A 57,015-nucleotide genomic window follows, 5' to 3' on the forward strand; every position below is an offset into this window, starting at 1 on the left:
CCCCCCCCCCCCCCCAAAGCTGTCGGTTCACCGGCGAGCCGTTTGGCGCGCTGCGCTAGGCGAACAGCCGCTGGAGGCGCTGCACGCCCTCGAGCAGGGCCGCGTCGCCGAGCGCGTAGGAGAAGCGCAGGTAGCCGCTGGGGCCGAACGCCTCGCCGGGCACGACGGCCACCTCGGCCTGGTCCAGGATAAGATCGGCCAACTCCAGGGAGGTGGTCGGGGTGACGCCGCCCCAGGTGCGTCCGAGCAGGCCGGTGACGTCGGGGTAGACGTAGAACGCCCCCTGCGGCGTCGGCGTGACGATGCCGGGGATCGTGTTCAGCTCGGCGACGATGACCTGTCGGCGGCGGTCGAAGGCATCCCGCATGGCGATCGCGGCATCCTGAGGGCCGTTGAGTGCGGCGATGCCGGCGCGCTGGGAGATGTTCGACACGTTCGACGACAGGTGCGACTGCAGGTTGGCGGCGGCCTTCATCGCGTCCTGCGGGCCGACCATCCAGCCGAGCCGCCAGCCGGTCATCGCGTAGGTCTTGGCGACGCCGTTGACCAGGATGGTGCGGTCGGCCAGCGCGGGGACGGCCTCGACGATCGAGATCGCACGCACGCCGTCATACGTGAGGTTCTGGTAGATCTCGTCGCTGACGATCCAGAGGCCGTGTTCCTCGGCCCACTCGCCGATGGCCTTCGTCTGCTCGGGGGAGTAGACGGCTCCGGTGGGGTTGGACGGCGACACGAACAGCAGCACCTTGGTGCGCGGCGTGCGCGCCGCCTCGAGCTGCTCGACGGTGACGAGGTAGCTCTGGTCACTGCCGGCGAAGACGTCGACCTGCACGCCGCCGGCCAGCCGGATCGACTCCGGGTAGGTGGTCCAGTACGGCGTGGGCACGAGCACCTCATCGCCCGGGTCGAGCAGCGTGGCGAAAGCCTGGTAGACGGCCTGCTTGCCGCCGTTGGTGACGACCACCTGGCTGGGCGAAATCGCCAAGCCGCTGTCACGGAGCGTTTTGGCCGCAATGGCCTCGCGCAGGTCGGGCAGCCCGGCCGCCGGAGTGTACCGGTGGTTCTTCGGGTCGCGGACCGCCAGTAGGGCGGCTTCGACGATGTGCTCCGGGGTGGGGAAATCAGGCTCGCCCGCGGCGAAACTGATGACCGGCCGGCCGGCGGCCTGCAGGGCCTTCGCCTTGCCGTCCACCTTGAGGGTCGCGGACTCCGCAATGGAGCCGATTCGGGTAGAGATGCGCTTGGATTCGTGGGCCACGCTTCGAGCATACGGGGCTGCCTCGTTCTGCTGGGGCTGTCTCGGCTTTACAGTGGCCCCCGGGTGACCTAGACTCGAAGAGGTAATTCAATTCTGCCATGCTTCTTTGCGCCCGCTTGTCGGTTCATTCCGGGGTCCGAGTGTATCGAGGTAGTCTGAATTTCGTTCCATAGGGTGGTGGCTCAATTGGTAGAGCAGCGGTCTCCAAAACCGCAGGTTGCAGGTTCGAGTCCTGTCCGCCCTGCAAGTCGGTGGCATTCCGTCGGCACATGAAAGGTGTAATCAGGTGGCCCGAAAAGTTGTCGACGAACCCAGTGAGGAAATCGTCGCAAACGCGAAACTTGCGCTCGATTCCAAGCGCGGTCCTTTCGCTCGGATGTCCCTGTTCATCAAGCAGGTCATGGCGGAGCTTCGCAAGGTCGTCACCCCCACCCGCAAAGAACTCCTCAGCTACACGGGTGTGGTGCTGGTATTCGTTGTCATCATGATGGCCATCGTTTCCGCCTTCGACTGGGTGTTCGCGCTCGCCGTCACGTATGTGTTCGGAACGCCGGGCGGGTAGACAGTTTCCGGTGCCGCATCCGCACCCAGCGGCCGCAGCCACGCATCAGTGAAGAAGAGTCACTGCAGAATTCAGGGCAAACGCTGTTTGGGTCACGGTTTCGTGCCCATGCAATAGAAAAGGATTGAAATTTAGTGACTGACACGAATCACGACGATGTCGACTGGGCCACCGCCGCCGAGCAGTCCTCCACCGAGGACGAGGCGCAGGACGGCAACACCCTCGCCGCTGAAGAAGACTCCGTAGAGGCTGCCGAGCAGGTCGCCGTGCACGTGTTCGACCCGAGCATGGGCGTCGAAGTCAACCTCGACGCCGCGCTCGACGCGTTGGCCGAGCCCGTTGACCCCGACGCCGACGATCTCGTCGACGAGGCCCTCGACATCGATTCCGCCGTCGAGGCCGAGGCCGCCGTCGAGGCCGTGGAAGACGAAGACGAAGTGGCAGTCGAGGCTGAAGAGGCAACGGATGTCGATGCCGAGACCGCCGAGGACGAGACCCCCGAAGACCCCTACGAAGAATTCCGTAAGGAACTGCGCTTCCAGCCCGGCAAGTGGTTCGTCATTCATTCCTATGCCGGCTTCGAACGCCGCGTGAAGTCGAACATCGAGAACCGCAAGCAGTCGATGGCCATGGAAGATTTCATCTACCAGGTCGAGGTTCCGATGGAAGACGTCGTCGAGATCAAGAACGGCCAGCGCAAGATGGTCACCCGCGTGCGCATCCCCGGCTACGTGCTCGTTCGCATGGACCTCAACGAAGACAGCTGGTCCGTGGTGCGTCACACGCCCGGCGTCACCGGATTCGTCGGCAACGCGCACAACCCCACGCCGCTTCGCTTCGAGGAAGCCTTCGGCATGCTGAAGAGCCTCGTCGAGATCCAGGACGTCCCCACCGCCAAGACCGGCGGACACGGCGGCAAGGTCCCGACCCGCGCCCTCCCTGCCGAGATCGACTACGAGATCGGCGAGACGATCACGATCAAGGAAGGCTCGTTCGCGGGCCTGCCCGGATCGATCAGCGAGATCAAGGCGGAAAGCGGCAAGCTCATCGTGCTGGTTTCCCTCTTCGAGCGCGAAACCCCGGTCGAGCTCAGCTTCGACCAGGTCACCAAGCTCTAAAGGGTCTGAACACCCTCCCCACGGATTCAAGTTCACCGGGGCCCGTCCGGGCCACCGGGAGAGCGGCCCCTGGCTGCTCGTCATGACAAAGTAAGGAAGAATAATGGCACCGAAGAAGAAGGTAACCGGTCTGATCAAGCTTCAGATCAAGGCCGGCGCCGCCAACCCCGCACCGCCCATCGGGCCGGCGCTGGGTCAGCACGGCGTCAACATCATGGAATTCTGCAAGGCGTACAACGCTCAGACGGAATCCCAGCGCGGCAACGTCATCCCGGTGGAAATCACCGTCTACGACGACCGTTCATTCACTTTCATCCTGAAGACCCCGCCGGCGGCGGAGCTCATCAAGAAGGCGGCCGGCGTCGCCAAGGGCAGTGGAACCCCGCACACCGTCAAGGTTGCGAAGCTCACCCAGGCCCAGGTCCGCGAGATCGCCGAGGCCAAGATGGTTGACCTCAACGCGAACGACCTCGACGCAGCGTCGAAGATCATCGCCGGCACCGCCCGCTCCATGGGCATCACGGTCGAGGCCTAAACACCTCCCCCAGGCATCCCGCCACAAGCAGTACGTGGAAGAGCCAGCCAGGCTCGCACCACACTCTCAATTTCGTTTTACAGGAGATTCAACATGGCACAGAAGTCAAAGGCCTACCGGGCCGCGGCCGAGAAGATCGACGCAGACAAGCTCTACACCCCGTCCGAGGCCGTCACCCTGGCCCGGGAGACCGGCTCCTCGAACTTCAACTCGACCGTCGAGGTCGCCCTCAAGCTCGGCGTCGACCCTCGCAAGGCTGACCAGATGGTTCGCGGTACCGTGATTCTTCCTCACGGCACCGGTCGCACCGCCCGCGTCATCGTCTTCGCAACGGGCCCCGCGGCCGAAGCGGCAATCGCGGCCGGTGCCGACGAGGTCGGTGGCGACGAGCTCATCGAGAAGGTGGCCGCCGGCTACACCTCGTTCGACTCCGCCGTCTCGACCCCGGAGCTCATGGGCAAGGTCGGTCGTCTCGGTAAGGTTCTCGGCCCGCGCGGCCTCATGCCGAATCCGAAGACCGGAACCGTGACGCCTGACGTCGCGCGCGCCGTGTCCGACATCAAGGGCGGAAAGATCGCGTTCCGCGTCGACAAGCACGCCAACGTGCAGTTCGTCGTCGGCAAGGTGTCCTTCACCGCCGAGCAGCTGAATGAGAATATCAGCGCCGCTCTCGAGGAGATCGTTCGCCTCAAGCCCAGCTCCTCCAAGGGCCGCTACATCATGAAGGGTGCCGTTTCGACCACGTTCGGCCCCGGCATCGCTCTCGATGTGAACAGCATCTAGTCAGTTCCACCGCAGCCCGGCTGCACCAGGAAGGGCCCGTCGAAAGACTGGGCCCTTCCCTCGTTAACGGATGCTCACTCGCTGGCCATCGTGGGGCGTGCGTCTCTGCGTGCGGGGTCGTCCCGATCGGTGTTCTGCGGGTGCGCGCGAAGCATCGCGGCGACCGCGATCGCGTCGCCCTCCGGCTGGTGCGAGGTGGTGTGCGGCTTCGCGATGAAGAGGTAGAGCAGGCCGCTGCCCATCACTACAGCCAAACCGATCAGCACGATCCAGTCGTCGAGGAACACCCCGGTCGTGCCCGGGCGCGCCAGCAGGATCATGGCGGAGATCCCGTAGGCCAGGGCAAAGATGTTCACGATGAACCCGAGAGGTCCCAGGCTGAACGGCCCGGCCGGACGCCACCCCTTGAACCGCTGGCGGAGCGCGGCCAGAACCACGGCCTGGAACGCGACATAGATGCCGAGCACCGCGAAGGCCGTGATCTGGGTCAGGATCGTGCTGCCGCCCAGGTAGATCAGAACGCAGAGCAACAGCGGGATCGTGGACGCGACGATCAGTGCGTTGACCGGCACTGCCGTGCGCGGGGACACCTGGCCCAGCCAGGTCTTGCCGGGGACCATCCCGTCTCGTGCGAAAGAGAAGATCAGGCGGCTGGCCGCGGCCTGCAGGCTGAGCACGCAGGACAGGAAGGCCGTGATCGCCACTATGAGGAACAGCGTGGCACCGACCGTGCCGAGGGTCGCGTCCAGGATCGCGGGGATCGGGTCGATGTCTGTCCCGTCGACCACGGCCTGCAGGTCCGGCGCGGCCAGGACGTACCCGCCGAACGAGAACAGGGCGGAGACGCCGCCGACCAGGATGGTGAGTATCATGGCCCGGGGGATACCTCTGGCCGGGTCGGGCACCTCCTCGGCCACGTCGCCGCAGGCTTCGAAGCCGTAGAACAGGAACAGTCCGGCAAGCGCGGCCCCGAGGAACGCGGCGGCGTAACTGCCGTCACCCTCGACGCCCAGGGTGTCGAAGAAGACGCTGAACTCCTGCTTGCGCTGGAAAAGGAGTAGGTAGAGGCCGAGACCGATCACGCCGATCAATTCGGCAGCGAGTCCGATCCGGGCCGCGCGGGCCAGCATCTTCGTGCCGGAGAAGTTGAACGCGAAGGCCACGACGAGAAAGAGCACCGAGAGCCCGAGCGTGACCTCTTTGGTGACGGGCGCGTTGATCAGGCTGGCGAGGAACCCGCTGCCGAATTCCGCGACGGCGGTGATTGTGACGAGCATCGCCCAGACGTAGACCCAGGCGGTCATCCATGCGTACCTCTTGCCCCAGAGACGACGTGTCCACGGGTAGATACCGCCCGCGATCGGGTACTGGGACACCACCTCGCCGAAGACCAGTGCCACCAGCAGCTGGCCGGTGCCCACGATCACCAGCCAGAAGATCGAGGGTGGCCCGCCCGTGCTCAGGGCCAGGGCGAACAGCGAGTAGACGCCGACGAGTGGCGAGAGGTAGGTGAAGCCAAGGGCGAAATTGCCCCAGAGCGACATCGAACGATGGAAGGTGTCTTCGTAGCCGAGGGCCTCGAGGTGCTCGGCGTCGCCGAGCCCTTTCCTCTGGGATGACGCGTGTGATGACATGGGAACCTTTCCGATCGAGCCGGAGAGCGAGAATGTGCTCACCATAGTGCTGTGCGCGAGCAAACGCACGGAACCGATGGATCCAACTTTCACCGAGAGTTCCCGTTCGCAGTTCCTGCCTCCGGGTCACGACCGGCCCGGTAGGATCGGAGTCAGAGCGGCCACTGGCGGAGTCCCGTGGTCCGAGTCGATGGGGACAGAGGTGGGTCGTGCCGCAGGACGCAACCGGGCAGCCGTTGGCGGGCCTTCGGGTCGCGGATTTCTCCCGGGTACTGGCCGGCCCCTACGCCACCATGATGCTGGCCGACTTCGGCGCTGACGTGATCAAGATCGAGAGCCCGGCCGGCGACGACACCCGGCAGTGGCTGCCGCCGGTCGACGCGCAGGGGGACTCCACCTACTTCGGGTCGGTGAACCGCAACAAGCGCAGCGTCATCTGCGACCTCGGCACCGATGCGGGACTGGCCGTGGCCCGGCGACTCGCCGAGACCGCCGACGTCGTGGTGGAGAACTTCCGGCCCGGCGTGATGGACCGGTTTGCTCTGGGCTTCGAGCAGCTGCGGGCCGTCAATCCGAGCCTGGTCTACTGCTCGATCACGGGCTTCGGCGCGGGGGCCGGCGCCCGCCTGCCCGGCTACGACCTGCTCGTACAGGCTGTCGGCGGGCTGATGAGCGTCACCGGTCGCCCAGACGAAGAGCCGAGCAAGGTGGGGGTGGCCCTCGTGGACGTGCTCTCCGGGCTCAACGCGGTCAGCGGCATCCTACTCGCCCTGCGTGCGCGTGACGCGACCGACGCGAGCGGGACCGCCGGCCACCGGGTGGAGGTGGATCTGCTGACCACCCTGCTCTCCGCGCTGACCAACCAGGCCGCGGGCACCCTCGCGACCGGGCAGTCACCGACCCGGATGGGCAATGCGCACCCGAGCATCGCGCCGTACGAGCTGTTCGACGCCGCCGACCGGCCGCTGGTGATCGCGGTGGGCAACGACCGCCAGTTCCGCACCCTGGTGCGACTGCTCGGGGCTCCCGCCCTGGCCGACGACGACCGGTTCCGCGGTAACGCCGACCGGGTGCGGCACCGCACGGTCCTGAAAAAGTTGCTTGAGGACCGGCTCCGGCCCGAGCCCGCGGCGCACTGGGTGGGCGTTCTGACGGATGCCGGCGTGCCGGCCGGCCAGGTCAACACCCTCGACGAGGCGTTCGCCTTCGCCGCCGCGCTGGGGCTCGACCCGGTGGTGGAACTGGGTGCGGCCGGCCGCACCAGCCGCCAGGTTGCCAACCCCATCCACCTCGCCGGCCGCCCAACCGCCTACCGCCTGTTCCCGCCGCGGCTGGGCGAGCACGAGGGCGCCGACTGGCTCGCCCCGTCCCCGACCGCTGCCCCAGGGCGAGCCCCCGTACCAGCCACAGATCTCGCTCGTGTTCCGCCGACCCCCGAAGGACTCTCGTGACCGCCGCAGGCCGCCCCACCCCGCTTGTGCCCAGCCCGCTGGTCGACACCGTCTTCGACCTCGATGCCCTGCTCGAGCCGGAGGAGATCGTCTGGGCGCGCGCGGCGCGCGCTTTCGCGACCAACCGCATCCTGCCGACCATCGAGGACGACTTCGAGGAGAAGCACTTCCGGGCCGAGCTGATCCCTGAACTCGGGGCGGCCGGGTTCCTCGGCATGCACCTCACCGGGTACGGCTGCGCCGGCGCGGGGGCGGTGAGCTACGGGCTGGTCTGCCTCGAGCTGGAGGCCGCTGACAGCGGCTGGCGCACCTTCGTCTCGGTGCAGGGCTCGCTGGCGATGTCGGCCATCCACAAGTATGGGTCTGCGGAGCAGAAGCAGCGCTGGCTGCCGGGCATGGCCGCCGGCCAGCTCGTGGGCTGCTTCGCGTTGACCGAACCGACCGGCGGCAGCGACCCGGCCGCGATGGCGACCACCGCCACCCGGGGCGCCGACGGCTGGGTGATCGAGGGTGCCAAACGCTGGATCGGCCTGGCCAGCATCGCCGACGTCGCGATCGTCTGGGCCCAAACGGATGCCGGTGTGCGCGGCTTCCTGGTTCCGACCGACAGTATCGGTTTCACCGCCACCCCCATCGGCAAGAAGCTTTCGATGCGTGCGTCGATCCAGTGCGATGTGCACCTGGACGCCGTGCAGGTGCCATTCGATGCGATCCTGCCCGGCGCCGCTGGGCTGTCCGGGCCGTTCGGCTGCCTCAACGAGGCGCGCTTCGGCATCGTCTGGGGGGCCATGGGCGCCGCCCGCAGCTGCCTCGACGCCGCCATCCTGCGCGCGAAGACCCGTGAGGTGTTCGGCAAACCGATCGGGGCCACCCAGTTGATCCAGGCCAAGCTCGCCGACATGCTCGTGGAATACGAGAAGGGGGTGCTGCTGGCCCTACACCTCGGTCGGCTCAAGGAGCGCGGCACGCTGACCCCCACCCAGATCAGCATCGGCAAGCTCAACAGCGTGCGCGAGGCGATCCAGATCGCCCGCGAGGCCCGCGTCATCCTCGGCGGCGACGGCATTACCAGCGAATTCCCGGTGATGCGCCACCTGGCGAACCTGGAATCGGTGCGCACCTATGAGGGCACCGACGAAATCCACCAGCTCGTGCTCGGGCGGGCCCTGACCGGCCTGAACGCGTTCTCCTGAGGCCGCGATGTGACATAGTGTCAAGCAGATTGGCCGTCGGGCCGATCGATGGGGGAGGGGCACAGTGGGGGTGACGGGGGGACAGACCGTGTTCGCGAACCTGCGTGCGCGCATCCTCTCGGGGGAATTGCCCGCCAGGGCCACGCTGCGGGAGACGGCGCTGGCCCAGGAACTCGGCGTCAGCCGCACCCCCGTGCGCGAGGCGCTGCGCCGGCTCGACGAGGCCGGCCTGGTGGAGTTCGTGCCGAACCGGGGCGCCACGGTCGTGGAATGGACCACCGAGCAGATCTGCGAGACGTATTTTCTTCGCGCGGCTCTCGAAAGCAGGGCGGCGGGCCTCGCGGCGGCGCGGATCGAGCCGGCCGACCTCGACCGGCTGGCCATCCTGATTGACGCCATGGAGGAGTTCGTGCGCGCAACCGACGCCGAGGGCATCGGCCGGCTGGGCGTGCTCAACGCCGAATTCCACCGCATCATCGTGGCCGCGTCGGGCGTCACTCAGCTGATGGCCCTGGCCGCGTCCGTCGGCCGCGCCCCGATGATGGCCTCGCTCTTCCGCCGCGACGCCGCCGCCTTCCGGGCCGGCAGCAACCACCACCACCGCGACATCCTCACGGCGCTATGGTCGGGAGACGCACTCTGGGCCGAGGTCGCCATGCGCTCGCACATCCTCGCAGCGCGCAACGCGGTGTCGCCGGGTCGGTCCGGATCGGGGACGGAACCGGCCTAACCGGAACCGGTCAGCCGCGCGCGGAGCGGGCCGCCTCGAGCAGACTGTGGGTGTGCGGATGCCGCGGTGAAGCGAGGATCTCGGCCGCCGAAGCCTGCTCGACGACCCGTCCCGCTTCCACGACCGTCACTCGGTCGCAGGTGGCGGCCGCCAGGCCGAGGTTCCGGGAGACCACGATGATCGACAGTCCGAACTCCTGGAGGAACCCGCGGCAGAGCTCCAGTGCGGAGGGCTCGCCCGCAGCCTCGACGGCGCGCGTCGGCTCGTCCAGGATCAGGATGTCCGGGTGCTGTGAGAGCGCGGCCGCGATCGTCACCTGGAGCAGCGCGGTCGGTTCGAGCTGGGTCGGAACCACCAGCGACGTCGCCTGCGGATCCGGCAGCCCGACCTTCTCGAGGAGTTCCAACGCACGCCGGGCGGCATCCGTTCGGGACAGACTCCCTGTCCGGCGCAGGGTTCGGGCGAGCTGGCGGCCGATGACCTGGTCCGGGGCCAGGCCCGTCGGCGCGGCAGGGGAAATGAGAGAGATTTTCGTGTCGCGCAGCCGGTTGAGGGCGCGCCGCGATGCCCCGACGAGCTCGATGCCGTCGATCAGGATGGAGCCGGCCGCGACCACCGCCGGTTCGGGCAGCCGGCCCGCGATGGCCAGAGCGATCTCGCGTGCCCCGGAACCGGTGACACCGACCAGTCCGATGACCTCACCCCGCGCCACCGAGAGGGAGATGCCCGTGGCCAGCACCGGGGCACCCGTCTGGGTGCTCTCGGTAATCTGCAGACCGCGCGCGTCGAGCAGGGCCGTGGCGCGGAATCCGTCGGAGGGAACGGGCTCATCGTCGGCCGACGCCGGGGCCGACGGGGCGGGAGAGCAATGAGGTTTGCCGGGGGATTGCCAGGAGGGGAGGAAGGTCTTCACGACTCATCCCTCCGTTCCGAACTCGATCCAGTGGGTTTTACTGTATGCAATCTCCTCGAATCCCGGTGCTCAGTATGCCATATTCCTCTGAGTTGAACCCTGAATCGGGGGGCACTGTTGCATACAACCGTGGTGTCTTGTGGGGAAAAGATTCCGGCAACACCGGGCCGCTACGAGCCCAGCATGGTTGACCTCGTCGAGGGCTATGGCGGACCACAGTCTTGCGGGCTGAGCAGCTGGACGCGCTGGACGGGGCGCGCCCCGCGCCGGGGATGAGGTGTTCCCCGAGCTCACCTCGCTCACGGCCCGTCCCGCTCACCGCGGTGCCCCGCGTGATCGAGCAGGAGGAGCGGCCCACGGTCGAGTCCGGCGTCAGCCGCGACGAGGCGTGGCACTTCTGCAACCTGGGCCGCAGCCTGGAGCAGGGGGACATGACCGCACGGTTGCTGGCCAACCCGGTCGTTGACCGAGGCCAGCGGGCCTTCGGGGACGACCATCCGGCGTTCCGTCGGGGGCCTACGAGGCTGGCTGTTTCCGCGGTCGGTAGCCTTGTTCATCTCGCGGGCGGAACAATGCCTGCGCGAGATGGAACCGCGCACCGACCGCGTCGGTGTGACCGAGGATCGCAACGGGTGCTGGGTCAGATCCGCAGCCAGCTGGAATACCGGCCGATCATGGACATCCTGAACGACCTGTCGAATCAGATGGACATCGTGCAGGAGGCCACCAGCACGGCCTCTGAGGCCATCGGCGACCGCTACCTCCCGATCAGCGCCGTTCCGACCTGAACCGGGGAGGCCTCGTGGACCGGCTGCGGATCCGCCACGTCACCGGCTACCGCTTCCCGGGCGAGGTCGGTGCGTCCGACAACGAGGCGCGGATGCTGCCGGTCAGTTCGGCCGACCAGTTCGTGCGCTGCGCGGTGTGTGCGCGGGCACCAGCGGCTCGGACCTCTTCGTCACGATGGAGATCACCCGGGAGGCCTGAGCCGCGCCGCGGCATCCGTTGCCTCGGGCCCACGGATGCCGCGGCTCACCCACCCCGCCCGTCGAACCAATTCGACGGAGATTTTGAGGATGGAGCGCTTTCCCAGCGTGGTTTAAACCGTTTTGAGCAAAATCTCCGTCGAATTCGTTCGGGCCGCCGAGCGCCCCGAGCGCGCCGAGCGTTATCGAGCCCTACGAGTCGAAGCCGAGGCCCAGCGCGTCGAGCGTCTTCAGGATGATGTTGCGGCGGCCTCGGTTGTGGTCGGCGCGGTCGAGTGACCAACGCGTGGTCTGGATGCCCATCGAAGCGAGGGGCTCCGGTGGGAACGGGAGTGGCCGCCCGCGCACCATCTCCAGCTGCGTGCGCTCGGTCCTGCGCTCCGCCAGTTGGTCGAGCATGACCTTCGCCGCGAAGTGCGTCGCGGCCACGCCCAGGCCGGTGAACCCGGCGGCGTAGCTGATCCGTCCGCCGCGGGCCGTGCCATAGAACGCGCAGAACTGGGTCGACGTGTCGATGGCGCCGGCCCACTGGTGGCTGAAGCGCAGCCCGGCCAGCTGCGGAAATGTGGTGAAGAAGTGGCCGGCCAGTCGTTGGAAGCTTTCCGGCCGGTTCTCGTAGCCGCTCCGCACCCGGGCTCCGTAGTGGTAGATCGCGTCGTAGCCGCCGAAGAGAATGCGGTTGTCGGCGCTCAACCGGTAGTAGTGGAACTGGTTGGCCAGATCGCTCAGCCCCTGCCGCTTTTGCCAGCCGATGGCGGTGAGCTGATCGGGCGACAGCGGCTCGGTCATCAGCACGTAATCGTAGACCGGCACCGTGGACAGGCGGTTGCGGGCCAGCAGCGAAGGGAACACGTTGGTCGCCAGCGCGGTCTTCGTCGCCCGCACCACACCCGACTCGGTGCGGAGCCGGGTGCCCTGCGCCGGCGTGAGTCCCTGCGTGTCCAGGTTCTTCACCGGGGTGTGTTCGAAGATCTCGACCCCGAGTTCGGTGGCGACCCGGGCGAGCTCGGTGGCCAGCTTACCCGGGTGCACGAGCGCGTTGCTTCGCTTGTGCCAGATGCCGGCCAGGTACGTGGGCGAGCCGACCTCGGCGCGCAGGGCCGCGGCATCCAGGAACACGCTGTCGGTTCCGGTCGGTTCCTCGCGCAGCCAGTCGACCTGGTGCTCCTCGACGGCCAGGTCGATGGCGCCGGTGCGCTCGAAGTCGCAGTTCAGCCCGAGCTCGGTGACGGCCCGCTCGATCTCGTCGAGGTTCTTGAGGCCGAGTTCGGTGAGCCGGTCGATCTCCGTCGGCCAGCGGCGTCGGCCGTTCTCCTCGCCGTGGGTCAGGCTGGCCTCGCAGAAACCGCCGTTGCGGCCCGACGCAGCCCAGCCGATCGTGCGCGCCTCGAGCAGCACCAGGCGAGCGCCCGGGTTCTCCTGCTGAGCGAGCACGGCGGTCCAGAGTCCGAGGTAGCCGCCGCCGACGATGGCGAGATCACAGTCGAGGTCGGCCGTGAGGGTCGGGTAGCCGGTCTGCGGAGACACGTCGTCCAGCCAGAACGGCGCGGAGCGGGTGTCGGCGAGGGCGCCCGCGATGACGGATGCGGCGGGCCTGGCCCGCTCGAAAATGGTCGTGCCCACGGATCGTCCTTTGTTCGGCGCGGCTCTGCTACTCGTTCATCATCTCAGGCGCGGTCCCCGTCGGCCATGCGCCCGCCCCGCTCTCATCTCACCGGCGCGTGCGACTCCAGGAACTGGAACACCTCGGTCTGGTCGACGCCGGGAAAGGTGCCCGTGGGCAGGGCCGCGAGCAGGCTGGTGGGCGTGCGCGCGGCCGGCCAGGACTGCCCGGACCAGCGCTCCGAGAGCTCCTCGGGCGCGCGGCGGCAGCACGACTCGTCGGGACAGGTGGACACGGCCCGGTTGTTGGTTTCGCGGCCGCGGAACCACTTCACGTGCGTGAACGGCACGCCCACACTGACGGAGTAGTCGCCCTCTTTGGCCTTCTCGATGCGCGAGGTGCACCAGAAGGTACCGCTCGGGGTGTCGGTGTACTGGTACCAGGGGCTGAACCGGTCGGCGACGTGGAAGACGGTGCGCGCGGTCCAGTTGCGGCAGACCGTCGAGCCCTCGACCGCGCCGAGCGCGTCGCTCGGGAAGCGCACCGAATCGTTTTCGTACGCCTTGATCATGGTGCCGGACTCGTGCACCTTCATGAAGTGCACCGGGATGTCGAGCCGCGCGGTGGCGAGGTTCGTGAACCGGTGCGCCGCCGTCTCATAGGACACCGCGAAGGCGTCCCGCAGATCCTCCATCGAGATACGTCGCAGGTTCTTCGCCTCGGTGAGGAGTTTCACGGTGTCTTTTTCGGGCAGCAGGATGGCCGCGGTCAGATAGTTGGTCTCCACCCGCTGAGACAGAAATTCCGCATAGTTTCCGGGCTCCTCGTGTTCGCAGAGCAGGGTGGCGAACGCTTGCAGAATGGGGGAGCGGGAGTCGCGGGACGCCGACTGCTCGGTGGGCAGGTAGATGCGCCGGTTGCGCTTGTCCGTCACCGAGCGGGTCGAGTTCGGAAGGTCGCCCACGTAGTGCAGCGAGTAGCCGAGATGGGTCGCCATGTCGGCCACCACCTGGTGGGAAACCGGCCCGCCGGTGTGGCCGACCGCGGCGAGCAGGCGCTGCGCCTGTGCCTCGAGCTCGGGGAAGTAATTGTCCCGGGCCCGCATGGTGGCTCGCAGCTCCACGTTCGCTCGCCGGGCCTCCTCCGGGGTCGCCGCCCGCTCCCGGTGCAGGCGCAGGATCTCGTTGTGCAGGCTGAGCAGTGTCTGCAATGTTTCGTCGCTCGTTCCCCGGCCAACGCGGATATGCGGCAGTCCGAGGGCGGTGAACACGGGGCCCCGCTGAGCGCGCTCGACGGCTATTTCCAGCGCCGCCCGCTCGGACGGGGCATCCGTTTTCAACAGGTCGTCGACCGTGGTGCCGAGCGCGGTCGCGATGGTGCGCAGCATCGACAGGCGCGGCTCGCGCTTGCCGTTCTCGATCATCGACACCTGAGAGGGTGCCCGGTCGATGGCGGCCGCAAGGGCGTCAAGAGTCATGCGCCGGTTCGTGCGCAGTTCACGGATGCGCCGCCCCAGGGTGAGCGCATCGAGCCCTGCCTCCTCGGGAGGAGCCGCGGACAGGGAGGAGCGGAAGGCGGGATCGACGGTGACCATGCCCCATGCTCACATACTCCGGGGATAACTTCTCGTAGCCAGAAAAAATGCTGTTCTTCTGTTATGCCGGCGACGGCGTGACCGGGTCCCCTGGTCCACAGTGGGAATCAGGCAAGCAATGGCGCTCTCCCCAGGCGGCGCCAGTCACGCAGCACTCCCCGCTCAACTTCCGAAGGAGCTCAGCCCATGAACACCCCGCCCCTGGCGACATCCGACCAGGTCCAGGCCGCCAGTCTGACCACGAATACCGGCAGTTTTGCCACCATCGAACCGCACCTCGAGATCACCGGCGATCTCGGTCCGCGCTACGAGGAGATCCTCACGCCGGAGGCGCTGGTATTCCTGGCCGAGCTGCACGACCGGTTCGCCGGTACGCGGCAGGACTTGCTGGCGACTCGACTGCGCAAGCGCGTGGATGCCTCCAACGGGCGCGACCCGGGATTCCTCACCGAGACCGCGCACATCCGTCGTGACCTCACCTGGACGGCTGCCGGCGCGGGTCCCGGGCTGGTGGACCGCCGGGTGGAGATCACCGGGCCGACCGACCGCAAGATGGCCATCAACGCGCTGAACTCGGGCGCGAAGGTCTGGCTGGCCGACCAGGAAGACGCCACCAGCCCCACCTGGGCGAACGTCGTCGAGGGCCAGCTGACCCTGTTCGACCAGGTGCGCGGTCAGCTGAGCTTCACCAGCCCGGAGGGCAAGCAATACGCCGTCACCGGCGACGCCACCGGCGCCACGCCCACCATCGTGATGCGCCCGCGCGGCTGGCAGCTGGTGGAGAAGAACCTGACGTTCGTCGACCGCGCGAACCGCCGGACGAACGCGTCCGGCAGCCTCGTCGACTTCGGGCTGTACTTCTTCCACAACGCGCAGCACCTGATCGAGGGCGGCAGCGGACCGTACTTCTACCTGCCGAAGCTCGAGAGCCACGTCGAGGCCCGTCTCTGGGACGATATCTTCAGTCACTCGGAGGACCGCCTCGGCATCGAGTACGGCACCATCCGTGCCACCGTGCTGATCGAGACGATCCAGGCCGCCTTCGAGATGGAGGAGATCCTCTACGAGCTGCGTGACCATTGCGCAGGCCTGAACGCCGGACGTTGGGACTACATCTTCAGCATCATCAAGACGTTCCGCACCCGCGGGAGCCGGTTCGTCTTCCCCGACCGCAAGCAGATCACGATGACCGTGCCCTTCATGCGCGCCTACACCGAGCTGCTGGTGTCGACCTGCCACCGGCGCGGTGCGTATGCCGTCGGCGGAATGAGCGCGTTCATCCCGAACCGGCGCGACCCGGAGGTGACCCGGCGTGCCCTCGAGGCGGTGGCCGCCGATAAGAAGCGCGAGGCCACCGACGGCTTCGACGGCACCTGGGTGGCGCACCCGGACCTCATCCCGACGGCCCAGGCCGAGTTCGACCGCGTGCTCGGCGACCAGCCGAACCAGCTGCACCGCACCCGCGCCGAGGTGAGCGTCACGGCCGCCCAGCTGCTCGACGTGGAGTCCGTCGGCGGGCAGATCACCGAGGCCGGCGTTCACGACAACCTCACGATCGGGTTGCGCTACATCGAGTCCTGGCTGCGCGGCGTCGGCGCGGCGGCCATCGACAACCTGATGGAGGACGCCGCGACCGCGGAAATCTCCCGCTCACAGATCTGGCAGTGGATCCACCTGGGCTCGATCACCGCCGAGGGCATCCGGATCGACGGAACCTGGGTCGAGGAACAGCTCGTCGACGTGTACGAGGCACTCGAGCGCACGCCCGGAGACCGGTTCGACGACGCGCTCGAGGTGTTCCGGGCATGCGCGCTCGAGCCCGAGTTCCCGACGTTCCTGACCGTGGGAGCGTACGCCCGTTACCTGTAGCCCCTGGCCGCGAAAGCGCGCACTCAGCCCGTTCAGCACTACTGATGGGGCATCGTGCGCGCTCTCGCGTGCAGTGGTGGGCTGGTGGGGGCGTCGATAAGCTGGATCAGTGATCGAGATTCGCACGGCGACGGCGACGGATGCCGCGGCGCTGGCCGAGCTGGCCGTCGCCACCTTCGCGCTCGCCTGCCCGCCACACACCTCGGCCGAGGCCATCGCCGCGTTCCTGCGTGACGTGCTCGCGGAGGGCAACTTCGACGCCTACCTGGCCGACCCGGACCGGCTGATTCTCGTGGCCGAAGTGGCCGAGGAGGACGTGGATGCCGAAGTGGCCGAGGTGGCCGAAGTGGCCGGGGAGGCCGGGGTCATGCTCGGCTACACGATGCTCGTATTCGCCGAGCCGGCAGATGACGATGCGCGGGCGGCGGCCACGATCCGACCCACGGCGGAACTGAGCAAGTGCTACCTGCGCGCCGAGACGCACGGCCGCGGGGTGGCGGCGGCCTTGATGAACGCGACCCTGGACGCCGCCCGGGCGCGGGGCGCGGCCGGCAGCTGGCTGGGCGTGAACCAGGAGAACGCGCGGGCCATTCGCTTCTACGAGAAGAACGGGTTCGTCACGGTCGGCGAGAAGCGCTTCCTGGTGGGCGAACGGTACGAGGACGACTTCGTGCTGGAGCGGGCGCTCTAACCGGTGCCCTCCGCCCCGGCCGCGCGGGCCGCGATCGACTGCTCCTTCATCCCCTTGATCTGTTCGTAGGCGGCGAGGGCCGCCCGTCTCGTCTCGCCGAGGTCGACGATCGGGGCCGGGTAGGCATCCGTGCCGTATTCCGGCACGTTCTGACGGATGTACTCCGCGTTTGGATCGAACTTCTTCGCCTGCAGCTCCGGGTTGAAGACCCGGAAGAAGGGGGCGGCGTCGGCGCCGGACCCGGCCACCCACTGCCAGCCGAACGGGTTGCTCGCGGCGTCGGCGTCGACGAGGGTGTCCCAGAACCACTGCTCTCCGAGCCGCCAGTCGATCAGCAGGTTCTTGATCAGGAATGATGCCGTCACCATGCGCACTCGGTTGTGCATGCTGCCGGTGCGCCAGAGTTCGCGCATGCCGGCGTCGACGAGCGAGATCCCGGTGCGGCCGCGCTGCCAGGCTTCGAGCACGCGCTGGTCAAGTTTCGGCCAGGGGAAAGCGTCGAATTCGGGCCGCAGGTTGACGGTGGCGAGGGTGGGGTTGGTGAACAGCACGTGGTAGCTGAACTCCCGCCAGCCGATCTCGGTGAGGAATCGGGTCGCACTGGCCTGGGCGGGCCCGGTGAGGTCGATCCGGGCCCGCTCGGTTGCATGCCAGATCTGGAATGGACTGATCTCGCCCCAGCGCAGGTGCGGCGACAGACGCGAGGTGACCGCCTGGGCCGGCTCGTCGCGCTCGTCGCCGTACCGGGTGAGAGACTCGCTCAAGAAGGTCTCGAGCAGGCGGTGGGCGGAGTCCTCGCCGGGCTGCCAGGCGCCCCGCAGCCCGGCCGCCCAGTCGGGCCGGGTCGGCAGGAGGCCCCAGTCGTCGAGCGCGTCGGAGGGGATCTCTCCGGGGAAGCCGGGGATCGACTCGGGTGCGGGGTAGGGTGCGCGCGGCGGCGGGCCGGCCGTGCACGCCCGCCAGAAGGGGGTGAACACCGAGTAGGTGCCCCCCTGGCCGGTCTGGATCGTCCACGGCTCGAACAGGAGCGCTCCGGCAAAGCTGCGGGCCTCCGTTCCGGCCGCGGTGAGGCCCGACTTGATCCGGGTGTCCACCTCGCGCTCGGCGGCGCCGTAGCGACGGTTCCAGAATACGGCGTCGGCACCGACGGATGCCGCGAGCGCCATGATCATGTCCTCGGCCGGCCCCCGGCGCAGCGTCAACCGGCCGCCCAGGCGTTCCAGCGAGTCGGCCAGCGCTGTCACGCTCCCGTGAAGCCACCACCGGGCCGCGCCACCGAGTGGCCGGACCGCAGGGGACTCCTCGTCCAGCACGTACACGGCCACGATCGGCTTTCCGCGTTCGAGGGCGGCCTGCAGGGCCGGGTTGTCCGCGAGGCGCAGGTCGTCGCGGAACCAGACGAGGGACGGGCCGTCGCCGCTCACGAGCGAGGCCCGGCAGAGTCGGAGTCGGCAGCGGTCGAGGCAGAGGCAGAGGCAGAGGCGGAGTCCGCAGAGGAGCCGGTCGGGTCATCCGTCACCCGCAGCACGATCTTGCCGCGTGTGTGTCCCTCCTCGATCAGGCGGTGCGCCGCCGCGCCGTCTGCGAGGGGGAACACCCGGTCCACGTGCACCCGCACGGCGCCGTCGTCGATGAGTTCGGTGATGACGTCGAGGGTGTGCCCGGAGGGTGCCACCTTGAATCCGGTGGCACGGATGCCCGCGGCCGCGGCCTCCTCCGCCATGGTCGGCCAGCTTCCGGTCGGCGCGTTCACCAGGATTCCGCCGGGGCGCAGCACGCCGAGCGACCGAGTGCCGGTGTTGTCGTGAACATTGCCGACCAGGTCGATCACCGCGTCCAGCCCGGAGAGCACCTCGTCGAACCGGGTCTGGGTGTGGTCGATGACGGCGTCGGCGCCGAGCTCTCGTAGGAAATCAAGGTTGCGGGTCGACCCGGTCGCGGTCACGTGGGCGCCGAAGGCCTTGGCAAACTGCACGGCGAAATGGCCGACCCCGCCGCTGCCGGCGTGGATGAGCATCCGTTGCCCGGGAGCCGCCGCGGCCAGGTCCACGACCATGCCCCACGCGGTGAGTGCCGCCACCGGTACGGCGGCCGCCTCGACGTGGCTGAGTCGCACGGGCTTGCGGGTGACGTTCAGGCTGGAGACGGTCACCAGCTCGGCGTAGCTGCCGGGGGTGCGGGGCACGCGGGCGATGCCGAAGACCGCGTCGCCGGGCTGCAGCGGGAACGCCTCGTAGGGCGCGCTGACCACGACGCCGCTGAAATCGAGTCCGAGCACGGCCGGGTAGGCGGGGATGGCCTTCGTGACGCCGCTGCCGGCCCTGGTTTTGGCATCGATCGGGTTGACTCCGGCGGCGACGACCCGCACCAGGAGTTCATCGAAAATCGCGATCGGGGCGTCCACCTCGGCCAGGTGCAGCTCGTCGGCCGGGCCGGGGCGGTCGATCACGAGGGCGCGCATGGTCGGTGAGTGATTCGTGGCGTTTCCCATCTGCCCATTCTCTCGTGGGTTGCGCGTCGCCGGGGCACAACCGGGACAAACCGGCACATCCCGGTGTGCCTCGAATTGGGGGTGCAAGAGGCCGAATCTGGTGGCGGCGAGGTCTGGCTGGAAGGGGGGCCAGGCGCATAGTCTGTCCACATAAAGGGGGACCGACCCCGGTGTGTGGAAGAGTCCCTGGTTTCCCGCATCCGGTCTCTCTTGGGTTCGGTTCATCCCCCCACCGAGCCAGTACTCAGCACTCCGCCCGGCTCATCTGAAAAAGTCGTACCGCACCCGAAGCGGCGCGAACTTGCTCGATCAGTAGTGGCGTGACGCCGAGGGGAAAGCCGCCTGCGACACCCGGCAAGCGGCTTTCCCGCGGGCATCCGCGCGCTGCGACACCGGTGGACGACCCGTGGACGACCGGTCAGGCCTGCGCGGGCGGTGGACCCGAGGTGGTCTGCTGGTTGAGCAGGGCGATCAGGTTGTTGGCGTACCCCACCAGGATCGCGATCTGGTCTTCGTCACGGTCGATCCACCGGCACTCGGGCTCGGCATTCACGGGGACGAAGTCCTGGTGCTGTTCCCAGACGAGCAGGGTGCGTTCGGCGCCGAGCACGTACTGCTGCCACCACACCTGACGCAGGTACGAGCGCGGGATGCTGCGCCAGGCCTTGCTCGTCGTCTTGATCTCGGCCAGTTCAAGGCCGCCGGCACCCTGGCCTGAACCGGTGCCGACGCCGTCGGGGGTGGCCAGGTGCCGCCGGTGGTGGGCCGCGTGGAACAGGGCCGTGCTGGGCTCGATGCCGTAGCGGCCGAGCACCCAGGCCGCGATCTCGGGCTCCCGGGCGCGCCCGTGGTCCGTGAAGCTGTTGCCGTTGAAGCTGCTGCCGTTGAGCTTTTCGTAGACGGCGGTCTGCAGCGATTTCGGGGTGGCGAGCTTGGCGACATCCGTGGCCGTGATCCCCTGGGCGCGGGCCCGCAGCCAGGTCACCCGGTCGGTGGAATCGGCAACGATGCGCCGGAGGTGCGCCGCGGCGACCAGGGGCGCCACCGGCCGGGCGTCGACGGGCGACGGATGCACCTCCTCATCGAACAGGGAGAGCAGCTGGTTCGTCACTGTTCCATTGTGCCTGTTCGCCGGGCCTGCCCACGCCGGGCGGCATCAGCCGTCGCGCTATGGCTGCGGGGCGACGGCGGACGGATGACGGTTTCGCGTCACAGCAGAGACCAAGACTGCGCATAGCCGGTTCATAGCCAACACTCGGATACTGGTAATCATGAGCACTAGCGAGAACGAGCGAGCGGTCCGCGCACCGCGCCTGACCAGGGCGGACGGCAGCGCCATCCGGGTGCTCGTCGTCGACGACGAACCCACGCTGACCGATCTGCTCCAGATGGCGCTGCGCTATGAGGGCTGGGAGGTGCGCACGGCTGGCGGGGGGCGTCAGGCGCTCACGATCGCCCGCGAATTCCGGCCGGATGCGATCGTGCTCGACATCATGCTGCCCGACATCGACGGCCTGCAGGTGTTGCAACGCGTGCGGTCGGACGGCCACGAGACGCCCGTGCTCTTCCTCACGGCCAAGGACTCCCTCGACGACCGGCTCAAGGGGCTGACGGCTGGCGGCGACGATTACGTCACCAAACCGTTCAGCCTTGAAGAGGTCGTCGCCCGGCTCCGCGGGCTCATCCGCCGGTCCACCCTCACCGTGGCCGACTCCCTGGATCCCCGCATTTCGGTCGGCGACCTCACCCTCGACGAGGACAGCTACGAGGTGTTCCGCGGGGGAGACGCGATCGAGCTGACCGCCACCGAATTCGAACTGTTGCGCTTCCTGATGCGCAACCCCCGGCGGGTGCTCAGCAAGGCCCAGATCCTCGACCGGGTGTGGAGCTATGACTTCGGCGGCAAGTCTTCCGTCGTCGAGATCTACATCTCCTATCTGCGCAAGAAGGTCGACGCCGGCCGCGTGCCGATGATCCACACGGTGCGCGGCTCCGGCTATATGTTGAAGACCGCTTCGTGACCCCGAATTCTCCCCGCGAGCCGGGCGCTCGCCGGCCACGCGCGCCGTGGACCCTGCGCCGGCGGCTGGTGCTCGCCGTCGTCGGCCTCCTCGCCTTGGTCAGCATCGGTATCGGGATGGTCAGCGTCGCCATTCTCCGTGCCTCCCTGATCGACGGCCTCGACCAGCAGCTGCAAAGCGCGTCGGACCGGTCAGGCGCCGTGATCGACGTGCGCCGGGATGCGGACGACGAGGGCGGCAACGGGGCATTCTTCACACCGACGGCGCAGATGATCCTGTCCGGTCCGGCCCAGCAGCCCGGAACGCTGGCCCTGGTCTACGACGGCTCGACCGTCACGGCCGGCTACACGGAGGAGGAGAGCGGGGAGATCGCCAAGCTGACCGGTGAGCAGGTGCAGTTGCTGGCCGAACAGATGCGGGAATCGACCGCGGTGACGGTGCACCTCGGCGAAGACGCCGGCAGCTACCGGGTCAGGGCCGACACGAACCGCAACGGCACCCTCTACCTGGTGGGCCTGCCGCTCTCCGGGGTGCAGAACACGGTCACCCAGCTGGGCATCATCATTGCGGTGGTCTCCCTGGTCGGCATCCTCATCGTCGCGATTCTGGCCACCTGGATCGTGCGGCTCGCCTTGCGCCCGTTGGTGCGCGTGACCGAGACGGCGGCGCGGGTGTCCGAGCTCCCCCTGGACCGTGGCGAGGTCTCGCTCGTCGACCGGGTACCGGCCGCCGACACCGACCCCCGCACCGAGGTCGGCCGGGTGGGATCGGCGCTGAACCGCATGCTCGACCACGTGGACGTGGCGCTCGAAACACGTCAGGCCAGTGAGCGCAAGGTGCGCCAGTTCGTCGCCGACGCCAGCCACGAGCTGCGCACGCCGCTGGCGTCGATCCGCGGCTACGCCGAACTCACCCGCCGCTCCGACCAGGAACTGCCGCCGGACGCGCTGCATTCCCTGGGGCGGATCGAGTCGGAATCGGTGCGGATGACCGGCCTGGTCGAAGACCTGCTGCTCCTCGCCCGTCTCGACGAAGGCCGGGAGCTGGTCAGCGGCCCGGTCGACCTGACCAGCCTGATCGTGGACGTCGTCAGCGATGCCCACGCCGCCGGCCCGGGACGGGTGCTGGGCCTGGAGCTGCCCGACGAGCCGGTGGAAATCGTCGGTGATGCCGCGCGGCTGCACCAGGTGTTCGCCAACCTGCTCGCCAACGCGCGTATCCACACGCCCCCCGAGACCACGGTCGACGTGGCCCTCGCGCGCCAGAACGACCGCGTCATCGTGACAGTGACGGATGACGGCCCCGGCGTCCCCGGGAACCTCCGGGCCACACTGTTCGAGCGTTTCGCCCGCGGCGACAGCACGCGCTACCGGGGAACGGGCAGCACGGGCCTCGGCCTGGCCATCGCCCACGCGGTCGTGGCCGCGCACCAGGGCGAGATCGAGGTCGAGAGCCGCCCAGGTTTCACGTGCTTCCGCGTCTCCCTCCCTGTCGCTCTCGCCTGACCCCGTCCCGTGCCGGTGCGTGGTCTGCCCGGTTCGCCATGCGAATTCGACGGAGATTTTGCTCCAGAAAGGTTTTGAACCCGAAACCGGCCATTTCGGGCAAAATCTCCGTCGAATTGGTTCAGGGGCGGGTTCAGGAGTCGCAGGCGGGCAGCGGGAGGCGGGAGGCGGGTTCGGGGATGCAGTGAACGGATGCCGATTTGCACCGGCCTCCTCCGTCCCGTATCGTGGGCGAAAGCCAAAGACCGCCGGTTATTGCCGTGTAGAAATGCACTGGCAATCGAAGGTTCATTCACGTGAACGGCCCGCGCAGGATTCGAAGTCAGACTGCATTCTTCCGGAATGCGTTCCCAGCTCCGGCGCCTGCGCCGGAGCTTTTTTCATGTCTGCTCCCCGGGCTACCGGCACATGAAACCAAGAGGAGCGCCATGGCGAACAAGGAAGCAACGGTCGCCGAGCTTACGGAGAAATTCCAGAGCTCGACCGCCGTTCTGCTCACCGAGTACCGCGGTCTCACTGTTGCGCAGCTCAAGTCGCTGCGCGTTTCCATCAGTGCGGACGCCACGTACGCCGTGGTGAAGAACACGCTGACCAAGATTGCGGCGAACAACGCCGGCATCACGTCGTTTGACGACGAGCTTGTCGGTCCGTCCGCAATCGCATTCGTTCACGGAGACCCTGTCGCCGTTGCGAAGACCCTGCGTGCCTTCACCAAGGCAAACCCTCTCCTGGTAGTGAAGGGTGGTTACTTCGACGGTAACCCGCTCACCGCCGCAGAGGTAGGCAAGCTCGCCGACCTCGAGTCCCGCGAAGTGCTGCTGGCCAAGCTGGCCGGCGCATTCAAGGCCTCGCTGTTCGGAGCCGCATATCTGTTCAACGCACCGCTGTCGAAGGCTGTTCGCACCATCGACGCGCTGCGTGAGAAGCAGGAGTCCGCGAACTAGGCATCTGCCTGGCATCGCGGTGAGTAACTAAGAAACTATAGGGAGAAAAATCATGGCAAAGCTTTCCACCGAGGAATTACTCGAACAGTTCAAGGGCCTCACCCTCATCGAACTCTCCGAGTTCGTCAAGGCGTTCGAGGAGACCTTCGAGGTCACCGCCGCTGCACCGGTCGCCGCTGCCGGCGCTGCCGGTCCCGCCGCCCCCGTTGAAGAGGTCGAAGAGCAGTCCGCTTTCGACGTCATCCTCGAGGCTGTCGGCGACAAGAAGATCCAGGTCATCAAGGTTGTGCGCGAGCTCACCAGCCTGGGCCTCGGCGAGGCCAAGGCCGTCGTCGATGGCGCGCCGAAGGCCGTCCTCGAAGGCGTTTCCAAGGAAGCCGCTGAAAAGGGCAAGGCTGCTCTCGAAGCTGCCGGCGCCACCGCCGTCCTCAAGTAGTCGGGGCCCCGCGAGGGGTTCTCTACTTCTCGTAGAGGCGTGACGGCGCAAGCCGTCCACACAGAGAAGGCGTCGCATCCATCGGATGCGGCGCCTTCTGTCGTTATGCCCGTTCCGTCAGGCCCGACGCACGGTGTCAGCCCCCGTGGGTGAGCCGTGGGCCGCTGGTGCTCGAGCGGATGACCAGGTTCGTGGGCAGCCGGGTCAGGTGATCCTCGTCGCCGTGCTGAGTGGGGTTCTCCAATTCCGTCAGGAGGGCCTGCACCGCGAGCCGGCCCTGTGTGCGCGGGTGCTGCTCGAGGGTGGTCAGACGGAACATATCGGCATACGGATGTCCGTCGATGCCGATCACGGACAGGTCGGCCGGCACCTGGATGCCCAGTTCCCTGGCGGCGACGATCAAACCGATCGCGATCTCGTCGCTCGCGGCGAAGACCGCGGTGGGGCGGGTGCGCGGGTCGCCGAACACGGCGAGGCCCACCTCGTAGCCGCCCGGCATCGTGAACTCGCAGGCGTAGAACAGGCCCGAGCGTTCGGTGGGCAGGCCGGCGGCGCTCATGGCGGCGTAGAAACCGGTGAGCCGGTTGCTGTGCACCTGGAAGTCCATCTCGTCTTCTTTGCTGCCGCCGATGTGCACGATGTCCGTGTGCCCCAGGCTGAGCAGGTGCTCGGTGGCGAGCCGGGCCGCGGCAACGTCGTCGATGGCGATCGTGTCCACGCCGCGGATGGGTCCGCCGATTCCGACCAGCGGGCGGCCCAGACGGTGCAGCAGGGTGACCTCCTCATCGCTGAGCGCCACACCGACTGAGATCACTCCGTCGAAGCGTTTGCGCGCGAGGAAGTACTCGAAGACCCGCTCCCGTTCGGGTGAGGGTGCCGGCAGGTTGTAGAGGGTCATGTCGTATCCCGCGTCCAGCAGCGCCTGTTCCATGCTTTCCAGAACCTCGGAGAAAAACCAGCGGCTGATGAACGGGATGATCACGCCGATGCTCTTGGTTCGGCCGGTGACGAGGCTGGCCGCGTTGGGTGAAGCGACGTAACCGATCTCCCTGGCTGCGGCGATGACCTTGATCCGGGTCTGCTCCGACACATAGCCACGACCGCTCAGGGCACGGGAGGCTGTGGCCTTCGCGACGCCGGCGAGGCGTGCGACATCCGCAATTGCGCTCATTCCAGCCTCCGCCCTTGGACCCGTTTCCAACACTGTACAGCTCTGGCAGGCCCGCTGGAACCGGTTCCACTATATCCGCCGGAATGCGACACGTCCCGCGGAACGAACTTTCGAAGGTGTCGTGGCGGGAGTGCGATCTTTGCCATTCCGTGACAAATCTGGTCTTGCGATTCGGCCCGGCGTACCGTAACTTGTGGTGTGGAACCGGTTCCTTATCTGATCGTTTTCGGCACACAAGCTGTTCCTGCAGCACCTGGGTGTTTGTCCGGGGATATCCCCGGCGCATCTTCATCAAACTCAACGAGGAGGAAAAATGCGGTCATTCCACCGCCGAATCACAGCACCCATCGCCATTGCGGCGATCGCCGGTCTGACCTTGGCCGGCTGTTCCGGTGGCCCCGGCAGCACGAACACCGACTCCGGAGCTGAAGGCGACGGCGTCGTCTCCGTCTACGGCACCATCGGTGACACCGAGGCCAAGCTCCTCGAGAAGTCCTGGGCTGCCTGGGAAGAAGAGAACAACATCGACATCCAGTACGAGGCGTCGAAGGAGTTCGAGGCTCAGATCGCCATCCGCGCCCAGGGTGGCAGTGCTCCCGACATCGCGATCTTCCCGCAGCCCGGACTGATGGCAGACCTTGCCAGCCGCGACTTCCTCAAGCCTGCCCCGAAGGCCGTCGAAGACAACGTCGACGAGTTCTGGTCCAAGGACTGGAAGGCCTACGGCACCGTCGGGGACACGTTCTACGGCGCGCCACTGATGGCCAGCGTCAAGGGCTTCATCTGGTACTCCCCGGCTAAGTTCACCGAGTGGGGTGTCGAAGTTCCCGAGACCTGGGACGAACTCCTCGCCGTGACGAAGACTATCCAGGAGAAGACCGGCAGCGCTCCGTGGTGCGCCGGATTCGGCTCGGGCGACGCCACCGGCTGGCCGGGCACGGACTGGGTCGAAGACCTCGTCCTGCGTCAGGCCGGAGCGGAGACCTACGACAAGTGGGTTGCCAACGAGATCCCGTTCACGGACCCCGCAATCAAGGCCGCCTTCGACTCCGTCGGAGAGATCCTGCTGAACCCTGCCAACGTCAACGCCACGTTCGGTGATGTCCGCTCGATCAACAGCACCCCGTTCGGTGACGTGGCCACGCCGCTCGCCGCAGGAACCTGCGCGCTGCACCACCAGGCATCCTTCTTCGACGGCTTCATCACGGATGCCGGCGGAGAGGTCGGTCCCGACGGTGACGTCTGGGCCTTCATCACCCCGGCCGAAGAGGCCGGCAGCCAAGCCGTGACCGGTGGTGGCGAGATCGTCGCCGCATTCGCGGATGACGCCGACACCCAGGCCGTTCAGACGTACCTCTCCAGCGACGACTGGGCGAATAGCCGGGTGAGCCTCGGTGGAGTCATCAGCGCCAACTCGGGTCTTGACCCGGCCAACGCGAAGAGCCCCATCCTGCAGGAAGCCATCAAGATCCTTCAGGACCCGGAGACCACCTTCCGCTTTGACGCCTCCGACCTGATGCCCGGCTCCGTGGGCGCCGGCACCTTCTGGAAGGGAATGGTCAACTGGATCAACGGAGCCCCGACCGACGAGGTTCTCACCAGCATCGAAGCCGGCTGGCCCTCCAGCTAGTTCAATTCGGAACCAGCTCATCTAACAGCACCACAACCGTGCGGGTCGTCCTCCTGAAAAGGGGCGACCCGCACTCCCCTGCTGGTGTACCGTGGCGGTAGTTTTCCGCCCCACCAGCAAACTGTGAGCCCGCAGTCGTACTCGAGAGGTTTCATATGTCGGCGTTCCTTGCCTGGCTGGCTGACTTGCCGCCCCTGGTCCAAGTCCCCATCATCATCCTCGCGTTCGTCGCCCTGGTGGCCGCGATCCTGTTCTTCGTCGAGATAGCCCCGCGCAAGGGCACCGGCTACACCGTCATCCGTCTCGCCGTCTGCGTCGCCGCCCCGCTGCTCATCCTGCTCGCCGCGGGATCGTACTGGTGGGCCATCGCCGCGGCCGCCGTTCTCGGCGGAGTCTTCTTCATCGTCGACTACCGCTCACGCTCCGGCGCCGGCTACCTCTTCCAGCTCTTCGGCTTCCTCGCTCCGGCCATCTTGCTCCTCATCGTCGGACTCATCATCCCGACCATCCAGACCACGGTGCAGGCGTTCATGAACTCCCGCGGAACCGAGTTCATCGGCCTCGACAACTTCGTCTGGGTGTTCACCCAGCCGGAGGCCATCCGCACGGTGCTCAACACGATCGTCTGGGTGCTCATCACTCCGCTCGTGTCTACGATCGCCGGCCTGGCCTACGCGGTCTTCATCGACAAGAGCCGCGGCGAGAAGTACTTCAAGATCATGGTCTTCATGCCCATGGCCATCTCTTTCGTCGGGGCGTCCATCATCTGGCGCTTCGTCTACACGGCCCGGCCGGCCGACCAGAACCAGATCGGCCTGCTCAACCAGGTTGTGGTGTGGTTCGGCGGCCAGCCCGTCGACTTCCTCGCCAACGCACCCTGGAACACGGTCTTCCTGATCGTCGTGCTGATCTGGGTGCAGACCGGATTCGCCATGGTCGTGCTCTCCGCCGCCATCAAGGGCGTGCCTGCTGAGCAGATGGAGGCCGCCGAACTCGACGGCACCAACGCCTGGCAGAAGTTCACCAACGTCACGGTGCCTGGCATCCGCGGCGCCCTCGTCGTCGTGTTGACGACGATCTCTATCGCCTCCCTCAAGGTCTTCGACATCGTCCGGACCATGACCGCAGGCGCCAACGACACCAGCGTCATCGCGAACGAGATGTACACGCAGTTCAAGAACTTCGAGCAGGGCCGGTCCGCCGCCTTCGCCGTGATCCTGTTCCTGCTCGTGCTCCCGATCGTCGTCTACAACGCCCGCCAGATTCAGAAGCAGAGGGAAATCCGATGAGCGCGATTCTTCCGGTTGAGCTCCCCGTCGACAAGAACACCAAGAGCCAAACTCGCCGAGGCGAGCGCCGTCAGGAGTTCGCGGCGGCCAAGCGCACCAAGAAGCGGTTGACCAGCCGAGGCGCCACGATCGCGGCGCTCGTGATCGCCGTGCTCTGGACCGTTCCGACCTTCGGGCTCTTCGTCTCCTCCTTCCGCCCGGCGCAGGAGGTACGCACCACCGGCTGGTGGACGCTCTTCTCGAACTGGGGTCTGACCATCGATAACTACAGCGATGTGCTCCAGGCCGGCAACAGTCAGCTGAATCTGGCCGGTGCGTTCATCAACTCGATCGCGATCACCCTGCCGGCCACACTGCTGCCGCTGATCATCGCCAGCCTCGCGGCCTACGCATTCGCCTGGATCGACTTCCGCGGCAAGAACGTGCTGTTCATCGCGGTTTTCGCGCTGCAGATCGTTCCGCTGCAGATGGCCCTCGTGCCGCTCCTGCAGTTCTTCTCGCTGGGTGAGGTCTTCGGCTTCCCGGTGGTCTCCTCGATCAGCGACGCCGGCGGCTACTCGCAGGTGTGGATCGCGCACACGATGTTCGCCCTGCCGCTCGCCATCTACCTGCTGCACAACTTCGTGTCGGAGATTCCCGCCGACGTCATCGAGGCGGCGCGGGTCGACGGCGCCGGTCACGGGCAGATCTTCTTCCGCATCGTGCTGCCGCTGACCATGCCGGCGATCGCATCCTTCGCCATCTTCCAGTTCCTATGGGTCTGGAACGACCTGCTCGTGGCGCTCATCTTCGCGGACGGTGCGGTGGCCCCGATGACCAAGCTACTGGCCGAGATCACCGGTACCCGAGGCCAGGACTGGCACCTGCTCACTGCCGGCGCGTTCATCTCGATCCTGGTTCCGCTGATCGTGTTCTTCTCCCTGCAGCGCTACTTCGTGCGCGGCCTGCTGGCCGGTTCGACGAAGGGCTAGCCGCATCAGCGACTGTGCCCGTACCGCCGCTGGCGCCCACCCGGGCCGCCGGTGTCCGGAACGGGCACATTTGTGTGCCGCGCGGGAGTTTAGAGTGAATTCATGAGTGGAATGCACGGTGGCGGCGGCGGTCGACGGGGGCGGGTCAGCGGCGCGGATGTCGTGGCGCAGCGGGCCGAGAACGCCGAGGCCCCGCGCATCCCGAATCTGCTTCGCCGGATCATCGGCCTGTTCGCGCCGCACCGCGCGAAGCTCACGGTCACCGTGGTTCTCGTATTCATCAGCGCGGCGCTCTCCGTCGTGCCGCCCCTGCTCGTGCAGCGGGCCTTCGACGAGGGGCTCTTCCCGCCCGGCGGCAGCCCGGACGTGCAGCGTCTCGCCGTGCTCGTGGGGGTGATGATCGCCATCTACCTGGGGACGCAGTTGCTCGGCGTCTGGCAGACCTGGCTCACCGCCACGGTCGGCAACTCGGTGATGGGTGCCCTCCGGGTGCGCCTGTTCACCCACTTGCAGGCGATGGAACTGAGCTTCTTCACGCGAACGAAGACGGGCGTCATCCAATCCAGGCTGCAGAACGATGTCGGCGGCGTCGCGAGCGTGCTCACCAACACCATCTCCAGTCTTCTCGGCAACGCCGTGACCGTGATCGCGGCGCTCGTCGCGATGCTCCTGCTGAGCTGGCAGCTGGCGATCGTCGCCATCATCCTGATGCCCGTGCTCGTCTTTGCCCAGCGCCGGGTCGGCCAGGTGCGGGCCCGCATCGCGTCCAGGACGCAGGAATCGCTCTCGGATATGACGGCGATCACGCAGGAGACGCTGAGCGTGTCCGGCATCCTGCTCTCGAAAAGCTTCACCCGTCAGAAGACCGAGATCCATCGGTATGCCGGCGAGAACGCCAACCAGGTCAAGTTGCAGATCAGCCAGCAGATGAGCGGCCAATGGTTCTTCGCCACGGTGAGCATCTTTCTGTCCAGTATCCCGGCGATCGTCTACCTCGTGGCCGGTCTGCTGATGGGCAGCGGAACGACCGACATCACGGCGGGCACGATCGTGGCCTTCACGACCGTGCAGTCACGGCTGCTGTTCCCGCTGCTCGGCCTGATGCGCGTCGCCCTCGACCTGCAGACCTCGAGCGCCCTGTTCGCCCGCATCTTCCAGTACCTCGACCTTCGGCCCGCGATCCGCGACGCCCCCGACGCCGCTCCGGTGCCGGCCCGCGGCGAGGCCGTCGGCCGGGTCGCCTTCGACGGGGTCACCTTCGCCTACCCGGATGCCGGCGCGGAATCGCGTCCCACCCTGGACGACGTCTCCTTCACGATCGAGCCCGGCCAGTTCGCGGCCTTCGTCGGCCCGTCCGGGGCAGGCAAGACCACCGTGTCCTATCTGATCCCGCGCTTCTACGAGGCCTCGGCCGGGCGGGTACTCTTCTCCGGCGTCGAGGTGCAGGGCCTCCAGCAGCAGTCCCTCGTCTCCCACATCGGCATCGTCAGCCAGGAGACCTACCTCTTCCACGCGACCATCGCCGAGAACCTCCGTTACGCGAAACCGGAGGCGACGGATGCCGAGCTCGAGGCCGCGGCCCGGTCGGCGAGTATCCACGACACGATCGCATCCTTCCCCGCCGGCTACGACACCCTGGTGGGGGAGCGCGGCTACCGGCTCTCCGGCGGCGAGAAGCAGCGCATCGCCATCGCGCGGGTGCTGCTCAAGGACCCCGAGGTGCTGATCCTCGACGAGGCCACCAGCGCCCTCGACGCCATCTCCGAGCGCGTCGTTCAGGCGGCCCTGGACACCGCTTCCCGCGGGCGTACGACCATCGCCATCGCGCACCGGCTGTCGACCATCGTGTCCGCCGACGTCATCTTCGTCGTCGACGCCGGCCGGATCGTAGAGAGGGGCACCCACGCCGAACTGCTCGCCGACGATGGCGTCTACGCGCGGCTGTACTCGGAGCAGGTCACGTCGCCGACGCCCACGGCACCCACTCCGCTCACGCCGATAGAGTTGACCCGGCTCGAATCCGTGACGAAGAACCCTCGATGAAGGACTCTCGATGAAAATTGCCGACACCGTTCTCGACCTCATCGGTGACACCCCCCTGGTCAGGCTGCACAAGGTGACGGCTGACGTCAGCGCCACCGTGCTGGTCAAGCTGGAGTACCTGAACCCGGGCGGCTCCGCGAAGGACCGCATTGCGGTGCGCATCATCGATGCCGCCGAACGGGACGGCCTCCTGCTTCCCGGCGGCACCATCGTCGAGCCGACCTCGGGCAACACGGGCGTCGGCCTCGCTCTCGTTGCCCAGCAACGCGGCTACAAGTGCGTGTTCGTGCTGCCGGACAAGGTGGGCGAGGACAAGCGCAACGTGCTCACGGCCTACGGCGCGGAGATTGTGGTGACCCCGACATCCGTCGCCCCCGACCACCCTGACTCCTATTACAGCGTGTCCGACCGGCTGGCCCGGGAGATCCCGGGGGCTTTCAAGCCCAACCAGTACTTCAACCCGAACGGCCCGCTCAGCCACTACGAGACGACCGGGCCCGAGATTTGGCGCGACACCGACGGCACGGTCACCCACTTCGTCGCGGGCGTCGGCACCGGCGGCACCATCACCGGTACCGGACGGTACCTGCGCGAGGTCTCGGGAGAGAGCGTGCGCATCATCGGCGCCGATCCGGAGGGCTCGGTGTACTCCGGTGGCACCGGCCGGCCGTATCTGGTCGAGGGCGTGGGCGAGGACTTCTGGCCGGGCGCCTACGACCCGGAGGTCGTGCACGAGGTGATCGCCGTCTCCGACGCCGACTCCTTCGCGATGACCCGCCGGCTCGCCCTCGAAGAGGGCATTCTGGTCGGCGGCTCGAGCGGCATGGCCGTCGTCGCAGCCCTGCGCGCGGCGAGAACCCTCGGCGCCGACAACACCATCGTCGTGCTGCTGCCCGACGGCGGGCGCGGCTACCTGGGCAAGATCTTCAATGACGGCTGGATGCGCAGCTACGGTTTCAGCAACGCGCCCGCCGGGCACACGGTCGGCGACCTGCTCTCGTCCAAGACCGGCGCCCTGCCGCCGTTCGTCTACGTGCACCCCAGCGCCACGGTGCACGACGCCATCGGAGTCATGACCGAGGCCAGCGTCTCCCAGGTGCTGGTGCTCACCGAAAAGCCCCCGGTGGTGATGGGCGAGGTCGTCGGCGCGGTCGACGAACGCCGGCTGATGGAACTCGTCTTCTCCGGCGAAGCGAAACTGGCCGACCGCGTCGGCGAGTTCGTCGGCGACTCCCTCCCGCTGATCGGGGTGAACGAGCCCGTCGCGGCCGCGCGCGCCGCCTTCGCCGGCCACGATGCGCTCCTCGTCACAGACGGCGGCAAACCCCTCGGCGTCATCACCCGCCACGACCTGCTCACCTACCTGAGCGCCTGAACAGCATGACTAAGGACGAATCAATGGCTCGCACACGAAACTTCGACACCATCGCCATCCACGCGGGGCAGGAATTCGACCCGACGACCGGCGCCGTGATCCCGCCCATCTACCAGACGTCCACGTATGTGCAGGAGAGTATCGGCCACCTGCGCGGCGGCTACGAGTACAGCCGCGGCGGCAACCCGACCCGCACCGTGCTTGAGACCCTGCTGGCCGCGCTGGAGGGCGGAAAGCACGGCCTCTCCTTCGCCAGCGGGCTCGCCGCGGAGGACACCATCCTGCGCGCGCTGCTCGCACCGGGCGACCACATCGTGCTCGGCAACGACGTCTATGGCGGCACGCACCGGCTGATCAACCGGGTGCACGGTGCCTGGGGCATCCTCAACTCCACCGTGGAGATGAGCGACCTCGCCGCCGTCGAACAGGCCATCATCCCGGGCGAGACGAAGATCCTCTGGGTGGAGACGCCCAGCAACCCGCTGATGAAGGTCTGCGACATCGCCGCTCTGGCCCGGATCGGCCACCGCTTCGGCGTGACCGTGATCGTGGACAACACGTTCGCCTCGCCCGCGCTGCAGCAGCCGCTGGCCTTGGGGGCCGACGTCGTCGTGCACTCCACCACGAAGTACCTCGGTGGCCACTCCGACGTGCTCGGCGGCGCCCTGATCATCAACGACGACGAGCTCGCCGAGAAGGCCCAGTTCCTGCAGTTCGCCGCCGGCCCCGTCTCGGCCCCGATGGATGCCTGGCTCACCGTGCGCGGAATCAAGACCCTCTCGGTGCGGATGGACCGCCACTGCAGCAACGCCCAGGCGATCGCCGAGCACCTGCAGGGCCACCCGGCGATCGACCGGGTCTACTACCCCGGCCTGCCGACGCACCCGGGCCACGAGCTGGCGAAGAAGCAGATGAGCGGCTTCGGCGGCATGCTGTCGATCTCCTTCGTGGGCGGCGCGGCCGCGGCGCGTTCCTTCGCCGAGGCCACGCAGCTGTTCCAGCTGGCCGAATCGCTCGGCGGCGTGGAATCGCTGGTCAACTACCCCTCCGAGATGACCCACGCATCGGTTCGCGGCACCGAACTCGAAGTGGCGGACAACATCATCCGTCTGTCCGTGGGCATCGAAGGCGTCGCCGACCTCATCGACGACATCGACCGGGCGCTCGCGGCCGTCTAGGTGGACAGGTCCGTACAGCCGCGGCGGCCCTGGCTGCCGTGGCTGATGCGGCATCGCGGCTCAGGGAGATTACCTCCGCTTCGAACGAATTCGACGGAGATTTTGCCAGGATCAGCAGGAAACACGCCCAGAAGACGGTTTTACACCACAATCTCCGTCGAATTGGTTCGGAACAGGACACCGCGCTCCGATTGGGACTCACTCCTCGAGCCTGACGGTTTTTGCACGGAGTGTGTCTTTTTTTTGCCATTTCCGCCGTACCCCCGGTGCGGCAGCACGGTCAGATGACCACTTCCTCTCAGGCTCTGTTCCTGCAACCGGCTGTTCCTGCAACCGGCTGTGCCGGCGACGGATGCCGCGCCGGCCCGAGGCGGCAGCCTCGGCCTGGTACAGGGCACGGCCCCGTATATCGCGGCGGTGCTCGGCACCGGCATTCTCGCACTGCCGGGCTTGGCCGGCACTGCGGCCGGGCCGGCGTCCCTGGTCGCGGTGTTCGTCGTCCCCCTTCTGTCGATCCCGCTGGCCAGCACGTTCGCCGCCCTGGCGGCCCGCTATCCGGACCCCGGCGGCGTCGCCAGCTATGTGCGCCGGGCCCTCGGCCCGACCTGGGCACGGATGACCGGGTACTCGTTCTTCTTCGGCGTCGGCACCGCGATCAGCCTGTTCGTGTGGGCCTTCGCGGGCTAGGAGGTCGGCACGCACATCGCGGCGGAGTTCACGAACCCCGGAGGGGTCACCCCCCTCGCCACGGCGGTCGCCCTCGTCCTGGTCGGCATCGCCTACCTGGCCCTGCAGTACGTGACCGTCGCCGTTCTGGGCCGGGCCGCGGGGCGGGGGCAGGTTGCGCCGCTCGACCTGGTCGCAACGAACGCGCCCGGCGTCGGTCCGGTTTTCGTCGCCGTGATTGCCGCTGTCGCGGCCGTCGGAGTGCTCAACGTCTACCTCGGGGCGTTCATCCTGATCCACACGAGTTCGATGGTGGCCATCATGTGCTCGGCATGATCGCGGCCGTGCGTCTGCTCGACCGCCACACGCTGGGCTGGTGGCTGGCCGTCGTGTCGGTCGTGCTCACGGTCGGCCTCCTCATTCTCGCCGGTCTCAATCTGCTCGTTCCCGCGGTACTGGCCAGTGTGGCCGCGGCCGTGGCCGTGCGGCTGGTGAAGCGGTGGCAGCTGTCGCGCCGTGCTACCGGGAGTGGTGTACAACCCGGGTGAGCCCGGCGGGGACCAGTACGGTTCCGGTCACGACTGCATCAGTCAGGAGCTCGGTGCCGACGGCCGGGCATGGCCGGTCGGCATCCGTGTGGTTGATCAGAAATAGGAAATCGCCGGTGTCGTTCGACCGGGTGACCCTCTCGACGCCGTCGATGCCGGGGGCGGCATCGACACCTGCCGTGTCGAGCACGTCGAGCATTAGGGAATCGAGGTCGGCGCCGGTGAGCCGGGTCGAAATGTACCAGGCCGAGCCGGCCCCGAAAGCATTGCGGGTGATGGCCGGTCCGCCCTTGGCCGGGCCGTCCAGATACCGGGCCAGCACCTCGGCCGTGGAGACCGCGATGTCGTCGGCCCACAGGGTGCCGGTGCGGGAGTCGCTGAGGGTAACCGTTTCGTTCTCGTGCAGCGGCAGGAATTCGGGGATGCACAGGCCGAGCACCTCGCGCAGGGCGCCGGGAGCGGCGCCGAGGTAGACCGTGTCGTTATCGTCGACGATGCCGGAGAAGTACGACACGACCAGGTGGCCGCCTGCCCGAACGTACGCGGTGAGGTTGGCGGAGGCCGTCGGGCCAACCAGGTAAAGGCTTGGGGCGATCACGAGGTCGTAGCTGCCGACGTCGGCGGTCGGGTGAGCGAAGTCCACCGTCACATTGCGGTCCCACAGCGCTGTGTAGAAGGCCTCGACGCGCTCGCGGTGGCCCAGCTCGACGCTGGGGCGCCACTCCAAGTCCTGCGCCCAGAACGATTCGGTGTCCCAGAGCAACGCGACCCGAGCGCGCACGCGGGAGGTGCGCACGGGCTCCAACGCGCCGAGGGTCTGGCCCAACGCCAGGACCTCGCGCCACAGCCGGGTCTCGGCGCCGGCGTGCGGCAGCATGGCGGAGTGGAACTTCTCCACGCCAAAGCGTGAGGCCCGGAACTGGAAGAACAGAATGCCGTCCGCACCACGCGCGAGGTGGGAGAGCGAATTTCGGGCTAGTTCACCCGCCCGCTTGGCGATGTTGCGCGGCTGCCAGTTCACAGCCCCGGTTGAGTGTTCCATCAGGATCCACGGCGCTCCGCCAGCCAGCGACCGAGTGAGGTCGGCATCCATCGCCAGGAGCACGTGGTTGTCGGCGCGCTCGGCGACCAGATAGTGATCATTCGAGACGATGTCCACCTCCCTGCTCCACCGCCAATAGTCGGCAGAGAGGCAATTAGTTGCCATGAAGTTGGTGGTCACGGGAATGTCGGGCGTGAACCGGCGGATGACGTCGCGCTCGCCGATGTAGCACTCCAGCAGAGCGTCGGAGGTGAACCGGTGGAAGTCGAGGCGTTGGGCCTGGTTGCTCACCGAGGCCGACTGGCGCGGGGCGTCGATTTCGTCCCATTCGCCATAGACCTGTCCCCAGAACGTGGTGCCCCACAGCTCGTTGAGTACTTCGAGGGTGCCGTAGCGCTTCCGCAGCCACACCCGGAAGGCCGCGACGGAGTGGTCGTCATAGGAATCGCTGATCGGGGCGCCGTACTCGTTGTGCACGTGCCAGAGCACGAGCGCGGGGTGGTTCGCGTACCGGCGGGCGAGTTGTTCCGTGATCGCCGCCGCTGCCCGGCGGTAGTCGGGGCTCGACGGGCTGACCAGGCCACGCGAGCCGTTGCCCAGCGTGATTCCGTCGCGGGTGACGGGCCGGGAATCCGGGTATTTCTTCCAGAACCAGGCCGGTGGCGCGGCCGTGGGGGTGGCCAGGTCGACGTCGATTCCGGCCTCGTGCAGCAGCCCGATGATGTCGTCGAGCAGACCGAAGTCGTATTCCCCCTCGCGCGGTTCGAGCAGCGCCCAGGAGAAGATCCCGACGCTGACGAGGTTGATGCCGGCCTGCTGCATCAGCGCCACGTCCTCGAGCCAGGTCTCCCGCGGCCACTGCTCCGGGTTGTAATCGCCGCCGTAGCGCAGTCGGTTCGTGCCCTTCAGCCAGCGGTTCGTCGCTGACGGGAGCGTGGGTACTGCGGTCTCGATCGGCATTGGTCTGGATCTCCTTTTTACTGTGTGCGCTCCCAGTTTTAGCACAGGAACTTCTGGGATGCGTAAATTTATCTGCGTGTTGACAACGAATATGATTGTGTGCGTGACTAGTACCGCTCACAGTCAGAGTCGAGTTTTGACGCGACGATACCGCGGGCGCCAACTCACAGCACCAGCTTTCTTCAAGGAGGACGAATGCCCACGTCGATACGAATCGGGACGGTGGCCCTGGCCACCGCCGCAACACTGCTCATGGCAGGTTGTTCAACGGATGCCGCGGGCGGTGACTCCGGGCCGGTCGAGCTCAACTACTGGGCCTGGGCCCCGAACCTCGACCAGGTCGTCGACACTTGGAACGCCGAGAATCCGGACATCCAGGTTACGGTTCAGAAGCAGGACGGCGGCGACCCGGCCATCACCAAACTTCTCACGGCCATCAAGGCCGGCAGCGGAGCTCCCGACCTGATCCAGGCGGAGTACCAGAAGATCCCGACCCTGGTCTCCTCCGACGCCCTCGCCGACATCTCCGAGCTGGGCGCCAATGACGTGGAGGACGAATTCGCCGTCGGCGTCTGGGACTCCGTCACGCTCGGCTCCGACGCCGTCTACGCCATCCCGCAGGACACCGGGCCGATGATGTTTTATTACCGCGCCGACATCCTCAAGCAGCTCGGCCTGGCCGTTCCCACCACGTGGGACGAATACGCCCAAGTGGCGCGCGCCGTGCACGCCTCCGACCCGGCCAAGTACCTGGGCACCTTCTCGTCGAATGACGCCGGCTGGTTCACCGGCATGGCGCAGCAGGCCGGTGCCTCCTGGTGGGGCATCGATGGCGAGTCCTGGAGCGTCAACATCGACGAGACCCCCACCAAGACGGTCGCCGGCTACTGGGGCGGCCTCGTGGAAGAGGGAGTCATCGACAACAAGCCGATGTACACGCCCGAGTGGAACGCCGGCCTCAACAGCGGCGAACAGGTCGGCTGGCTGAGCGCCATCTGGGCACCCGGCGTCCTGGCGGGCAACGCCGCGGACACCGCCGGTCTCTGGATGGCCGCACCCATGCCACAGTGGGACGCCTCGGCGCCCGCCACGGGCAACTGGGGTGGCTCCTCGACCGCGGTTACCACGCAGTCGAAACACCAGGAAGCCGCCACCGAGTTCGCCACCTGGCTGAACACCGACCCCGACGCAGTGCAGGCGCTCGTCACCGCGACGGGCATCTACCCCGCCAACGTCGATGCCGCCGCCTCCGCGCTCACGGCGCCGCCGGAGTTCTTCAATAACCAGCCCGACTTCTATGAGGTGGCCGCCGAGGTCGCCCAGACCGTGACCCCGTTCAGCTACGGACCAAACGTCAACGTCGCCTATAGCGCGTACAACGACGAATTCGCCAAGGCTGCCGACGCGAGGAAGAAGAGTGCATTCCTCGACGCCATCGCGGCAATGCAGACGATCACCACGGCCGACATGAAGAAGAGCGGCTTCACCGTCAAGTAACACCCAGCACCATCCGGGCCGCCCGCCGCGCGGGCGGCCCGTTCACACCGAACACCGTGACCGCGTCGATTGAGGACAATCCGTGACAGTGATAGAGGCCCCCGTGGCCACCAGGAGCAGCACACCGCCTCCGCAGCAGCGTAGGGAGAAGGGCAAGTTCCGCTCGAGGGTGCTCGTGCCCTACGCGATGCTGGCGCCGGGCATCATCCTGTTCGTGGTCTTCATGGCCGCACCCATCGTCTACACACTCTTTCTCAGTTTCCAGAAGACCAAGGTCTCCGGACTGGGTCTGGGCGCCGGCGCACGCTCGACCGTCTTCGCGGGCATCGACAACTACGCCGCCACCCTCACGAACGCCGAATTCGGTGCCAGTGTGGGGCGCGTCCTGCTCTACGGCCTCATCCTGATCCCCGTGATGCTGGGTCTGGCCCTGCTGTTCGCCCTGTTGCTCGACTCCCGGCGAACGCGGGCCACCGGGTTCTCCCGCACCGCGATCTTCCTGCCGTTCGCCGTGCCGGCCGTGATCAGCTCCCTCCTCTGGGGATTCCTGTACCTACCCGCCGTGAGCCCGTTCTACTTTCTCTTCGAACGGTTCGGCTGGGACGTCCCGTCGCTGCTCTCCTCGTCGGGCGTCATCTTCGCGATCGCCAACATCGCCCTGTGGGGCGGCGTCGGCTTCAACATGATCGTGATGTACACCTCGCTGAAGTCGGTGCCCACCGACATCTACGAGGCTGCGAAGCTCGACGGCTGCACCGAGGTGCAGATCGCACGGCGCATCAAGATCCCGATCATTGCCCCCGCCATCGTGATGACCGCCCTGTTCTCGATGGTGGCCACGCTGCAGGTCTTCGCCGAGCCGACCACCCTGCGACCACTCACGAACTCCCTGTCCACCAGCTGGTCACCGCTGATGCTGGTCTACCGGGACGCCTTCACCCGTGACGACATCTACTCGGCGGCCGCAACCTCGATCGTCATCGCCGTCGTGACCTTCGCCTTCTCATTCCTGTTCCTGCGCGTTGTGCAGAAACGCGCATTCGGTCAGGAGGACTGACCATGACCACCTCATCCACCGTGACCCGTCCAGGCCGCGCCCTGCTCAAGGCAGAGCGCGTCGCCGCCCGCACCTTCCGCCAGAAGGCCAGCCCGGTCTCTACGGGCATCCTTCTCGTCGGCGCCATCTACTGCCTCTTCCCCGTCTTCTGGGTGTTGATGGCCTCGAGCAAGGATGCCTCCGAGCTTTTCTCCACGTTCACGCTGATGCCGAGTTCGCACCTCTGGGACAACATCGTGGAGCTGAGCCGGTACCGCGACGGCCTCTACTGGCGCTGGGTGCTCAACACGGCGATCTACGCCGGCGTCGGCGCCCTCGCCTCCACCTGGGTCTCGGCGATCTCCGGCTACGTTCTGGCCAAGTTCGAGTTCCCCGGCAAGCGCGCGGTCTTCGCGGTGCTGCTGATGGGAGTGCTCGTGCCCGGCGTCATCCTCGCCATCCCGCAATACTTCCTGCTGGCCGAGGTCGGCCTGACCAACACGATCTGGTCCGTGCTGCTGCCGCAGATCATCAGCCCCTACGGCATCTATCTGGCGCGCATCTACGCGGCGGCGTCGGTGCCCACAGAGGTTGTCGAGGCATCCCGCACCGAGGGAGCCGGTGAGCTCTACATCTTCAATCGCATCGCCCTGCCGATGATGGGCCCCGGGCTCGTGACGATCTTCCTCTTCCAGTTTGTGGCGGTCTGGAACAACTTCATGCTGCCCTACATCATGCTCGGCAATGACAGGCTCTTCCCGGTCACGGTCGGCCTGAGCGGCCTGCTCAATCAGGGTGCGACCGCGCCGTCCATGTACACGCTCGTAATCACGGGCGCCCTACTGTCGATCATCCCTCTGGTAATACTGTTCCTTGTGCTGCAGCGCTACTGGAAGGTCGACCTTGCTGCGGGCGCGGTCAAAGCCTGAGGATGGATAGAATTCTGACGTGACCCCGCCCCCTTCGAAGCGCCGGCCGACCATCGATGATGTGTCCGCAGCCGCCGGCGTATCCCGGGGAACGGTTTCTCGGGTGCTGAACGGCGGTCACTGGGTGGGTCCGGATGCTCTGGCGGCAGTGAACGCGGCCATCAAGAAGACGGGCTACCGGGTCAACCCGCATGCACGCAGCCTCGCCACCAGCCGCGCCAACTCGGTGGCCTTCCTTCTCACCGAGTCCCACGAGCGGTTGTTCGAAGACCCGAACTTCGCTGTACTGATGAGCGGGGCGTCGCGGGCGCTCTCCGTGCACGACATCTCGTTGGTCTTGATCATGGCGGGCAATGAGGACGAACAGCGCCGGGCCACGGAGTTCGTCACGGCGGGCCACGTCGATGGTGTGTTGCTGGTTTCCTCGCACAGTGGTCGCCGCGGACTGTCCGAGATCATCGCGGCCGGCGTGCCGGCGATTGCCTGTGGGGTGCCGTTGGGCTTCGAAAACAAGATGGGGTATGTGGCCGCCGACGACTACGAAGGCGCTCGGGAAATGGTGCGCTACCTGACCAGCCTCGGCCGCACTCGCATCGCTACCATCACCGGGCCAGAAGATACCTCCGGAGGCATGCGTCGCTTCGAAGCGTATGTCGATGAACGCGCCGATGTATTCGACGAGACGTATGTGGCCCATGGCGACTACAGCCGGTCGAGCGGCGCGGCGGCAATGACGGCTCTCCTGACACGGCACCCCGATCTGGACGCGGTGTTCGCCGCCAACGACGTGATGGCAGCCGGGGCACTCGATGTGCTTCTTGCGTCGGGCCGCCGAGTGCCGGAAGACGTCGCAGTCGGGGGCTTTGATGACGGTCCCATCGCGGCCACGACGCACCCTCCGCTCACGACCATGCGGCAGCCGTTCGACCGCATCAGCGAAGAAATGGTGCGCTTGCTCCTGCAGGTTATCGGGGGCGAACGCCCCGCTGCCATGGTTCTGCCGACTGATCTGGTGGTGCGCGAGAGCGCCTGATCAACCGAGGCGCAATGTGCGCCAGGGGGCGTCATCGGAGTGCATACTTGATTTGCGTTCACAATTGTGACCGTGCACATGCCAACAAGGTCTTCCTGTGACTATCGATCTGCCCAAGGGGCGTGCCCCGAGCATCCGTGATGTGGCGCGCCTCGCGGGGGTCTCGCATCAGACCGTTTCGCGCGTGCTCAACGACCACCCCAGCATCCGTGATTCCACCAAGGCGAAGGTGTTGCAGGTCATGGAAGACCTGCAGTACCGGCCGAACCGGGCGGCCCGCGCACTGTCGCGCGGGCGTTCGCGCACCATCGGCCTGCTCTCGGCGGAGAGTGCCTACGGGCCGGCGAGCAGCATCGCCGCCATTCAGGACGCCGCCCAGGAAGCCGGCTATTACGTCAACACCGCGAACCTCACATCCGTCGACACGGAGTCGATCGAGGCGGCGCTGGAGCACCTAATGAACCAGTCCGTGGAGGGCATCGTCGTGATCGCGCCGCAGGTGCGGGTCTTCGACGCTCTGGAACAGCTGTCCATCGACGTGCCGTTCGTCACCCTGCAGTCCACCGGCCGCCTCGACAATTCCCTGTCCGTCGACCAGATGACCGGTGCCAGACAGGCCACGCGGCACCTGATCGACCTCGGCCATCGGAGCATCTACCACCTTGCCGGACCCCAGGACTGGATCGAGGCCGAGGCTCGAATGCGCGGCTTCCTCGACGAGATGTGGGAAATGGATGTGCCGACCATGGCGCCGATTCTGGGCGACTGGACCGCCGATTTCGGATACCGTGCCGGACGAGAACTGCTCCGGAGGCGGGACTTCACGGCCATCTTCGCGTCGAATGATCTGATGGCGCTCGGGTTCATGCACGCCTGCCGCGAGGCGGGCCTCGACCTGCCGCGCGACATGAGTATCGTCGGCTACGACGATATTCCCGAAGCGGCACACTTCTGGCCACCGCTCACGACAGTGCGCCAGGACTTCGCCGAACTCGGGCGGCGGTGCATCGCCCTTCTGCTCAGCAACCTGAGCGGCGGGGTACCGATCGAGCGGAGCGACCCGATCATTCCCGAGCTCATCGTGCGCGGCTCGACCGCACCGCCCGCGTTCTGAGTTCGGCACATGCGCGACCTCGCCTCGATCACCCGGTGAACGGTTCGCTCTCCCCCGCGACTCTCTCCGGAGTTCCTTGAGTGCATTGTCGAGCAGTTCCCCGTTTCCGCACAGCATTACAGAAGTGGTAAGCCGCCCGCCGGTACCGTCCGCGAGCCGGCTGGGCTCGCCGGAATGTCCTGACCTCCGACCCCGCTCAGGGGAGCAACAGCCTGTTACGCAAGCGTGACAAAACGAAACTTGACACCGGGACTATCACCGGGTCTATAGTGTCAATGTGATCGGTCACATGGACTCGATTTTCAGCACTTTTTTCCAAACGCATGACATTGAGGTCAAGCTTGTGAGCACACTTTTCCACCTGCCCGGCAGCTCTGCTGCCGCCCTGCTGAGCGGGAGCGGAATGATCCTTCGCGCGTCCATTCCGTTGTCGGTATGGGATACCAGCAGCGGCCCCCGGCCGTGAGGAGTCCAACGATGTCCACTGACCACGTAATCCTTGAGATGCGGTCCATCACCAAGGAGTTTCCCGGGGTAAAGGCCCTGTCGGACGTCTCCATCACGGTGAATCGCGGCGAGATCCACGCGATCTGCGGCGAGAACGGTGCCGGCAAGTCCACCCTGATGAAAGTGCTCTCCGGGGTCTACCCCTCCGGCACATACACGGGCGACATCATCTACCAGGGTCAGAACGTGCACTTCAAGGACATCCGCTCGAGCGAAGAAGCGGGCATCGTCATCATCCACCAGGAACTTGCGCTCATTCCGGAACTCTCCATCACCGAGAACATCTTCCTCGGCAACGAGCCGACCAAGTGGGGTGCAATCGACTGGATCACCGCCAAGAAGACGGCGCTCGAGTTGCTGGCGCGCGTCGGGCTGCGGGACGACCCCGACACCCTGATCAAGAACATCGGCGTCGGCAAGCAGCAGCTGGTCGAGATCGCCAAGGCCCTCAACAAGTCGGTCAAGGTGCTCATCCTCGATGAGCCGACCGCGGCCCTGAACGAATCGGACTCCATGCATCTGCTGGACCTGATCCGCGGGCTGAAGGGCAAGGGAATCAGCTCGATCATGATCTCCCACAAGCTCAACGAGATCGAACAGGTCGCAGACTCGATCACGATCATCCGCGACGGCAAGACGATCGAAACCCTGAATGTCGTGGCCGACGGAGTCAACGAAGACCGGATCATCCGGGGCATGGTCGGGCGCAGCCTGGAGAGCCGTTTCCCGGACCGCACACCGCACATCGGCGAGGTCTTCTTCGAGGTGCGTGACTGGACCGTGCAGCACCCGCAGGTCGCCGAGCGCATGGTCGTGAAGGGTTCCAGCCTGAACGTGCGCAAGGGTGAGATCGTGGGCATCGCCGGCCTGATGGGCGCCGGGCGCACCGAACTGGCGATGAGCATCTTCGGGCGCTCCTACGGCAACTTCCTTTCCGGCCACCTCTACAAGGACGGAAAGGAAATCGTCCTGAAAAGCGTGGCCGACGCGATCGACCACGGCCTCGCCTATGTGAGCGAGGACCGCAAGGCACTCGGCCTGAACCTGCTCGACGACATCAAGCGTTCCGTCGTCTCGGCCAAGCTCTCGAAGATCTCGGCCGGGCAGGTCGTGAACGACTCCAAAGAATTCGGAATCGCCGAGGAATACCGCAAAAGCCTGCGGATCAAGACACCCAGCGTCAATGCGGGCGTCTCCAAACTCTCCGGCGGCAACCAGCAGAAAGTCGTTCTGGCCAAGTGGATGTTCACGGACCCTGACCTGCTGATCCTGGACGAGCCGACCCGTGGCATCGACGTCGGCGCGAAATACGAGATTTACGGCATCATCCAGCAGCTCGCCGAACAGGGCAAGGGAGTCATCCTGATCTCTTCTGAGCTCCCGGAGCTCCTCGGCCTCGCCGACCGGATCTACACGGTCTTCGAGGGTGCGATCACCGATTGCATCCCGGCGGAGTCCGCCGATCCCGAAACCCTGATGAAAAGTATGACCTCCGCACGGAAGAAGGTTCAGAGCATATGAGTGAAGACACGAGTACCCGCAAAGGCGCTCTTGGTGATCTGAAGAAGATCTTCGGCAGCGGCAGCTCGAACCTGCGGCAGTTCGGCATCCTCTTCAGCCTGATCGCCATCATTCTGCTCTTCCAGTACCTGACCGACGGACTGACGCTGTCATCCGGCAACCTGATCAACCTGGTCAGCCAGTACTCCTATATCCTCATCCTCGCCATCGGCATGGTCATGGTGATCATCGCCGGCCACATCGACCTGTCGGTCGGATCCGTTGCCGCTTTCGTCGGCATCGTGGTGGCCACCGCGATGCGGGACTGGAACTTCCCGTGGCCGCTGGCCATCCTGCTCGGGCTGTTCGTGGGAATGCTGATCGGCGCCTGGCAAGGCGCGTGGGTTGCCTACGTCGGGGTTCCCGCCTTCATCGTCACCCTGGCCGGCATGCTCATCTTCCGCGGCGGCAACCAGGTCATCGGTAACGCCAACACGGTCCCCGTTCCTGACGGCTTCACGATCATCGGCTCCGGCTACCTTCCTGAGGTCGGCCCGAACACGGGCTACAACAACCTGACCCTGCTTCTGGGGCTTATCATCGTGGTCGCGGTCGTCTACTCCGAATGGCGTGCCCGCCGGGTTCAGAAGATCATGGGTTCGACGCCCGCACCGCTGTGGGTGAGCATCGTGAAGGTCGTCCTCCTCTGTGCCGTCATCGTCTACGCATCCGTCCTCTTCGCCGGTGGCCGCGTCGGCACAAGCTTCCCGGTCTCCGGAATCATCCTCGGAGTGCTCGTTCTCTTCTACGCGTTCGTCACTCGTAACACGATTTTCGGCCGTCACGTCTACGCGGTCGGCGGCAACAAGCTCGCCGCCGAACTCTCGGGGGTCAAGTCCCGTCGGGTGAACTTCCTCGTCATGATGAACATGTCGATCCTCTCGGCCCTGGCCGGCATGATCTTCGTCGCCCGCTCGGTGGCCTCCGGCCCGCAGGACGGCCTCAGCTGGGAGCTCGACGCGATCGCCGCCGTGTTCATCGGTGGCGCGGCCGTGTCCGGCGGAATCGGAACCGTCGTCGGCTCCATCATCGGTGGGCTCGTCATGGCGGTGCTGAACAACGGCCTGCAGCTGCTGGGCGTCGGCTCCGACTGGGTTCAGATCATCAAAGGCATGGTGCTCCTGGTGGCCGTGGGTGTCGACGTGTGGAACAAAAGCCAGGGTCGTCCCTCGATCATCGGCCTCCTGACCCGCAAGAAGAAGACCGCCGAATTCCCGGCGGGGCCGCCCCTGGTCGTGCCCGACACGGGCACCCCGGAGAGCGCGCGGCCGCAGGCCACGCGCCCCAATTAGCCCAGATTTCCCCTTCACCAAACCACAACGAACAGAAAGTAATCGACAATGCGAAAGATTCTTGCGACAACTGCGATCGCAGCAGTGGCCTTGATGGCACTCTCTGGTTGCTCCACCCGCACGGAGACCGTTGGCGTAGACGGCCCTGCTGCCGGCTTCGCCCAGGACGCGGTCATCGGCGTCGCCCTCCCCTCGAAGACCTCTGAGAACTGGGTCCTCGCCGGCGGGCTCTTCGAAGACGGCCTCAAGGAGGCCGGCTACAAGGGCGACGTGCAGTATGCCGGCGCCTCGACCACGGTCAAGGACCAGCAGGACCAGATCTCGGCCATGGTCACCAACGGTGCCAAGGTCATCATCATCGGTGCCGCTGACGGTGGCCAGCTCGCCACCCAGGTGCAGTCGGCCCGCGACGCCGGCGCCATCGTGATCGCCTACGACCGCCTCATCCTGAACACCGAGGCCGTGGACTACTACGTCGCCTACGACAACTTCAATGTCGGCGAACTCCAGGGCCAGGCGCTCCTGGACGGACTGGCCACAAAGAAGCCGGAAGGCCCGTACAACATCGAGCTGTTCTCCGGTTCCTCGGATGACGCCAACTCCGCCGTCTTCTTCGGCGGCGCGATGAGCGTGCTGCAGCCGAAGATCGACGACGGAACCCTCGTCGTCGCCTCCGACCAGACCGACATCAAGCAGACGGCGACCGCCGGCTGGAAGGCTGAGAACGCTCAGAGCCGCATGGACGCGCTGCTTACCAGCACGTACGGCGACAAGACGCTCGATGGCGTTCTTTCCCCGAACGACACCCTCGCTCGTGCGATCATCACCTCGGTGAAGGCCGCCGGCAAGGACATCCCGATCGTCACCGGGCAGGACTCCGAGGTCGAGTCGGTCAAGTCGATCATGGCCGGCGAGCAGTACTCCACCATCAACAAGGACACCCGCGTGCTCGTTGACAAGGCCATCGAGATGGTCAACGTTCTCCAGAAGGGCGACACCCCCGAGGTCAACGACACCGAGTCCTACAACAACGGCAAGATCGTCGTCCCTGCCTACCTGCTGCCCCCGGTCATCGTGACCAAGGAAAACGCGGCCGAGGCATACGCGAACGACCCGAACCTCGCCCCGCTGACCGAGTAACAACCCGGCAGTACACCTGCATCACAGCATCTCGACACCAGGGCCGGCTCCTCACGGGGGCCGGCCCTCTCGCGTGTCCGACTCGCTGCCGCCGCCCGCAGGGTGAGGTATGACCAAACTCCTCGACATCGTCAGCGCCCGCTTCGACGGGCTCGTCACCTATGCCGCGCTCCGGGAACGCGGCCTCAATTCACACTCCGTCGACGCCCTGATCCGCCGCGGTGAACTCGTGCGAACGCGCCGCAGCATCTACGTTTCGGGGGAGTTGCGGCGTTCCGCCGATCCCGATCAGCGCTACCGCCCGTTTGTGCTTTCGACGGTCGCGGCCGCGGGCCGGACGCTCGTGCTGTCGCACGCGTCCGCGGCGAGCACGAGCTTTCTCGTAAGCGTCGTCATGATCGACCATGCCCTGCAGCTTCGACCGCTGGGATTTGGCGACCGCGTTCGCGGCGCGCCTCAGGGCGAGCGACACGCCGACAGGGTTTCCACAGGCTCGAGTTCTGCCTCTGCGCTGCCTGTGGATAACTTTGCCGCATTCCGCGTGATTCGGCTCGACTCGCGTCCGTGGGGCTGTGCACAACCGGTGGAATGTCGGTGGATAACTACATACTTGTAACTACTGTATGTAGTGGCCATTCCCTTCGAGCATCACTAGATGTAGTATTGAAGTTCAACACACAGCACGCCTTGAACTTCAGATTTCACATGAAAACCGATTTTGAGCACTGATGTTTGAACCGATTTTGAATACTGATCCCTGAACGACGAGAAAGGCCCTCCATGGCAATCACGGTCTACACCAAGCCCTCCTGCGTGCAGTGCACTGCGACTTACCGCGCCCTGGACAACAAGGGCATCGAATACGAAATCCTCGACCTCTCGCTCGACGAGAACGCCCTGGAAGCTGTCAAGGCCCTGGGCTACCTGCAGGCTCCCGTCGTTATCACCGACGAGGACCACTGGTCGGGCTTCCGCCCCGACAAGATCAACGAACTCGCGCAGCGCCTCGCGTAGCACCGCGGCGCCAGGGGGTGGCGTCGCAACAGTCCGTAAAAAAGCGTCGTTTGGCGTGCCGACTTCTCAGCAACAGGAGGTGTTCCATGACCGATATCGTATATTTCTCTAGCACCTCGGGCAACACGCACCGCTTCATTGAGAAGTTGGGACGCCCGGCCGCTCGCATCCCGATCTACGCGCGCGACAAGCCGCTCCAGGTCAGCGAACCTTACGTGCTGGTCGTGCCGACGTATGGCGGCGGCGACAGCAAGGGAGCGGTGCCCAAACAGGTCATCACGTTCCTGAACGACGAGCAGAACCGCTCGCTCATCCGCGGCGTCATCGGCGCGGGAAACACGAATTTCGGCACCGGCTACTGCCTCGCCGGGGACATCATCGCCCAGAAGTGCAAGGTGCCCCACATGTTTCGCTTCGAAGTATTTGGAACTCCGGATGATGTGCGCATCGTCCACGACGGATTGGAATCATTTTGGAAGCAACAGCCGTGAAGACTATGGCTCACCCGTCTCCCGGCCTGGCGATGGATTATCACTCCCTCAACGCCATGCTCAACCTGTACGGCCCGAACGGGGAAATCCAGTTCGAGAAGGACCGCGAGGCTGCGCGGGAGTTCTTCCTGCAGCACGTCAACCAGAACACGGTGTTCTTCCACACGTTGCGTGAACGCCTCGACTACCTGGTCGAGAAGGAGTACTACGAGCAGGCCGTGCTCGACCAGTACTCGTTCGAGTTCATCACCGACCTCAACAAGCTGGCGTACTCGAAGAAATTCCGCTTCCAGACCTTTCTCGGCGCGTTCAAGTACTACACCTCGTACACGCTGAAGACGTTTGACGGAAAACGGTACCTCGAGCGTTTCGAAGACCGAGTCGTGATGACCGCGCTGGGCCTCGCTCAGGGTGACGAGCAGCTCGCGATCTCCCTCGTCGAGGAGATCATCGCGGGTCGTTTCCAACCCGCCACCCCCACCTTCCTGAACTCCGGCAAGGCGCAGCGCGGGGAGCTCGTCTCCTGCTTCCTGCTCCGTATCGAAGACAACATGGAGTCGATCTCCCGCGGCATCAACTCGTCGCTGCAGCTGTCGAAGCGGGGCGGCGGCGTCGCGTTGCTGCTCAGCAACATCCGTGAGTCCGGTGCACCGATCAAGCAGATCGAGAACCAGTCCAGCGGCATCATCCCGGTGATGAAGCTGCTCGAAGACTCCTTCAGCTACGCCAACCAGCTCGGTGCCCGTCAGGGTGCCGGCGCGGTCTACCTGCACGCGCACCACCCCGACATCATGCGCTTCCTCGACACCAAGCGTGAGAACGCCGACGAGAAGGTGCGCATCAAGACGCTGTCCCTCGGCGTGGTCGTGCCCGACATCACGTTCGAGCTGGCGAAGAAAGACGAGGACATGTACCTGTTCTCGCCCTACGACGTCGAGCGCGTCTACGGGGTGCCATTCGCCGACATCTCCGTCAGCGAGAAGTACCACGAGATGGTCGACGACCCGCGCATCAAGAAGTCCAAGATGAAAGCCCGCGACTTCTTCCAGACGCTCGCCGAGATCCAGTTCGAGTCCGGCTACCCGTACATCATGTTCGAGGACACCGTCAACGCGGCGAACCCGATCAAGGGTCGCGTCAACATGTCGAACCTCTGCTCGGAGATCCTCCAGGTCAACACCCCGACCACCTACAACGAGGACCTGTCGTACGACCAGATCGGCAAGGACATCTCCTGCAACCTCGGGTCGATGAACATCGCCCTGTCCATGGACTCGCCCGACTTCGGCAAGACCGTCGAGACCGCCATCCGCGGCCTCAGCTCGGTGTCGGAGCAGAGCCACATCTCCTCCGTGCGCTCGATCGAAGACGGCAACGACAAGTCGCACGCCATCGGCCTGGGCCAGATGAACCTGCACGGTTACCTCGCCCGGGAGCGTATCTACTACGGCAGCGAAGAGGGCATCGACTTTACCAACATCTACTTCTACACGGTGCTGTTCCACGCCCTCCGCGCCTCGAACAAGTTGGCCATCGAGCGCGGCAACGCGTTCGTCGGCTTCGAGGACTCCACCTACGCCTCCGGCACGTTCTTCGACAAGTACACCGACCAGATCTGGGAGCCGGCCACCGCGCGCGGCGCCGAGCTGTTCGCGCAGGCCGACGTGCACATTCCCACGCAGGCAGAGTGGGCCGAGCTCAAGGCATCCGTTGTGGAGCACGGCATCTACAACCAGAACCTGCAGGCCGTGCCGCCGACCGGGTCGATCTCCTACATCAACAACTCGACCGCATCGATCCACCCGATCGCGTCGAAGATCGAGATTCGCAAGGAAGGCAAGCTCGGCCGCGTCTACTACCCGGCGCCGTTCATGACGAACGACAACACCGGGTTCTACCAGGATGCCTACGAGATCGGCTACGAGAAGGTCATCGACACCTACGCCGCTGCCACGCAGCACGTCGACCAGGGCCTGTCGCTGACGCTGTTCTTCAAGGACACCGCCACCACCCGCGACATCAACCGCGCGCAGATCTACGCGTGGAAAAAGGGCATCAAGACCATCTACTACATCCGTCTGCGCCAGATGGCCCTCGAGGGCACCGAGGTCGAGGGTTGTGTTTCCTGCGCTCTCTGAGTGAGTTTGCCCCGAGCTCCCCGAACCCGAGCTCCCCGAACGCTGAATCGCCTGTGCACTGCCGACTAAGGAACAACCAATGATTGACAAGCTCAAGCTCGTCTCCCACGTTGACGCGATCAACTGGAACAAGATCGAAGACGAAAAAGACGTCGAGGTCTGGAACCGCCTCACGAACAACTTCTGGCTGCCGGAGAAGGTCCCGCTGTCGAACGACGTGCAGTCCTGGGCCACGCTCACCCCGGCGGAGCAGCAGCTCACCCTGCGCGTGTTCACGGGGCTGACCCTGCTCGACACGATCCAGGGCACTGTGGGTGCCGTGTCGCTGATTCCGGATGCGATCACGCCCCACGAAGAGGCCGTCTACACGAACATCGCGTTCATGGAGTCCGTGCACGCCAAGAGCTACTCCTCGATCTTCTCGACCCTCGCGTCGACGAAGGAGATCGACGAGGCGTTCCGCTGGTCGACGGAGAACGTCAACCTGCAGCGCAAGGCCGAGATCGTGATGAAGTACTACCAAGGCGACGACCCGCTCAAGCGCAAGGTCGCCTCGGTTCTGCTCGAGTCGTTCCTGTTCTACTCGGGCTTCTACCTGCCGATGTATTTCTCGAGCCGCGCCCGCCTCACCAACACGGCCGACCTCATCCGTTTGATCATCCGGGACGAAGCCGTACACGGTTACTACATCGGTTACAAGTTCCAGAAGGGGCTCGAGGCGTCGTCGCAGGAGCGCCGCGATGAGATCAAGGATTACACCTTCAATCTCATGTTCGAGCTTTACGAGAACGAGATCCAGTACACGCAGGACCTCTACGACGAGCACGGCCTGACCGAGGACGTCAAGAAATTCCTGCACTACAACGCCAACAAGGCGCTGATGAACCTTGGCTACGAGGCCATGTTCCCGAAGACCGTCACCGACGTGAATCCGGCCATCCTGGCCGCGCTCTCGCCGAACGCCGACGAGAACCACGACTTCTTCTCCGGGTCGGGCTCCTCCTACGTCATCGGCAAGGCCGTCAACACGGAAGACGCCGACTGGGACTTCTAGTCCCGGGTGTGTGACCGCACCACCGACATCGACCGTTCCGGTCGAGATCGCCTGCTACGCCGGGCGAACTCGACCGGAACTGTCTGTTTCGGTGGCCTACTCGGTGACTCATTCGGCGGCCGCCGCCGGCGCGGGGTCGTCGCCCCGGGACCAGGCGATCTCCACGAGCCGACGAAGGACGTCCAGGTCGATGTCGTCGATCTTCTTCACGTAGACGCACCCCGCGCCCTCCGTGTACGCACCGAGCCGCGGAAGGAGTGCGGCGCCCCCGGGGAGGTCCTTGAGCCCGTAGATCGACAGTTGCGCCTTGCGCGGAGAGAACCCCGTCTTCGGCCAGTCTCCGCGGTTGCGCGGGTTCGCGGGCGACACGTAGCGGTAGCTGCCGTAGCCCACGATCGATGGACCCCACAGGACAGGGTCGGCGCCCGTCACCTCGCGGAAGAGCGCGTCGAGGGCCTTGCCGTCCGCGCGGCGGCGGGCGGGCGTCGCGGCATCCAGGAAGTCCTCGACGGAAGCATCCGTCGGCTGCGTCTTGATTTCGGCCATGGCGCCATTATGGCGCGGGCACCCCTGACCGGCTCAGTCCCCACCGAATTCGACGGAGATTTTGCCAGAAACGAGCCGAACTATTGTGAAACCTCACATTTTCCCGAAAATCTCCGTCGAATTGGTTCCACACGGGGGTAGGTATCAGTGGCGTCTGCACCCGGGCAGACGGATGGCCGGAAGCGGTGCGCTTCCGGCCATCCGTTCTGCTGCGGTGCTAGTTTCCAGCGTGGATGTCCGCGTCGGCCTCGGCCGCGACGTGCGCCTGGACCCGCTCGGCGATCTTCTGCACCACGGTGCCGTAGTCACCGTTCAATGCGGCGGCTTCGAGCTCCTGCGCGGCGGTCTCCTGCTCGTCGGCGGGCGTGTTCTCAAGCTCGGTCAGGTCGGCCTGGAGGTTGGCCGGCAGCTTGTCGAGCAGCGCGGGGTTGTCGGTGAGTTGGAGCGCCAGCTCCGTCACCGAGGAACCGGCCTCCGCGGCCGACTCCTGCTCGGCACCCGATTGCTCGGCACCTGATTGCTCGGCACCTGATTGCTCGGCACCTGATTGCGCGGCACCTGGTTCAGCGGTGCCGAGGTCACTGCCGAGGGCGGCGCGCACGGCGGCGGCCAGCGGGTGCTCCGGGTTGTCCCGAACGGCTTCCGCGATCTTCGTGATCTCCTCGCCGTATCCTCCGGCGAGTGCGGTGGTGCGCACGGTGTCGACGGCGGCAGCCCGGTCGGCCGCGCCGGAGGCATCCTTGAGGGTGTTCAGGTCGGACTGCAGGTTCGCGGGCAAAGTCTCGAAGAGCTCAGCGTGCTCGGAGAGGGTGGTGGCCACCTTCTGGGCCTTCACATTGCCACTCTGCCCGTGGGAAAGGTCTGCCCGAAGTTCGGTCGAAAGCGACGCCAGGAATTCGCCGTTCGACGTGGCGCCGGCATCTCCGCTCGCGCTGAAGGTCGACGTGGTCTCGGCGCTGAGTGGGGCGGCGGTGGCGCCCTGCGCGCCGACGCCGAGCAGTGCTCCGGCGGTCATGACCGACGCGGCGCCGAGGGTGACGCGCTTGGTGCGGGAGGTGGCGGTTGCCGGGGCGATCGTGTGCTTGTTCAAAGTGGATCCTTTCGATTGCGGCGGCCGGTCGGCGAAACACCCGATCGACCGTTCGTAGTCATCGGAGGAGTTTAGGTACCGGGAGTGGGCGGCCGGTCCCTGCACGCTGAGAATCGGCACGGTGCTCGCCCGTTCCCGGTGGGCGTGTTGCCGGGAAACGCAGCCGGCCGAGGCGGGGGCAGCCGAGCGGGGAATGCGGCCTGACCGGGGGCTGAGCCCGTCAGGGCCTCGGGTCTCGCCCGGCCGGGCGGCCGGAGCCGGGGAAGCCGAGGCGCTCGGGGCGATTACGCTCTGCGCGGAGAAACCGTGGCGTCTGTGCGGAGAAACCGCGGCGTCACCGCCGATGAACCGCGGAGAAAGCCGCGAGACTGCGGGGCGCGCTCAGGGCGTCGGCAACAGCCCGTGCTTGCGGCAGGGCTGGCCGCCGACGAGGTTCAGGCACGAGTTGAATGCCGCGGGATAGCCCACGGCCCCCGACGCCCCGAACCACTGGTTGTAGAACCGCCAGAAGTTCAGGTTGCCGTGCGTCGAGCATCCGTCGCCGTCGGTGCCCGGGCGTGCCAGCGCGGCAGAATTGGGCTGGTACGGCGTGTAGTTGTAGAGGTTCGCGGTGGCCTGGTTCTCGATGGTGACGGAGGACACCCCGCAACTCGCATCCGGATTGAAGCCCACGCGGACGGTTCCGATCTTGTAGGCGCGCTCGGGCTCCTGGGTGTACTGCCGGAACTGCCAGGCGGCACGGTAGACCTGGTTGAAGAAGCCGAAGTACGCCGTGTCGCAGTCGGCCGTGTCGGGGCAGCCGTAGCCGGTGGCGCGCAGATAACCGGATGCGCTCGGCCGGGTAAGCAGGGACTGCTCCTTCTGCAGCAGCACGAGCAGCACCTTCGGGCTGATGGAGCAGGCCGCGGACACCTTCGCGATGATGCGGGCGGCCGACTCGTTGCGGCCCCCAGGGTAGGCGGCGCAGTGCCCCTCGCCGTGGGCCGGCTGGGAGATCGTGTTCTCCTCGTAGTCGGCCAGGCACGGTGAGCCATCGCGGGGGATGCAGGAGCGCTCCCCCAGGAACGACTGGATCTCGCCCTCGTTCAGGGAGTCGGCGTTGTAGAAGTTGTAGTCGCTGATGATCGCACCGGGGGCGAAACCGGTAGACGCGGCTGCTTCGCCGGTGGTGTGCACCGACGCGACCAGCGCCAGGCCAGCGCCCAGCACGGCCAGAGTGACGACCATCGCCAGTGCGGTCTGTCGTCGACGCGGCGTGCCCAGGTACGTCATAGGGGAGACCTTACCGGGGCACTGCGGGAAGGGGCTGGGAGCAGGCGGCCGACACGCAGCAGCGCGCGCGTCGCGACCCGGGCCCCCGGAGTAGCTTGGGGTCATGCCTGACACACAGCCAGAACAGACTCCCGTTTCCAGCGACAGCATCGTCGTCGGACACGACGGATCGGGTCACGCCGATCACGCCGTGACCGTGGCGCTCGACCTCGCCGAGCAGCTGCACGCACCGGTCGTGCTGGTGCGCGCGTGGTCCATCGACACGGCGCCGCGCCCGGCCAACTGGGAATTCGGCTATGTCGCGTCGATCGAGGACTATGCCGACGCGGTGCGCATTGAGCTCGGCGAGGCCGTGATGGCCGAGGTGGCCAAGCACCCCGACGTGAAGGTTACCTACCGGGCCGTCTACGCCAGTCCGTTGAAGTCCCTGATCGACGTGTCCCGAGGCGCACGGATGCTCGTGGTCGGCTCCCGCGGCCGCGGCGGCCTCAGCGGCATGCTGCTGGGTTCCGTGAGCGAACAGTGCGTGCGGCACGCCAAGTGCCCGGTGCTGGTCGTGCGCCCGAACACCTGAGCCGACCGCTGGCGGCGGTCGGCTCCAGTCAGCTCTGGTCGGCGTCGATCCGGTTGCCGACCGCGAACCAGGCGACCGCCCCGAAGACCGGCGCGCAGACGACGGCCAGCACCCAGCTCGCCCGCGCCGCCTGCCGCAGGTGGATGGCCCGGCTGATCTGTGTCAGGGCGGCGGCGATCAGCGCCGCGCTGCCCAGAACGGCGAGGCCGCCGAGTCCGAGTGCTGCCATCTGCACCATGCCTGCACTATCGATCATTACGACCTCCCCTGTTGAACCCCCTGAGACGCCCGCTTTCCCCTATCACAGCGTCCCGTGCCTAAACCATACCAAACGGTATCTTCTGTGGGGTCGATTGAGGCGGATTGAGGCAGATTGGGGCCGATTGAGGCAGAGACGATACAACGGATGCGCGGGGCCGTGTGCGACCCCGGTTCGGGCAGTCGCTACGCTGGAAGCCGGAATAATCGAGGAGTGGAATGGCGCAGCAACAACGGGCGATCGGAACGCGGGCCGCGATCATCCGGGGTGCGGCGGTCGCCTTCCGGGAGCACGGGTACGGCAGCACGACCCTGGCCGGACTGGAAGTCGCCGCCGGAGTGAGCAAGGGCGCACTCTATTTTCATTTCGCGTCCAAGCAGGCGCTCGCGCTCGCCGTGATCGAGGCGCAGCACGAGGCCTCGATCGGCTTGGGCCAGAGGCTGCTGGACGGCACGATGCCCGGGTTGCAAGCCCTCATCCTGATGACTTTTGAGCTGGCGGCGCAGGTGCGGGACGAGCCGGTGGTGAGTGCGGGCATCCGTCTCACCATGGAGGCCTCCAATTTCTCGGTGCCGGTGGTCGGTCCGTTCCATGACTGGATCGATGTCTGCGGGAAGGTGCTGCGACGCGCAATCGATGAAGGCGACGTTTCGGCCGATCTGAACGTAGAGGCCGCCGCGCACTTCATCAGCCCCGCCTTCACGGGCGTGCAGACCGTCTCCCAGGTGCTCACCGGGCGGGCGGACCTCTTCCAGCGAGTGGAGGAGATGTGGGCGCTGCTCCTGCCGGGCCTGCTGCCGGCCGGGCTTCCGGACGAGCGGCGGGCGAAGCTGACCGCCCTGCCGGCCCGTGTACGGGCGAGCTGCGCCGCGGGCCCGGGCGCTGCGGGCGGGGTAGCGGATCGGGCCTAGGACCCAGCCGAAGCGGTCGACCCTCCGGCGGACGCGCGCGCCCGCCGGGAGCGCCACCACGCCCAGACCGTAGTCAGGATGCGCTTGAGGGCCACCGCGATGCGGTGCGCGGTGGGGAATTCCGTGCCCAGGATCGCGATGCCGAGGAAGACGACGAGCCAGCCGGGCCCCGGCAGGGGCACCAGAATGAGCCCGATGACGGCCACCGTGGAGCCGAGTACGCCGACCACAGTGCGGTAGAACCAGCGCAGCCGCGGATGCTGGTCCACCCAGGCGCGGCTCCGGCGCAGGAAGCGCCGGATCGGGTGGGCGGAGCTGCGTCCTTCGTCGATTTCGCGCTGGAGGATGACGGTCATGCGATCAGGCTA

Annotated in this window: 55 protein-coding genes and 1 tRNA gene; 40 read left to right on the forward strand and 16 right to left on the reverse strand. The window is 66.4% G+C overall.

The features are described 5' to 3' along the window. Positions 1-55 precede the first annotated feature (55 nt). Complete coding sequence (locus E3T40_RS06345; RefSeq protein ID WP_104170384.1) at positions 56-1,258, reverse strand: pyridoxal phosphate-dependent aminotransferase; 1,203 nt, start codon at positions 1,256-1,258, stop codon at positions 56-58. A 171-nt stretch (positions 1,259-1,429) separates the two neighbouring features. Between E3T40_RS06345 and E3T40_RS06350 the strand changes: the two genes are divergently transcribed. From E3T40_RS06350 to rplA, 5 genes are all read left to right on the forward strand, one after another. Continuing rightward, positions 1,430-1,502: transfer RNA gene (locus E3T40_RS06350), tRNA-Trp, on the forward strand. Positions 1,503-1,544: 42 nt separating this feature from the next. Further along, positions 1,545-1,820: a preprotein translocase subunit SecE gene (secE, locus tag E3T40_RS06355; protein WP_104170385.1), complete on the forward strand. Its 276-nt coding sequence runs from the start codon at positions 1,545-1,547 to the stop codon at positions 1,818-1,820. A gap of 134 nt (positions 1,821-1,954) precedes the next feature. Continuing rightward, positions 1,955-2,938: a transcription termination/antitermination protein NusG gene (nusG, locus tag E3T40_RS06360; protein ID WP_104170386.1), complete on the forward strand. Its 984-nt coding sequence runs from the start codon at positions 1,955-1,957 to the stop codon at positions 2,936-2,938. A gap of 103 nt (positions 2,939-3,041) precedes the next feature. Continuing rightward, the gene (rplK, locus tag E3T40_RS06365; protein ID WP_104100758.1) at positions 3,042-3,473 is read left to right on the forward strand and encodes a 50S ribosomal protein L11; all 432 of its coding nucleotides are present in this window, start codon (positions 3,042-3,044) and stop codon (positions 3,471-3,473) included. Between the two features lie 93 nt (positions 3,474-3,566). Continuing rightward, positions 3,567-4,256, forward strand: coding sequence for a 50S ribosomal protein L1 (rplA, locus tag E3T40_RS06370; RefSeq protein WP_104170387.1), 690 nt, complete (start codon positions 3,567-3,569; stop codon positions 4,254-4,256). A gap of 74 nt (positions 4,257-4,330) precedes the next feature. Here the strand turns inward: rplA and E3T40_RS06375 are convergent, their stop codons facing one another. Then, positions 4,331-5,890 (reverse strand): APC family permease, encoded by a 1,560-nt coding sequence (locus E3T40_RS06375; protein ID WP_104170424.1) that lies wholly within the window; start codon positions 5,888-5,890, stop codon positions 4,331-4,333. A 209-nt stretch (positions 5,891-6,099) separates the two neighbouring features. Here E3T40_RS06375 and E3T40_RS06380 point away from each other — a divergent pair, with 209 nt between their 5' ends. The 3 genes from E3T40_RS06380 to E3T40_RS06390 all read left to right on the forward strand — a co-directional run bounded on the left by E3T40_RS06380 (position 6,100) and on the right by E3T40_RS06390 (position 9,264). After that, positions 6,100-7,341 carry a CaiB/BaiF CoA-transferase family protein gene (locus E3T40_RS06380; RefSeq protein ID WP_174843650.1) on the forward strand — a complete coding sequence of 414 codons (1,242 nt, stop codon included), beginning with the start codon at positions 6,100-6,102 and terminating at the stop codon, positions 7,339-7,341. A 38-nt stretch (positions 7,342-7,379) separates the two neighbouring features. After that, on the forward strand, positions 7,380-8,534 hold the full coding sequence (locus E3T40_RS06385) for an acyl-CoA dehydrogenase family protein (RefSeq protein ID WP_104194614.1): 1,155 nt from the start codon (positions 7,380-7,382) through the stop codon (positions 8,532-8,534). A 70-nt stretch (positions 8,535-8,604) separates the two neighbouring features. Then, on the forward strand, positions 8,605-9,264 hold the full coding sequence (locus E3T40_RS06390; RefSeq protein ID WP_134542935.1) for a GntR family transcriptional regulator: 660 nt from the start codon (positions 8,605-8,607) through the stop codon (positions 9,262-9,264). Between the two features lie 10 nt (positions 9,265-9,274). Here the strand turns inward: E3T40_RS06390 and E3T40_RS06395 are convergent, their stop codons facing one another. Beyond that, positions 9,275-10,177 (reverse strand): ATP-binding cassette domain-containing protein, encoded by a 903-nt coding sequence (locus tag E3T40_RS06395; RefSeq protein WP_134542936.1) that lies wholly within the window; start codon positions 10,175-10,177, stop codon positions 9,275-9,277. A 299-nt stretch (positions 10,178-10,476) separates the two neighbouring features. After that, complete coding sequence (locus E3T40_RS16955) at positions 10,477-10,674, reverse strand: hypothetical protein (RefSeq protein ID WP_241981697.1); 198 nt, start codon at positions 10,672-10,674, stop codon at positions 10,477-10,479. Between E3T40_RS16955 and E3T40_RS06400 the strand changes: the two genes are divergently transcribed. Continuing rightward, entirely contained in the window at positions 10,582-10,965 is a 384-nt protein-coding gene (locus E3T40_RS06400; protein WP_241981692.1) for a hypothetical protein, read from the forward strand. The genes E3T40_RS16955 and E3T40_RS06400 overlap by 93 nt on opposite strands. Positions 10,966-11,355: 390 nt before the next feature. Here E3T40_RS06400 and E3T40_RS06410 read toward each other — a convergent pair whose 3' ends face one another. Together E3T40_RS06410 and E3T40_RS06415 are read right to left on the reverse strand one after the other, a co-directional pair. Next, positions 11,356-12,786 carry an FAD-binding oxidoreductase gene (locus E3T40_RS06410; RefSeq protein WP_104170390.1) on the reverse strand — a complete coding sequence of 477 codons (1,431 nt, stop codon included), beginning with the start codon at positions 12,784-12,786 and terminating at the stop codon, positions 11,356-11,358. Between the two features lie 83 nt (positions 12,787-12,869). Then, positions 12,870-14,360 carry a helix-turn-helix transcriptional regulator gene (locus E3T40_RS06415; RefSeq protein WP_104170391.1) on the reverse strand — a complete coding sequence of 497 codons (1,491 nt, stop codon included), beginning with the start codon at positions 14,358-14,360 and terminating at the stop codon, positions 12,870-12,872. Positions 14,361-14,546: 186 nt separating this feature from the next. On the opposite strand from E3T40_RS06415, the gene aceB reads away from it, so the two are divergent. Both aceB and E3T40_RS06425 read left to right on the forward strand, forming a co-directional pair. After that, on the forward strand, positions 14,547-16,229 hold the full coding sequence (gene aceB / locus E3T40_RS06420; protein WP_104100766.1) for a malate synthase A: 1,683 nt from the start codon (positions 14,547-14,549) through the stop codon (positions 16,227-16,229). Between the two features lie 109 nt (positions 16,230-16,338). Beyond that, a complete protein-coding gene (locus tag E3T40_RS06425; protein WP_134542938.1) occupies positions 16,339-16,920 on the forward strand; it encodes an N-acetyltransferase in 582 nt (193 codons plus the stop codon). On the opposite strand, the gene E3T40_RS06430 is transcribed toward E3T40_RS06425, so the two are convergent. The 3 genes from E3T40_RS06430 to E3T40_RS06440 all read right to left on the reverse strand — a co-directional run bounded on the left by E3T40_RS06430 (position 16,917) and on the right by E3T40_RS06440 (position 20,486). After that, positions 16,917-18,344, reverse strand: coding sequence for a deoxyribodipyrimidine photo-lyase (locus E3T40_RS06430; RefSeq protein WP_134542939.1), 1,428 nt, complete (start codon positions 18,342-18,344; stop codon positions 16,917-16,919). The two genes, E3T40_RS06425 and E3T40_RS06430, sit on opposite strands and share 4 nt — an antisense overlap. Next, positions 18,341-19,411: an NADP-dependent oxidoreductase gene (locus E3T40_RS06435; protein WP_241981687.1), complete on the reverse strand. Its 1,071-nt coding sequence runs from the start codon at positions 19,409-19,411 to the stop codon at positions 18,341-18,343. The genes E3T40_RS06430 and E3T40_RS06435 overlap by 4 nt, the downstream gene beginning before the upstream one ends. A gap of 418 nt (positions 19,412-19,829) precedes the next feature. Further along, complete coding sequence (locus tag E3T40_RS06440) at positions 19,830-20,486, reverse strand: YqaJ viral recombinase family protein (RefSeq protein ID WP_370287887.1); 657 nt, start codon at positions 20,484-20,486, stop codon at positions 19,830-19,832. Positions 20,487-20,682: 196 nt separating this feature from the next. On the opposite strand from E3T40_RS06440, the gene E3T40_RS06445 reads away from it, so the two are divergent. The 4 genes from E3T40_RS06445 to rplL all read left to right on the forward strand — a co-directional run bounded on the left by E3T40_RS06445 (position 20,683) and on the right by rplL (position 24,317). Beyond that, entirely contained in the window at positions 20,683-21,432 is a 750-nt protein-coding gene (locus tag E3T40_RS06445; protein ID WP_134542941.1) for a response regulator transcription factor, read from the forward strand. Beyond that, a complete protein-coding gene (locus tag E3T40_RS06450) occupies positions 21,429-22,937 on the forward strand; it encodes a cell wall metabolism sensor histidine kinase WalK (RefSeq protein ID WP_134542942.1) in 1,509 nt (502 codons plus the stop codon). Before E3T40_RS06445 ends, E3T40_RS06450 begins: the two co-directional genes overlap by 4 nt. Before the next feature lie 428 nt (positions 22,938-23,365). Next, on the forward strand, positions 23,366-23,881 hold the full coding sequence (gene rplJ / locus E3T40_RS06455; RefSeq protein ID WP_104100771.1) for a 50S ribosomal protein L10: 516 nt from the start codon (positions 23,366-23,368) through the stop codon (positions 23,879-23,881). A 52-nt stretch (positions 23,882-23,933) separates the two neighbouring features. Next, positions 23,934-24,317 (forward strand): 50S ribosomal protein L7/L12, encoded by a 384-nt coding sequence (gene rplL / locus E3T40_RS06460; RefSeq protein WP_104100772.1) that lies wholly within the window; start codon positions 23,934-23,936, stop codon positions 24,315-24,317. Between the two features lie 136 nt (positions 24,318-24,453). Here rplL and E3T40_RS06465 read toward each other — a convergent pair whose 3' ends face one another. Continuing rightward, positions 24,454-25,488: a LacI family DNA-binding transcriptional regulator gene (locus E3T40_RS06465; RefSeq protein WP_104170398.1), complete on the reverse strand. Its 1,035-nt coding sequence runs from the start codon at positions 25,486-25,488 to the stop codon at positions 24,454-24,456. 313 nt (positions 25,489-25,801) lie between these two features. Between E3T40_RS06465 and E3T40_RS06470 the strand changes: the two genes are divergently transcribed. The 9 genes from E3T40_RS06470 to E3T40_RS16975 all read left to right on the forward strand — a co-directional run bounded on the left by E3T40_RS06470 (position 25,802) and on the right by E3T40_RS16975 (position 35,188). Continuing rightward, positions 25,802-27,118, forward strand: a complete 1,317-nt coding sequence (locus tag E3T40_RS06470; RefSeq protein WP_104100774.1) for an ABC transporter substrate-binding protein — start codon at positions 25,802-25,804, stop codon at positions 27,116-27,118. A 155-nt stretch (positions 27,119-27,273) separates the two neighbouring features. Beyond that, complete coding sequence (locus E3T40_RS06475; RefSeq protein ID WP_104170399.1) at positions 27,274-28,407, forward strand: carbohydrate ABC transporter permease; 1,134 nt, start codon at positions 27,274-27,276, stop codon at positions 28,405-28,407. Continuing rightward, complete coding sequence (locus E3T40_RS06480) at positions 28,404-29,378, forward strand: carbohydrate ABC transporter permease (protein ID WP_104170400.1); 975 nt, start codon at positions 28,404-28,406, stop codon at positions 29,376-29,378. The genes E3T40_RS06475 and E3T40_RS06480 overlap by 4 nt, the downstream gene beginning before the upstream one ends. A 102-nt stretch (positions 29,379-29,480) precedes the next feature. Next, on the forward strand, positions 29,481-31,421 hold the full coding sequence (locus E3T40_RS06485; RefSeq protein WP_134542943.1) for an ABC transporter ATP-binding protein: 1,941 nt from the start codon (positions 29,481-29,483) through the stop codon (positions 31,419-31,421). 10 nt (positions 31,422-31,431) lie between these two features. Continuing rightward, a complete protein-coding gene (locus tag E3T40_RS06490) occupies positions 31,432-32,796 on the forward strand; it encodes a cystathionine beta-synthase (RefSeq protein WP_134542944.1) in 1,365 nt (454 codons plus the stop codon). 23 nt (positions 32,797-32,819) lie between these two features. Beyond that, positions 32,820-33,974 carry a cystathionine gamma-synthase gene (locus E3T40_RS06495; protein ID WP_104170403.1) on the forward strand — a complete coding sequence of 385 codons (1,155 nt, stop codon included), beginning with the start codon at positions 32,820-32,822 and terminating at the stop codon, positions 33,972-33,974. A 339-nt stretch (positions 33,975-34,313) separates the two neighbouring features. Further along, positions 34,314-34,661: an amino acid permease gene (locus E3T40_RS16965; protein WP_241981688.1), complete on the forward strand. Its 348-nt coding sequence runs from the start codon at positions 34,314-34,316 to the stop codon at positions 34,659-34,661. Positions 34,662-34,772: 111 nt separating this feature from the next. Next, positions 34,773-34,976, forward strand: a complete 204-nt coding sequence (locus tag E3T40_RS16970; protein WP_241981689.1) for a hypothetical protein — start codon at positions 34,773-34,775, stop codon at positions 34,974-34,976. Next, on the forward strand, positions 34,973-35,188 hold the full coding sequence (locus E3T40_RS16975; RefSeq protein WP_241981690.1) for a hypothetical protein: 216 nt from the start codon (positions 34,973-34,975) through the stop codon (positions 35,186-35,188). Before E3T40_RS16970 ends, E3T40_RS16975 begins: the two co-directional genes overlap by 4 nt. On the opposite strand, the gene E3T40_RS06505 is transcribed toward E3T40_RS16975, so the two are convergent. Continuing rightward, the gene (locus tag E3T40_RS06505; protein WP_134542945.1) at positions 35,160-37,190 is read right to left on the reverse strand and encodes a beta-galactosidase; all 2,031 of its coding nucleotides are present in this window, start codon (positions 37,188-37,190) and stop codon (positions 35,160-35,162) included. The genes E3T40_RS16975 and E3T40_RS06505 overlap by 29 nt on opposite strands. Before the next feature lie 195 nt (positions 37,191-37,385). On the opposite strand from E3T40_RS06505, the gene E3T40_RS06510 reads away from it, so the two are divergent. The 14 genes from E3T40_RS06510 (at position 37,386) to nrdF (ending at position 51,995) form a co-directional block, all read left to right on the forward strand. After that, positions 37,386-38,687, forward strand: a complete 1,302-nt coding sequence (locus tag E3T40_RS06510) for an ABC transporter substrate-binding protein (protein ID WP_134542946.1) — start codon at positions 37,386-37,388, stop codon at positions 38,685-38,687. Between the two features lie 82 nt (positions 38,688-38,769). Continuing rightward, positions 38,770-39,744 (forward strand): carbohydrate ABC transporter permease, encoded by a 975-nt coding sequence (locus E3T40_RS06515; RefSeq protein ID WP_370287886.1) that lies wholly within the window; start codon positions 38,770-38,772, stop codon positions 39,742-39,744. A 2-nt stretch (positions 39,745-39,746) separates the two neighbouring features. Beyond that, positions 39,747-40,652, forward strand: a complete 906-nt coding sequence (locus tag E3T40_RS06520; protein WP_134511375.1) for a carbohydrate ABC transporter permease — start codon at positions 39,747-39,749, stop codon at positions 40,650-40,652. Between the two features lie 19 nt (positions 40,653-40,671). Next, positions 40,672-41,685: a LacI family DNA-binding transcriptional regulator gene (locus E3T40_RS06525; protein WP_134371970.1), complete on the forward strand. Its 1,014-nt coding sequence runs from the start codon at positions 40,672-40,674 to the stop codon at positions 41,683-41,685. A 97-nt stretch (positions 41,686-41,782) separates the two neighbouring features. Continuing rightward, a complete protein-coding gene (locus tag E3T40_RS06530) occupies positions 41,783-42,799 on the forward strand; it encodes a LacI family DNA-binding transcriptional regulator (protein WP_104170404.1) in 1,017 nt (338 codons plus the stop codon). Between the two features lie 277 nt (positions 42,800-43,076). Further along, positions 43,077-43,265 carry a hypothetical protein gene (locus tag E3T40_RS06535; protein ID WP_134542947.1) on the forward strand — a complete coding sequence of 63 codons (189 nt, stop codon included), beginning with the start codon at positions 43,077-43,079 and terminating at the stop codon, positions 43,263-43,265. Between the two features lie 11 nt (positions 43,266-43,276). Beyond that, positions 43,277-44,827, forward strand: coding sequence for a multiple monosaccharide ABC transporter ATP-binding protein (gene mmsA / locus E3T40_RS06540; protein ID WP_104170405.1), 1,551 nt, complete (start codon positions 43,277-43,279; stop codon positions 44,825-44,827). Next, complete coding sequence (mmsB, locus tag E3T40_RS06545; RefSeq protein WP_104193732.1) at positions 44,824-46,158, forward strand: multiple monosaccharide ABC transporter permease; 1,335 nt, start codon at positions 44,824-44,826, stop codon at positions 46,156-46,158. The genes mmsA and mmsB overlap by 4 nt, the downstream gene beginning before the upstream one ends. Positions 46,159-46,206: 48 nt before the next feature. Next, the gene (locus E3T40_RS06550; protein ID WP_104170407.1) at positions 46,207-47,298 is read left to right on the forward strand and encodes a sugar-binding protein; all 1,092 of its coding nucleotides are present in this window, start codon (positions 46,207-46,209) and stop codon (positions 47,296-47,298) included. Positions 47,299-47,407: 109 nt separating this feature from the next. Continuing rightward, positions 47,408-47,914 carry a type IV toxin-antitoxin system AbiEi family antitoxin domain-containing protein gene (locus tag E3T40_RS06555; RefSeq protein WP_134542948.1) on the forward strand — a complete coding sequence of 169 codons (507 nt, stop codon included), beginning with the start codon at positions 47,408-47,410 and terminating at the stop codon, positions 47,912-47,914. Between the two features lie 164 nt (positions 47,915-48,078). After that, on the forward strand, positions 48,079-48,312 hold the full coding sequence (nrdH, locus tag E3T40_RS06560; RefSeq protein WP_104099275.1) for a glutaredoxin-like protein NrdH: 234 nt from the start codon (positions 48,079-48,081) through the stop codon (positions 48,310-48,312). 86 nt (positions 48,313-48,398) lie between these two features. Further along, the gene (gene nrdI / locus E3T40_RS06565) at positions 48,399-48,803 is read left to right on the forward strand and encodes a class Ib ribonucleoside-diphosphate reductase assembly flavoprotein NrdI (RefSeq protein ID WP_104170409.1); all 405 of its coding nucleotides are present in this window, start codon (positions 48,399-48,401) and stop codon (positions 48,801-48,803) included. A 5-nt stretch (positions 48,804-48,808) separates the two neighbouring features. Beyond that, positions 48,809-50,941 (forward strand): class 1b ribonucleoside-diphosphate reductase subunit alpha, encoded by a 2,133-nt coding sequence (gene nrdE / locus E3T40_RS06570; RefSeq protein ID WP_134542949.1) that lies wholly within the window; start codon positions 48,809-48,811, stop codon positions 50,939-50,941. A 79-nt stretch (positions 50,942-51,020) separates the two neighbouring features. Next, positions 51,021-51,995, forward strand: a complete 975-nt coding sequence (gene nrdF / locus E3T40_RS06575; protein WP_104099273.1) for a class 1b ribonucleoside-diphosphate reductase subunit beta — start codon at positions 51,021-51,023, stop codon at positions 51,993-51,995. Between the two features lie 108 nt (positions 51,996-52,103). Here nrdF and E3T40_RS06580 read toward each other — a convergent pair whose 3' ends face one another. The 3 genes from E3T40_RS06580 to E3T40_RS06590 form a co-directional block, all read right to left on the reverse strand. Next, on the reverse strand, positions 52,104-52,541 hold the full coding sequence (locus E3T40_RS06580; RefSeq protein ID WP_134542950.1) for a DUF1801 domain-containing protein: 438 nt from the start codon (positions 52,539-52,541) through the stop codon (positions 52,104-52,106). Between the two features lie 217 nt (positions 52,542-52,758). Further along, complete coding sequence (locus tag E3T40_RS06585; RefSeq protein WP_134542951.1) at positions 52,759-53,631, reverse strand: hypothetical protein; 873 nt, start codon at positions 53,629-53,631, stop codon at positions 52,759-52,761. A 381-nt stretch (positions 53,632-54,012) separates the two neighbouring features. Next, a complete protein-coding gene (locus E3T40_RS06590; RefSeq protein WP_174843651.1) occupies positions 54,013-54,903 on the reverse strand; it encodes a hypothetical protein in 891 nt (296 codons plus the stop codon). 103 nt (positions 54,904-55,006) lie between these two features. Between E3T40_RS06590 and E3T40_RS06595 the strand changes: the two genes are divergently transcribed. Further along, a complete protein-coding gene (locus tag E3T40_RS06595) occupies positions 55,007-55,477 on the forward strand; it encodes a universal stress protein (RefSeq protein WP_104099266.1) in 471 nt (156 codons plus the stop codon). 28 nt (positions 55,478-55,505) lie between these two features. Here E3T40_RS06595 and E3T40_RS06600 read toward each other — a convergent pair whose 3' ends face one another. Next, positions 55,506-55,733, reverse strand: coding sequence for a PLDc N-terminal domain-containing protein (locus E3T40_RS06600; protein WP_104099265.1), 228 nt, complete (start codon positions 55,731-55,733; stop codon positions 55,506-55,508). Positions 55,734-55,954: 221 nt separating this feature from the next. On the opposite strand from E3T40_RS06600, the gene E3T40_RS06605 reads away from it, so the two are divergent. Continuing rightward, positions 55,955-56,647 carry a ScbR family autoregulator-binding transcription factor gene (locus E3T40_RS06605; protein WP_104170417.1) on the forward strand — a complete coding sequence of 231 codons (693 nt, stop codon included), beginning with the start codon at positions 55,955-55,957 and terminating at the stop codon, positions 56,645-56,647. Here the strand turns inward: E3T40_RS06605 and E3T40_RS06610 are convergent. Next, positions 56,644-57,003 (reverse strand): TIGR02611 family protein, encoded by a 360-nt coding sequence (locus E3T40_RS06610; protein ID WP_134542952.1) that lies wholly within the window; start codon positions 57,001-57,003, stop codon positions 56,644-56,646. The two genes, E3T40_RS06605 and E3T40_RS06610, sit on opposite strands and share 4 nt — an antisense overlap. Positions 57,004-57,015 lie beyond the last annotated feature (12 nt).

It is taken from the genome of Cryobacterium sp. TMT1-19 (assembly GCF_004403055.1).
GTDB lineage: Bacteria > Actinomycetota > Actinomycetes > Actinomycetales > Microbacteriaceae > Cryobacterium > Cryobacterium sandaracinum.

Coding starts and splice junctions, on each gene's coding strand:
- E3T40_RS06475 (WP_104170399.1), top strand. CDS start 27,274: ATGTCGGCGTTCCTTGCCTGGCTGGCTGACTTGCCGCCCCTGGTCCAA.
- E3T40_RS06605 (WP_104170417.1), top strand. CDS start 55,955: ATGGCGCAGCAACAACGGGCGATCGGAACGCGGGCCGCGATCATCCGG.
- E3T40_RS06465 (WP_104170398.1), bottom strand. CDS start 25,488: ATGAGCGCAATTGCGGATGTCGCACGCCTCGCCGGCGTCGCGAAGGCC.
- E3T40_RS06595 (WP_104099266.1), top strand. CDS start 55,007: ATGCCTGACACACAGCCAGAACAGACTCCCGTTTCCAGCGACAGCATC.
- E3T40_RS06510 (WP_134542946.1), top strand. CDS start 37,386: ATGCCCACGTCGATACGAATCGGGACGGTGGCCCTGGCCACCGCCGCA.
- E3T40_RS06415 (WP_104170391.1), bottom strand. CDS start 14,360: ATGGTCACCGTCGATCCCGCCTTCCGCTCCTCCCTGTCCGCGGCTCCT.
- rplK (WP_104100758.1), top strand. CDS start 3,042: ATGGCACCGAAGAAGAAGGTAACCGGTCTGATCAAGCTTCAGATCAAG.
- E3T40_RS06505 (WP_134542945.1), bottom strand. CDS start 37,190: ATGCCGATCGAGACCGCAGTACCCACGCTCCCGTCAGCGACGAACCGC.
- E3T40_RS06600 (WP_104099265.1), bottom strand. CDS start 55,733: ATGATCGATAGTGCAGGCATGGTGCAGATGGCAGCACTCGGACTCGGC.
- E3T40_RS06435 (WP_241981687.1), bottom strand. CDS start 19,411: ATGGGAAACGCCACGAATCACTCACCGACCATGCGCGCCCTCGTGATC.
- E3T40_RS16975 (WP_241981690.1), top strand. CDS start 34,973: ATGATCGCGGCCGTGCGTCTGCTCGACCGCCACACGCTGGGCTGGTGG.
- nrdI (WP_104170409.1), top strand. CDS start 48,399: ATGACCGATATCGTATATTTCTCTAGCACCTCGGGCAACACGCACCGC.
- E3T40_RS06470 (WP_104100774.1), top strand. CDS start 25,802: ATGCGGTCATTCCACCGCCGAATCACAGCACCCATCGCCATTGCGGCG.
- E3T40_RS16955 (WP_241981697.1), bottom strand. CDS start 10,674: ATGGTCGTCCCCGAAGGCCCGCTGGCCTCGGTCAACGACCGGGTTGGC.
- nrdE (WP_134542949.1), top strand. CDS start 48,809: ATGGCTCACCCGTCTCCCGGCCTGGCGATGGATTATCACTCCCTCAAC.
- E3T40_RS06490 (WP_134542944.1), top strand. CDS start 31,432: ATGAAAATTGCCGACACCGTTCTCGACCTCATCGGTGACACCCCCCTG.
- E3T40_RS06375 (WP_104170424.1), bottom strand. CDS start 5,890: ATGTCATCACACGCGTCATCCCAGAGGAAAGGGCTCGGCGACGCCGAG.
- E3T40_RS06610 (WP_134542952.1), bottom strand. CDS start 57,003: ATGACCGTCATCCTCCAGCGCGAAATCGACGAAGGACGCAGCTCCGCC.
- E3T40_RS06580 (WP_134542950.1), bottom strand. CDS start 52,541: ATGGCCGAAATCAAGACGCAGCCGACGGATGCTTCCGTCGAGGACTTC.
- E3T40_RS06520 (WP_134511375.1), top strand. CDS start 39,747: ATGACCACCTCATCCACCGTGACCCGTCCAGGCCGCGCCCTGCTCAAG.
- aceB (WP_104100766.1), top strand. CDS start 14,547: ATGAACACCCCGCCCCTGGCGACATCCGACCAGGTCCAGGCCGCCAGT.
- rplJ (WP_104100771.1), top strand. CDS start 23,366: ATGGCGAACAAGGAAGCAACGGTCGCCGAGCTTACGGAGAAATTCCAG.
- nrdH (WP_104099275.1), top strand. CDS start 48,079: ATGGCAATCACGGTCTACACCAAGCCCTCCTGCGTGCAGTGCACTGCG.
- E3T40_RS06590 (WP_174843651.1), bottom strand. CDS start 54,903: ATGACGTACCTGGGCACGCCGCGTCGACGACAGACCGCACTGGCGATG.
- nrdF (WP_104099273.1), top strand. CDS start 51,021: ATGATTGACAAGCTCAAGCTCGTCTCCCACGTTGACGCGATCAACTGG.
- E3T40_RS06485 (WP_134542943.1), top strand. CDS start 29,481: ATGAGTGGAATGCACGGTGGCGGCGGCGGTCGACGGGGGCGGGTCAGC.
- rplL (WP_104100772.1), top strand. CDS start 23,934: ATGGCAAAGCTTTCCACCGAGGAATTACTCGAACAGTTCAAGGGCCTC.
- rplA (WP_104170387.1), top strand. CDS start 3,567: ATGGCACAGAAGTCAAAGGCCTACCGGGCCGCGGCCGAGAAGATCGAC.
- E3T40_RS06445 (WP_134542941.1), top strand. CDS start 20,683: ATGAGCACTAGCGAGAACGAGCGAGCGGTCCGCGCACCGCGCCTGACC.
- E3T40_RS06480 (WP_104170400.1), top strand. CDS start 28,404: ATGAGCGCGATTCTTCCGGTTGAGCTCCCCGTCGACAAGAACACCAAG.
- mmsA (WP_104170405.1), top strand. CDS start 43,277: ATGTCCACTGACCACGTAATCCTTGAGATGCGGTCCATCACCAAGGAG.
- mmsB (WP_104193732.1), top strand. CDS start 44,824: ATGAGTGAAGACACGAGTACCCGCAAAGGCGCTCTTGGTGATCTGAAG.
- E3T40_RS06495 (WP_104170403.1), top strand. CDS start 32,820: ATGGCTCGCACACGAAACTTCGACACCATCGCCATCCACGCGGGGCAG.
- E3T40_RS06550 (WP_104170407.1), top strand. CDS start 46,207: ATGCGAAAGATTCTTGCGACAACTGCGATCGCAGCAGTGGCCTTGATG.
- E3T40_RS06555 (WP_134542948.1), top strand. CDS start 47,408: ATGACCAAACTCCTCGACATCGTCAGCGCCCGCTTCGACGGGCTCGTC.